The sequence below is a fragment of the Erwinia typographi genome, assembly GCF_000773975.1.
GTDB classification, from domain to species: domain Bacteria; phylum Pseudomonadota; class Gammaproteobacteria; order Enterobacterales; family Enterobacteriaceae; genus Erwinia; species Erwinia typographi.
On record NZ_JRUQ01000024.1, the window covers coordinates 1 to 57,440 of the forward strand.

Below are 57,440 nucleotides of genomic sequence, written 5' to 3' on the forward strand. Positions count from 1 at the left end.
AGAATCGTGTACAGGGTCTCTTTATAAGAATAAACTAAAGTAACTTTGTTTTATTGTTTATTAGTAGTTAATTAGAAAAGAAAGATTACTCCATCCTGTGAGCGACTTCGTCCTGGTCCGCTCACAGAGATATCTGTCAGGCACTCACTACGTTTAATGTGCCACGACAGCTCTACTGATTAATCCCATACCCAACTAAGATAAACCTTTAGTTGTGCCAGGTCTTAATCCTCTATTATGCAGGCTGTCGCTATGCTCCCTCTCGCACTGCATAGGTGTAACAGGCTAACCCCTGTGAATGATAAAACCATTCCCAGTGCTACCCTTAACACTCATTAACAACTCAACCAATACAATAAAAACTGTATTGATTTCATTGATTCGTGCTCTATGTGTAACTGTCTGTCATCGTGCAAGCCTCGACATACAGAACACTCGTTATCAAATCGGTTAATACGATAATGAATGTATTACCCTATCTGACTCGTGCTGGCTCTTTCCTAAGCGTAAGGCCAGGGGGGAATATTCATGGTAAATACTTGGGTGACATCTAAACGGGTATTTGCTAACTGTCACGGAGTTAAAATATAGCTTAACCAGAGCCTCTGTATTGAGTTAAATTGCAATAACTAATGCAGATTATAACTAAACAATAAAAGCGCTTAGAATGGCTTACAGGTGGCTTAAATTCGATGTATGGCTAATTAGGTACATTTAAAGTGTAAATTATCTTGCAAGCATGCGCGTAGGATGATATTCTTACGAGGTTCGTGAATTAACTATTGACAAACGTTTGTTGTTGGGTTATTATAACTAAACAACGGGGAAATAAGCCCATCACTGCACTTTGAGCCAGCTGGCTGCAAGGTGTTTTTTATTATTGGAGGATTATGAAATATTTTAGCATTGAACAGGTTGTAAAAGATTTGCAGAGTGGCGCTGTCCGTCGCCATGTAATTAAAACAAATGAGCGTGCTGCTCTTTCTCGTGGATATACCGAACGGGCCGAGATGTTCGCAGAGGCTATCCGAATTTATGATGAATGGAGAACGGAACAATGAATATACGTTTTGATCCAGAAATATTTGGGAAGCTGCTCAAGAGAGCGAATGCGGAGGATACCAATATTCCAGCATTAACAAATAAGATCTTGAAAGAATACTTTAACAACCTTATCAAAGAGGGAACAGATGGCGAAAAAAATAAATAAAGAAAAACTTGAACCCTTCCTCGCAATAGATTGGGAACTGCTTGCTCTTGAGGTAAAAGACAGAAGTTCTGAACCAGTAGGGAAGGATACCCTCAAACATAAAATGATTTATTCCTACCTGCTAAGTTTATCCCGCACGTTTGATGCCGTATATCCAGAAATGGAAACAATAGCTGCCAGGCTCAATATAGGTAGTAGACAGGTTGCTATGAGACATATTGATGATCTTGAAACTTGGGGTTGGATTAAGAGAAAAAACCGTGCAGGAACATCAAATATTTATCTGATTAAACCCCTGAAGGATGTTCTAAACGGTGACCTATTTATACCTAATGAAACCGAAGCACTTGGTAATAATAGTAAGTCTTTAGAGCCACAACCGGAGCCAGTAGTCATCACGGCAGAGCCAGCAGCAATGCCAACACCTGAAGAGGGGCTGAGCCAATATTTCCTGAAATATTTTGATGCTGGGAAACTATCGAAATGCCTCGATTTCACTGCTGCAATGACAGAGTTTAAAAAATTAATTGATGCTGAACGGGGAACATCGGTAAATATCCCTCAGGGATTCACAGAACATTTAATATTAAATCATCCCCATGTTTATGACAGTTGGGGTATACCATTTTAACCATTGGAGGTTTATTGAATAATGACGCATTTGCTACAACACTAACACTGACAGAGAAGATCGCAATAGCTTGGGGAATCTCCCAAGATACTGAAGAATTCAACCGTGTTTTGGAAATAGTTTATTTATTGGTTAAAAAAGGTAAATCTTCAGAGATTATCCTGAAGGCGTTTATTTAAAAAATAACGGTACCCGTAAATCCGGTAACCGTAAAATCACGAAAGACTCCACCCGAAAATCCGGGGGGAGGTAAGAATATTAATAGGAGGGGAGTTGGATGTAAAGTATATAACTTGTAAAACAAGAAATTATTTCGACTGGATTCAGAGTTTGATAGAAAGAGAAAATGCATATGCGGACTTTATCAGAAATAAGGTTGTTTATCTAAGTATTGAATATCTGCCAGATAAAAATGATATATCAACGAGAGAGTATTTAAAACTCCCGGTTAAAAACTCATTTGTCAAAAAATACTCATCTGAATTATTAGGTGATGACTCACCAAAAAATTAACGATTGGTGTCGCTATGCGAATTCTGATTAATAATCTGGAGTCTTACCCTAAAAATCACTCAGATTTCACGTAGCGTTGCCATTTTTACGATTATCTATATAAATCAATCATTTGCATAATTCAGTTCATCATGTATAACCTATTGATTTTAAATGGGTTTATTTTATGTCTGGTTTTATGCTCGTTACAAAAACTTATTATTGGAGGTCCTATCGCGTATTACACAAGTTCCAACCTGACAGCAACACAAAATTACATTGAGACTCAGAAACGAAAATCAGCGAGAACCAAAAGAACTAAAAAATCTGATTACCGAATGCTTGTTGAACAGCTCCCACCGAAACCGCTTAGCAAAGAGGAGCAATTGATTTTTGATGATATCACATCGAGCGGGTCAGCATACTTTAAACCTAGGGCTATTCAGGTGACCAGATTTGTGGGAACCCCAGAGAGCTGGCAGGGCATATTTGAATCGGAAGAGCATTATTTCCAATGGTTGTCAGCCAACCGACTGCATAGAATAGATGATGATCTGGTGGAATATTTTTCTGAAGCAATCGCAGTAGCATAACAATAATAACATGGAGAATAAAATGAATAACGAAAGCAATTTTGATAAACTAAAAGATATAGTTGAGACTTTAGATGAAATGGTGAGTAGTCTTATTGCAGATGATTATGAAAATCTCGATACTTTTCTGAGTAATCACAGCTGGTGCATGGATAGATTTATGTCCTGGAATTTCCCAACGGAGAGCCTGGACTTTTTCGAATATGTGGTTGAACGCGATATTAATCAATATATCCGTTACCGTGAACTATCTGCTGCACTTATCGCAATCAGTAATACTATTGATCATTTCGATGCTCAACAAAATATGTATGCAGCCATCGCAGCCAAAAGTTTAAATAAAGAAAAACTGCACTGAAAATCATAAAATATATTGACAGAGATACACGTATTGGTGTAATATAATATTAGGGAAGGTGAAGCGTCCCTGAATTTCATTACGTGGGGTTTGAATATTTATCCACGCCTTAGCAACGGGGTGATGCCCGAAAATATTTGCCCATTGTTCTACTCCAAAAAAGAGATTTTGCTTATTGGCATTTGCAAAGTCTTCTTTATTTTCTTCTTAATAGTTTTTTCCTTAGTAGTCAATCTGGGTCGGCATTTGCTGGCCCATTTTTTTATGCATCAAAAAGAATGATAATAATATGATAGATAAAATTTCTATAACATTATTCACCGATGATTTAGAGGTGAGTAATCAGCTTTATTTGTTAGCCAAACAGGCTGGCATTGAATCACAAATAAATATTCCCGAAGAAGATAAATCTTCTTTGAAAAAAGCTTGCTCAGTTATCGCCAAGATGGCGGATGAGATAAATAATAATGAGGATGAAGATTTAAATTCTATCCTGTCAAAAACAATTAAAAAAGGAAATCATAAAAAATGAACCTTGGACAACCCTACACAAGCCTTAAAACCGATGCGGATGTAATTGCATTCAGTGCAAGCGACACCTTCGCTATTAAAAAAGTCACCTTATCTAATGTTGCTATAGACATGGTTCCAGGTACAGTAATTTCGGCAGATGGTTCAAAACTCTCTGATGGCACCGATTCAGATTTTATTATTTCACTGGATTATGTAGACGCAGGAGCTAATAAAACTTTCCGCGCCGTTGACCGGATGGTTATTGTTAATCCAGATGGTCTGGTATTTGATAGTGCTAACCGTGATGCTGTCATTGCGATGATTACCGCTGATGGAAATATCCGTGTGACTACCCAGACGCACCTGTCAATTCCTACTACCTGATTATAATAATAAAAGGATATTTTTATGCCTATTACCTCATTGGATTCATTCCAAAATGCGGATTTAACCTCAACTTTTGTTGATGTATTTAAACCAAAAAATCTACTATTACAGGAATTGAATTTTTTTAGCTCAGTTCCATCTGCAAGCCGATTTGCGGCTGTTGATTATTATGTCGATGAAAGTAGCGATGTACTATTACAGGCCGATAATCAGCGTTTCGGGACCGACACGAACACAGTTAATCTCCGTAAAACCAGCACTGTTAGCCTTGAGGTGCCTTTCACCGAGAATACAGTAACCCTGGGACCTAAAGACTGGCAGGACCTCCGCGAATTCGGTGGCGTTCTGGAAAAATCTTTAGAGCACGTTGTTGCCGAAGCGCTCGAACTACAAGCTGAAGCGCGTGACCAGTGGGTTGAATATAAACTGACCCAGGCGCTTGTAAGCGCTACTCAGACGTCGGAGGATACAGCAAATCCTAACATTAATTATCAGACCCTTTTCGGCTCTGATTATCAGGTATCAGCTCTGGATTTAGCAGCGGCAACCGATGTGCCATTGTGGATTACCAAAACGCAGGCAGCTGTCCGCCGTAAGGCATCTGGTCTGCCAGTAGATAAAATTTTTGTTTTCTGTGCTCCTGAGGCCTATTACGCCGTATTGAGTCATCAGAGCATCAAAGACATGATGAAATATACCGTTGACCCGTTCAACAGTAATAATTTCCTGACCAATTTCGCTACCTACGGCGGGCTTGATACTGTCCAGGCGTTCACGTTCAATAATATGGTATTTGTATTGGTTGAAGACAGATTTTATGGAATGCTGGGTGAAGATGAGATGCTTATTGCACCTCGTTTTGTCGATGGTCCTCGCAACCCACTGAAGAAAATATATACTCGTGCCAGCCGCGACGGTGTTATTGCTCAGCAGGGAGCCCAGGAAAGTTATGCGTATTCTTATTTAACTGAGCGTCGTCATATTTCCCTGTATACCGAGACATCTGCACTTGCTGTTAATATGTTGCCAAGTCTTTATACGAAAGTTACAGCTACGGTTTAACATTATCAAAATCGTATTGCTAATGGCTCTTTGTATATTATCAATGGGCCTGTTAGTAGGGATGGGAGTTTATCTCCCTCTCCATATTATGACTGTATGGTTATTACGAGAGAAATAAAATAATGAAAATCACATTCCAAACAGATTCCAATTTCGTTGTCTGGAACCTCGATGGTGATGACGAAATCCTAAAGCAGATTTTAAATATCACTGGCTGTGCCAGAGTGTTTAATGTGAGCCGGGATGTTATTGCACATCGGGTATACAGAAAGAAAATGCCGGTATTGCTGGCACTTGCTACCGAAGAAATCGAATAAAATTAAAATAAACAGCCCTGCCCGCATAAGTTGGCGGGGTTTTTTTATGCCCATAGGGCAGGGAGTAAATATGAGTACAAAAGTCGAAGCGGCTACGCTTATCAACACGGTAAAATACCAGACAGATAGAGCAAGCCTCAAACGAGTAAGAACCGACCTCAAAAATTTAAAGAAACAGTTTGCTACTAACGCAGCTGCGGAAGCTAAGGCACAAATTGCAGCTGTCAAATCCGTGCATCAGGCACAAGCTAAGGCGCAGAAAGCAGTCGCTCAACAGGCGGCAACTAATACAAATAAAGCCAGGCAGCAACAAATTGCCGATGCAAAGGCCGCTTCTGCTAAATCTCGTGCAGATGAAAAAGCGTTGAAAGCTGCTGAGCGGGCGAAGCTTAATTCAGCTAAAAGGAACCAGACAGCCGATTTACGTTTTAACAAATCAGCGTTTGATATTAACCGTTTGCAGGGGCTGGACTCTCAGGAGAGATACAAAGCATTGCGGGAAGCTCATCGAATCACTGAGGAATATCGCAATCAGAAAATCAGCCTCCAACAAGCTAATGAAGCTCTGCGCCAGCAAAAAGCGATTCTTTCCTCTGTTGCACGTCAGCAACGTAGTGCAAATAAACAGACCGCTGGCGGGAAGTCGATAAACAGATTTAACAATAATAAAATGTTGAGCCTTGGCGGGCTGTTGGCCTCTCCGTTAGGAAGTACTTTATCCGTGGGTGCAGGGGCCTATTTGGCGTATGACAGCGCAAGAGACGCTTTAGCGGGGGCAACAACGCGCCAGCAGGGGCGCAAAATGGTTGCAACCATGGGGTTATCTCCAGAGGAAGCCATAGCTTTGCAGCAGGTAGTCAGGCAACAGACGGGGTTTTCAGTAAGTTACGATAAAATAGCAGATATCGCCAAGGACACGCAGGATAAGATTGGCCAGTTAAGCCTCGGTTCTTGGACCAAAACCAAAAACGGTCAGGCTTCATTCTCAGGCGGTGGGGAAATGAGTGATTGGCTCCAAATCATGGTCAATAGGGCGGGCTACTCCCAGCAGGGTGCCTTATCCACTCTCCAGAATGTTAAAGGCCCGGTTGAGTTAGCCGTCTTACTTCGTTCATTGCAAAAGAGTGCCAAATTGACTGATAGCGAATTTACTGCCCTCAGTGAAACGATTAATGATTTCAGTTATGTAACAAAATCAGTTAGTTACAACGGTCAGAACGTAATTGATACTCTGGATAATTTGGTAAGTACTGGTCAAATCCTGAACTCATCTCAACAGAAAAACGTTGATTATCTTAATACTTTAGGCCAGAGGTCTCAGCAGGTTGGGGATAGCCTGGAAGATACATTTGCGGCTTCTTTTGGTAAGGCGATGTCAGATGCAGGCATATCGACCAAAAATCTCGATGAATCATTTGAAGCTGCCGCCCCATTAATCAAGGGCCTGGGTGAAATGGCGGGGCAGTCAACCGCGAAGTTGCTTGAATGGTCTACCGCATTAGCGGGGTGGGTTAACCGGATGAACACGGAGCTATTCGGGACTAAGCAGCACCTGTCAGAGAACGGAGCATATTATACAGATAGTCCGATTGGTTACGGTGTTGAGAAATTCCAACAGGCGCGTGATTTTCTGACCGGTGGCTCCTCTCAGATTGTCACTATGGCGAATAATCAGCCTCAGGCGAGTAACATGTTCAGCAATGCGACTCAGAGCATCCCGCCTATCAATAACAACCTGGGCATTCAGGTGACGGTAGCACCTAGCCCAGAGTTTGGGAACATCATGGAAGCTCACGCTAACGAGACGTTCAATACTGGTCTGGATAATCTGACATTTGACATGAACAATAGCATGTTGAGGAAGTAACCTTGCACATAAGCCACCTTCAGGGGTGGCTTTTTTGTGCCTGAAATCTGGCCAACTTTAAGGACAACAGATGGGGTTACATCGTGTTGTTTACTGTGTATAATGATGACAACAGATAGCTATAATGCATTGATTTATATTGTTATTATCTTTAGGGCGGAAGTCCGTTACCGGCGTTCACTCACTTGCGTTTCGCAAGGATTAACTCAAGGATCTGCATGGCAATCTGTAAAATTACCAGCAGGATCTTTAGCAATAAAAAAACGATCGCCAGAGTTATCACTGTGGCAGTTCTCCTTTTCAGGAGAGCGCCGCACGTAGCCTGTGCCTTTAACTTCTCCCTCAGCTACGGGCATTACTGTGTGAACAGATGCAAGCGGCTCTCAGGTGGAGGCAGGCAGGACTGCACCACCAGTTTCCTGCCGGGGGAAATTCGAGGCAGTGTTGCCCTCATACACTGTTCGTCCCACCTGATTACCGATCACCTGTATATATTAACAGTATTTTTACCCGCCTGCTAAGTTAAATTAGTCTGTTTTGTGAGCGGTTGACGAAAACGCAGAAAGTGTTAAAATCAAATGCGTGAACAGATGCAAGCAGCACGTTTCAGGCCCGCAGCAAAAGGCTCTGAAACAGGAAAGAAGGGCCTGACTACCAATCAGGCTCTTTTTTTATGCCCGGCTGGCGCGCACTGTCCTTTCATCCCGGCCGGTCAGGATCTGACTCATCCGGCCTTAAAGCTGTGTAGCCGGTTCATCGCTTTCAGCTTGTCATCCTTCAGCCACACTTCCGTACAGCGCGCGGCTTCATCCACGGCATCATCAATCAGCTTTTGCTCAGCGGATTGCGGCTTGCCTAATACATAGCCGACCACTTTATTGCGATCGCCAGGATGACCAATGCCAATGCGCAGGCGATGGAAGTTAAGGTTATTACCCAGCTTGCTGATGATATCTTTCAGGCCGTTGTGGCCGCCGTGGCCACCGCCAAGCTTAAATTTCGCTACGCCCGGCGGCAGGTCCAGCTCATCGTGCGCCACCAGGATCTCTTCCGGCGCGATGCGATAAAAGGTTGCCATGGCCGCGACGGCTTTGCCGCTCAGGTTCATAAAGGTGGTGGGCACCAGCAGGCGAACATCCTCACCGCCAATGTTCAGGCGCGCGGTATAGCCGTAAAATTTACTCTCTTCTTTTAACGCCTGATTGTGGCGCTGCGCCAGTAAATCAACGTACCAGGCACCGGCATTATGGCGGGTGGCGGCGTACTCTGCGCCGGGATTGGCAAGGCCCACAATCAGTTTAATGCTGCTCACTTGTCTGTTTTCCTGGGGAGGTGCAGTGAAGAAGGGGGCTAGTGTACTAAGCCCGGCTGAAGAACTCAAAACTGCGCGTTGTGGTGTGACGCGGATCGCAATAGTTGATCGGCGTGATAATGTGATTTCTATTAAAAATGAGCAGCTTGCACGTAAAGATTTGTCAAACATTGTGCAACAAATGTGATCTGTCCCGCACAGCCTCCCGTAACTATTGCTTAAACTTATCTTATCTGAGTGCAGGAAGGCGCTCTAAAACTGGGAGGTGAAGAATGAAACGTAAACATGCTAATTTTGCCGGCAATGCGCTGATGGTAGTTGGCCTGGTGGTGATGATTGGCGGGGTTGGCTACTCGGTGCTGAATCAGCTTCCACAGTTACAGCTGCCTGAGTTTATGGTTCACGGCGCTATCTTCAGCATTTTTATTGGCGCACTGCTGTGGCTGGTTGGCGCACGCGTCAGCGGCAGAGAAAAAGTGACCGATCGGTACTACTGGGTGCGCCACTATGGCGATAAGCGCTGCCGCAGGTCCGACGGACACAGCCACCATTAAGCCTCTGAAAACGCCTCTGCAAAGAGGCGTTTTGCTTTACTGACCTGCCGCCGCCACGGCAGGAGAATCCTCGACCTCGCTCGCGATGTGGCTGGTTACCCGGTTGCGGCCCAGTGACTTAGCCTGGTACAGCGCTTCATCAGCCGCCATCATCAGCTCGGCCATTTGATGATGTGCGCCGTTACTGGTTGCCACGCCGATACTGACGGTATAGTTAACGGCTTCGGGATGAGAGTGCTCAACCGCAGCCCGAATCTCCCCAGCGCAGCGCAGGGTCTCGCTCTCGCTGGCGGCCATGACAGCAGCAAACTCTTCCCCTCCCAGTCTGGCAAAGTGTCCTTTAGCTGGCATGAGCCGCTCAACCTGATGGCAAAAATCGATCAGCACCAAATCTCCCTTAGCATGACCAAACCGATCGTTGATGCTTTTAAAGTGGTCAAGGTCGAACAACATGATGCTCAAAGGGAGGCCGGATTTATCGCAAAACGTTGCCAGAAGTTCGCCCTTTTCAAACAGCGCGCGGCGATTCCAGACGCCGGTCAGCGGGTCCAGCAGCGAGGCGTTTCTGTACTGAATCTGCGTCCGTTCGTTGACCATCGCCAGCAGGGTAAAGGTTAGTCCGATCACCATCATGATCGATTCCAGAATGACGTATACCGAAAACGTTGAGCCGCCGATCGCGCCGTGCAGCGGGCTGGGAATACCCCCATCAACCATTCCCCGCACAACGTGAAACAGCAGGTGGATCCACAGCAGCAGCTGGGCTGGCCAGTAAGTCACCGGCAGGCAGGTTCGTGAACGGTACAGCTCCACAATCATCCAGCCGGTGTAGATCACGCAGAGAATGCAGATCGCCAGAATACGATAAGGGAGCGAGTGGTAAAACGTCGGCGACAGGCAAAGCAGTATCCATATCAGCGGGCCAGCCAGCCAGAGATAGCCGTAGCGGGCGCCGCGAAACGACCGGAACGCCATAACTATCAGGCTGTACGCCATCAACATCAGCAAATTGCCGACTACCACCGGCAGAAACAGTCGGCCTTCGCTGCGCAGGCTGCTCAGGAACACCGCCAGAATCGTCACGATCAGGGCCAGACACTCAAAACCCAGCACGCGGTTGTACTGTGAGCCTTTCCAGGCAAAGACCATGATGATACTGAGGAAAAACAGCACGTACAGCTCGCAAACGAACAGGGTGTAGACGTCCAGCATCATCTTAAGAATATTCCTGGTGAGTCGGTGCAGGCAAAATATCACTTATGAATCCGGGCCAAAAGACTCTGCCGATCGCTTTGGTAAAAATAGTTTATCAGCAGCGGCTGGCATCGTTCAGGATTGGTGAACAGCAGCAGGAGGGAAACGCCGGGAAGCTATACGGCTGGCGAGAGGGGGGAAAGGATAAAGTGCGTTTGCGGCTGATGCGGAAAGATTTGCCGAAAAAGGCGGGGACGGGGCCAGCCCGTCCCCGACTATCAGTGCTCGAACATCGCAGAGATAGACTCTTCGTTGCTGATGCGGCGGATCGCCTCAGCCAGCATACCTGACAGCGTCAGCGTGCGGACGTTTGGCAGGGCTTTGATCTCTTCCGGCAGCGGAATGGTGTCGCAAACCACCACTTCGTCGATCACGGAATTGCGCAGGTTTTCCACGGCGTTACCGGAGAAAATGGGGTGGGTGGCATAAGCGAATACTCGCTTGGCGCCACGTTCCTTCAGCGCTTCGGCAGCCTTGCACAGCGTACCGCCGGTGTCGATCATGTCATCAACAAGCACGCAGTCACGGCCAGCGACGTCACCGATAATATGCATTACCTGCGAGACGTTAGCGCGTGGACGGCGTTTATCGATGATCGCCATATCGGTGTCGTTGAGCAGCTTGGCGATAGCACGGGCGCGAACGACGCCGCCGATATCCGGAGAGACGACAATCGGGTTCTCCAGACCAATCTGCAGCATATCTTCCAGCAGAATCGGGCTACCAAATACGTTATCAACCGGGACGTCAAAGAAGCCCTGAATCTGTTCAGCGTGAAGATCCACCGTCAGCACACGATCGACGCCTACGCTGGACAGAAAGTCAGCCACTACTTTGGCGGTAATCGGCACGCGGGCGGAACGTACGCGACGATCCTGACGGGCATAGCCAAAATACGGGATAACCGCGGTAATACGGCCAGCGGATGCACGGCGCAGGGCATCTACCATCACAACCAGTTCCATCAGGTTGTCATTAGTAGGGGCACAGGTGGACTGGATGATGAAAATATCACCACCGCGTACATTTTCATTGATTTGTACGCTCACTTCACCATCACTGAAACGACCGACGGCGGCGTCGCCCAGGCTAGTGTAAAGGCGGTTGGCAATACGTTGTGCTAGTTCGGGTGTGGCGTTACCAGCAAAAAGCTTCATATCAGGCACGAGAAGAACCTCAGGCTTTGCGTCCAGAGAATGAACATCATCGTTAGCGGCACTGGGCGGTATACCGTAACGACGGTTTCATACGGGTATAGTCATCTACGTGCAGCATCAGGAACGGGGCGATGCCGTCACGGTCACTCTAAAAGCTCTGCAAGGCGGCGGTGCAGCGGCGAAACGTTAACGCCTCGCGCAACAAAGCTCTGCCACCGTTGTGGAGCCAGCTCTAACACCCGACGGGCAGCAGACTCGGTGTCGAATTCAGCAAACACACAAGCACCTGTCCCTGTCAGGCGCGACGGCGCGTATTCTAGCAGCCAGGAAACAAGCTGTTCAACCTCGCGAAAACGTTTTCTTACTACTGGCTCACAATCATTGCGGTATTCAGCGCTCAATAACTCGCTGATTTGACGGGATGGCGTGTCGCGAATCAGCTCTGGATCGCCAAAAACGACCGGCGTGGAAATGTTTACGCCAGGATGGACAACAAGATACCATTTTTCCTGCGGCGCCACCGGAGTCAATTTTTCGCCCACGCCTTCGGCACAGGCCGAGAAGCCTTCCACAAACACCGGCACGTCTGCGCCGAGGCTCAGCCCCAGAGAGGCCAGCTCGCTCAGCGAAAAGCCGGTTTGCCAGTAATGGTTCAGCGCAACCAGTACGGTGGCGGCATCGGATGAGCCTCCGCCAAGCCCGCCGCCCATTGGCAGCCGCTTTTCAACGGCCAGCGTAGCACCGGCGCCCTCGGACAGCGTGCCCCGCTTCTGGGCGTGCTCGCGCAGCAGCCTGGCCGCGCGGATCACCAGATTATCTTCTTCTTCTACTCCGGCAATCGGCGTCAGCAGGCTGATTCTCCCGCTGGCGTTGGCTTCAATCGTCAGGCTGTCGCCATAGTCTAGAAACTGAAACAGCGTCTGCAAATTATGATAGCCGTCAGAACGACGGCCCGTGATGTAGAGGAACAAATTGAGTTTAGCGGGAGCCGGCCATTTTTCACCGCTGGTGACCGTCGGAGGAAGGTTGCCCGCACTCATTTAACGATCCAGCTGTCCATTTTCAGCTTGATGCGCTGGTTGCCCTCTTTTAACTCAAGATTAGAGGGCAGCGTTGGGTTTTGCTTGCTGTCGTAACCCTGGTAAGTGACCTGCCACTGCTGGCCGTTACGGCTGTAGTTCACCGAGCTCAGGCGGTACTGGTCGTCCAGCGTGTAGTCCGTCGACTCGCCCGGCAGGCCCATCATCCACTGTCGCAGGCTGTTCAGCGGGATATCCATCCCGGTCAGTTGAGAGACCATTTTCTCCGCATCGTTGCTGGTATAGCGCTTGCCTTTATTGTCAACCAGCTGCACCACATTGCCCTGGGCATCCAGCTGCAGTTCGGTGCTGCCAAGCGGGTTGGTCAGCAGCAGGCGATAGCGATCCGGCGCGGTTTGCTGCCAGTTAAAGCGGGCATAAACTTTTTGGCTATCGGAAAGATAGGCAAAAGCGCCACGGGTCTGGTACTGGGTTATTTTTTCAACGGCCTGCTGATGTTGCTGCCACTGTGGGGAGGTAACGCTCTGCCCAGGCCCCTGGGGTTTATTAACGCTACAGGCGGCCAGCAGCACGCTGGCAAGCGGGAGAAGGCGCATCAGGCGGCGATTCTGCATAAACATTATGGGGTCAACTCCTCAGACTCCGGAAGGGCTTGCTTGCCCAAAGTAACCGTCCAAGCTAACCAGCCCGACGGGCGGCGTCAATGCACAATTTGTCTTATTTAATGCTTAATAGCTATATCTTGTTACAGCGAACGGTGAACGATGGCTTTTCTTGATCTCGCGCATCTTGTAGAATGCGCCTCACAAAACCCTATCAACAGTGGGATAACCCCGACCTAATCACCATGACTCTGCTCGCGCTCGGAATTAATCACAAAACGGCCCCGGTGGCTCTGCGTGAACGCGTGGCGTTCGCGCCGGAGACGCTGGATGAAGCCCTTAGCAGCCTGCTGGCCCAGCCGCTGGTGCAGGGCGGCGTGGTGCTGTCTACGTGTAACCGAACCGAACTCTATCTCAGCGTCGAGCAGCAGGAAAACCTGCAGGAACAGCTGGTGAAGTGGCTGTGTGATTATCACCATCTGAGTGCCGATGAGGTGCGTAAAAGCCTCTACTGGCACCATGATAATGAAGCGGTCAGCCATCTGATGCGCGTGGCCAGCGGGCTGGATTCACTGGTGCTCGGGGAGCCGCAAATTCTGGGGCAGGTGAAAAAGGCTTTTGCCGACTCCCACCGTGGGCAGCCGATTGCCAGCGAGCTGGAAAGGATGTTTCAAAAGTCCTTCTCGGTGGCTAAACGCGTGCGGACGGAAACCGAAATCGGCGCCAGCGCCGTCTCCGTAGCTTTTGCGGCCTGTACCCTGGCGCGGCAGATTTTTGAGTCGCTGTCAGAGGTGACCGTGCTGCTGGTGGGGGCAGGGGAAACCATTGAGCTGGTGGCCCGCCATTTGTGCGAGCACAACGTTAAAAATTTAATTATTGCTAACCGCACCCGCGAACGCGCCCAGGTTCTGGCGGATGAAGTGGGCGCGGAGGTGATTAGCCTGGCGGAGATCGATGACCGCCTCAGCGAAGCCGACATCATTATCAGCTCCACCGCCAGCCCGCTGCCGATTATTGGTAAAGGGATGATGGAGCGGGCGCTGAAAAAGCGCCGCAACCAGCCGATGCTGCTGGTGGATATTGCCGTGCCGCGCGACGTAGAGCCAGAAGTGGGCAAGTTGGCCAACGCCTATCTCTACAGCGTTGACGACCTGCAGGCGATTATCGAAAGCAATATGGCGCAGCGCAAAGCCGCCGCCGTTCAGGCCGAAACGATTGTTGTGCAGGAGAGCAGCGAGTTTATGTCCTGGCTGCGCTCGCAAACCGCCGTTGATACCATCCGTGAGTATCGCTCGCAGGCTGAGCAGGTGCGTGCCGAACTGGAAGCCCGCGCGCTGACCGCGCTGCAACAGGGGGCGGATGCACAGGAGGTCATGCGTGAGCTGGCCCATAAGTTGACCAACCGCCTGATCCACGCCCCTACCAAATCCCTTCAGCAGGCCGCCCGTGACGGCGATGATGAACGCCTGCAGATTTTACGCAACAGCCTCGGGCTGGATTAGCGTTTTAGCCTCTATTGATTACAAGGTAAAACAACACCAATGAAGCCTTCTATTGTTGCCAAACTGGAAGCCTTGCAGGAACGCCATGAAGAAGTTGAGGCGATGCTGGGCGATGCTGGCGTCATTGCCGATCAGGAACGTTTTCGCGCGCTCTCCAGAGAGTATGCCCAACTGACCGACGTCAGCCAGTGCTTCAGGCGCTGGCAGCAGAATCAGAACGATATTGCCGCCGCCGAAGAGATGCTCGACGATGCTGAAATGCGCGATATGGCGCAGGAAGAGTTAAAAGAAGCCCGCGCGGTGACTGAGCAACTGGAGCAAGAGTTTCAGGTGCTGCTGCTGCCTAAAGATCCCGACGATGAGCGTAACTGCTATCTGGAAGTGCGCGCTGGAACGGGTGGCGATGAGGCGGGGATTTTCGCTGGCGATCTGTTCCGCATGTACAGCCGCTATGCGGAGGCGCGCCGCTGGAAAATCGAGGTGCTCAGTGCCAGTGAGGGTGAGCACGGCGGCTATAAAGAGGTGATCGCTAAAGTGATTGGCGATGGCGCGTATGGCCGCCTGAAATTTGAGTCGGGTGGACATCGCGTGCAGCGCGTGCCGGAAACTGAATCCCAGGGGCGGATTCACACGTCCGCCTGCACCGTTGCGGTGATGCCGGAGCTGCCGGAAGCGGAAATGCCGGAAATCAACGCGGGCGATTTGAAAATTGATACCTTCCGTTCCTCCGGGGCCGGTGGTCAGCACGTTAACACCACCGATTCTGCGATTCGTATTACCCACCTGCCTACCGGGATTGTGGTGGAGTGTCAGGACGAGCGGTCCCAGCATAAAAACAAAGCGAAAGCGCTCTCCGTGCTTGGCGCGCGTATCCGTGCGGCGGAAACCGCCAGGCAGCATCAGGAAGAAGCGTCCACGCGCCGCAACCTGCTGGGAAGCGGCGACCGTTCCGATCGTAACCGCACCTATAACTATCCGCAGGGCCGCATCACCGATCACCGTATCAACCTGACGCTTTACCGACTGGACGAAGCGATGCAGGGCAAGCTGGATATGCTGATTGAGCCTGTGGTGCAGGAATATCAGGCGGATCAGCTGGCCGCGCTCTCCGGTCAGGATTAATGACCCTCCGCCAGTGGCTGCGGGCGGCCATCGCCCGCTTAGCCGACAGCGACAGCCCGAAGCGGGATGCTGAAATCCTGCTGGGCCTGGTGACTGGCAAATCCCGCAGCTGGATTATTGCTTTCGATGACAGCGAGCTTAGCGTGGAGCAGCTGGAGCAGCTGTCGGCTCTGTTGGAACGCCGCGCAGGCGGCGAACCCATCGCCTGGCTGACTGGCCATCGCGAGTTCTGGTCGCTGGATCTTGCCGTCTCCCCGGATACCCTTATTCCCCGCCCCGACACCGAACTGCTGGTGGAGCAGGCGCTTAGCCGCCTGCCAGCGCAGCCTGCAAACATTCTCGATCTCGGCACCGGCACCGGCGCCATTGCGCTGGCTATCGCCAGCGAAAGGCCGGATTGTCAGGTGATTGGGGTGGATCGCATTGCGGGCGCGGTGGCGCTGGCGGAGAGCAACGCGCAGCGCCTTGGTATCACCAACGCGCAGTTTCGCCTCAGCCACTGGTTCAGCGCTGTCTCAGGCGAACAGTTCGCGCTGATCGTCAGTAATCCTCCCTATATCGACGAAGCCGATGAGCATTTACGCCAGGGCGACGTGCGCTTTGAGCCGCACAGCGCGCTGGTTTCTGCAGAAAATGGCCTGGCGGATATCCGCCAGATCGCAGCAAAGGCTGGCGAGCATCTGCTGGCGGGAGGCTGGCTGCTGCTGGAGCACGGCTGGCAGCAGGCTCAGCAGGTGCGGGCTATTTTGAGCGAAAACGGTTTTACCGGCATCGCCACCTGTCAGGATTATGGCGGCAACGATCGCGTCACTTATGGACAAAAACCGTAGCCGCGAACAAGAGAATGGCCGAATGGCGAGCTCCCCGGCTGACTGGGAAGCCGTTTGGCGGTATCATCTATGAAAAATGCCATTGTTGGGGAGTGTATGACGTCGATAGCAAATGTTGATCTCACAGCGTTACCGCTGTGCGAGGCCGTGATAGCCGCGACTCAGGCTATCCGCGCCGATTTTCCTGCTGAAGACGTGAAAAAGCAGTTAGCGGTGCTGGTAGAAGAGGCTCGCTCGGCAATTCCACAGCAGTTGGAACAGGATATGCAGCTCGAAAAACTGATCGAGCTGTTCTGGACACAGTGGGGATTTGGCGGCGCCAGCGGCGTTTACCGCCTGTCGGACACCCTGTGGCTGGATAACGTGCTCAGAACCCGTCAGGGCACCGCCGTTTCGCTGGGCATTATTTTCCTTCATATTGCCGGACAGCTGTCGCTGCCGCTGATGCCGGTGATCTTTCCCACACAGCTAATCCTGCGGGCCGACTGGTTCGACGAAGAGATGTGGTTAATTAACCCGTTCAACGGCGATACCCTCGACGAACACACGCTGGAAGTGTGGCTCAAGGGCAACATCGGTCCGGTGGCGGAGCTGTATGATGACGATTTGCAGGAAGCCGAGCCGCAGCTGGTGCTGAATAAAATGCTCGATACGCTAAAATCCGCGCTGATGGAAGAGAAGCAGATGGAGCTGGCGCTGCAGGTCAGCCAGGTGCTGGTGCAGATGGATCCAGAAGATCCTTATGAAATCCGCGATCGCGGGCTGATTTTTGCCCAGCTGGAGTGCGAGCATGTCGCTCTGAGCGATCTGACCTATTTTGTCGAGCAGTGTCCTGAGGATCCGGTCAGCGAGATGATTAAGCTGCAAATCCACTCGATTGAACAAAAACAGATTACGCTGCATTAACAATCAATAAGGCGAAGACATGAAACAGAAAGTGGTTAGCATTGGTGATATCGACGTAGCAAACGATCTGCCGTTTGTGCTGTTTGGCGGCATGAACGTGCTGGAGTCACGCGATCTGGCGATGCGTATCTGTGAGCATTACGTCACCGTGACCCAGAAGCTCGGTATCCCTTACGTGTTCAAAGCCTCCTTCGATAAGGCCAACCGCTCCTCCATTAACTCTTACCGTGGCCCGGGTCTGGAAGAGGGAATGCGTATTTTCCAGGACATCAAGCAGGCCTTCGGCGTGAAGATCATTACCGACGTGCACGAAGCCAGCCAGGCGCAGCCGGTGGCTGACGTGGTGGATGTGATCCAGCTGCCTGCCTTCCTCGCCCGCCAGACCGATCTGGTTGAAGCGATGGCGAAAACCGGCGCGGTAATCAACGTTAAGAAACCTCAGTTTGTCAGCCCTGGTCAGATGGGAAATATCGTTGAGAAATTTGCGGAAGGCGGCAACGAGCAGGTGATCCTCTGCGATCGCGGCGCGAACTTCGGCTACGATAACCTTGTGGTCGACATGCTGGGCTTTAACGTGATGAAGCAGGTTTCTAACGGCAGCCCGGTGATTTTTGACGTGACCCACGCGCTGCAATGCCGCGACCCGTTTGGCTCCGCTTCCGGCGGTCGTCGTGGTCAGGTTACCGAGCTGGCGCGTGCCGGCATGGCGGTGGGGCTGGCCGGCCTGTTTATTGAGGCTCACCCGGACCCGGCCAACGCGAAATGCGACGGTCCTTCAGCGCTGCCGCTGGATAAGCTGGAGCCGTTCCTGGCGCAGATAAAAGCTATCGACGAGCTGGTGAAAAACTTCCCGGAACTCGATACCAGCAACTAAGACCGCCTAAAGGACTTATCAGGACAAGGAGTGGATGATGAAAAGAGTGACCTTAGTGTTAACGGCTGCGATGCTATTGGGAGGGTGCAGTGCAGCCTCTCAGCAGAGCGAGCGGGCTGCGTTAGCTAACCGTAGCTTTGTGCTGACCACGGTTGATGGTCAGTCCATCACCGCGCCTGATGGCATGAAGCCAGGGATCAATTTCAGCGCCGATCTGCGCGTCACCGGCGTGATGTGCAACCGTTTCTTTGGTCAGGGCACGCTGAAAGGCAATGTCCTTAGCGTGCCGCAGATGGCCTCCACGCGCATGATGTGTAGCGATCCCCGGCTGAACCAGTGGGAAATGACCATCGGTAAAATGCTGGCTGCTGGCGCTACGGTTAAGCTCGAACAGAACACGCTAACGCTGGAAGGTGCCAGCCACTCGCTGGTCTACCGCGCACAGTAACGCTTTTCCGCACCGTCGATGAAAGCGGGGCGAACTCAGTTCGCCCCGCTTTTTTTATGCCATCCTGCTGCAAAGCCTCTACAGCATCACGGTCATCAGGTAGCCGATAAACAGCGCCAGGTGGGCCGCGCCATTCAGCACGTTGGTTCGGCCAGTTGAGAACGAAATCTGGCACAGCAGCAGGGCGGCGATCATCACCACCATCTGCGGCGGCTCAAGGCCAAAGATCAGCTGCTGGCCGGTCAGCGTGGCAATAATCGTTACCGCCGGGACGGTTAGTGAAATGGTCGCCAGCACCGAGCCGAAGAACAGGTTCATCGCCCGCTGCACCTGATTAGCCAGCACCGCTTTAATCGCCCCCAGGCCTTCCGGAGAGAGGATCAGCAGCGCCACCAGGAAGCCGGTAAACTGCTCCGGCGCATTCAGCCCGGTAAGCAGGGATTCCAGCGGCGTGGCGTTCATCTTGGTGACGGCGATCACCGCAATCAGATGAATAATCAGCCATATCGAGTGCCAGGCGTTAGAGTGAGCAGAGGGCTTGCCGTGGTGCGGGTTATCGTCGTCGCTCTCGTCCTCGTGTTCATAGACAAACAGGCTCTGGTGGGTTTTGGTCTGGATCAGCAGGAACACGCCGTACATTGCGGCAGAAATGGCTGAAATCAGCAGCGCCTGGCCGACGGAAAAATTGCCGCCGGGCAGGGCGTTAGGAAACACCAGCACGAGGATGCCCAGCGGGAAAATAGCAATCAGATACTGTTTTACCCCGGCCAGGTTGACGTATTGCGTGGCGAACTTCCGTCCCCCCATCAGCAGGGCGGCACCCACCAGACCACAGGTGACAATCATGATGATCGAGTAGAGCGTATCGCGCATCAGCGCCGGTGCGGCATCGCCAGTCGCCATCAGCGCCGAGATCAGGCTCACTTCAAGAATCACCACTGACAGGCTGAGGATCAGCGAGCCGTAGGGTTCGCCAAGGCGATGCGCCAGCACATCCGCATGGCGAACCACGCTGAAGGCGCTGCTGAGGATCGCCACCAGAGCAATCAGGTTGATAATAACAACAACGGGGAGTGAACCAGTGGTTCCCCAGAACCATAAAATAGCCAGTGCGGCGATGGGAAGGAGCAGAGAAGTTTCTTTATGGCGCGTTTTTACACCTTCATGGGCAGTCATAGGCTTTTATCCTTGTTTATCTGTCCTGTTTGCCTGAATCCAGGTCTTGCCTGCAGGCATAAAATAATAGCATCGAAGTGAACTGGTTATATTACAAGCTGCGGAAGTGTAACGGTTAATGTGGTATGCGGCGGTAAAATTTACGATGTTTTACAGCTGTTTTCTGAAAATAACGTTTAATGCCAGGTTAATCGACTTGTTTGCTATTATACCTATGAATAGAAATGTTTTATTTTTATGATAAAGCGATAAAACATCATTATTTTAAGGGTTTGTGACATAAGTTTCCACTGGAAATTAAGTTCTTGCTGTGAAACGTCGATAAAATGGAGTAAATCCGCTATTGGCAGGGTGGGGGGAATTGAGCCAGGCTTATCAGGTGTCTACCTTGAGGAGAAAAATAATGCCTTATCAATCCCGTTCTTCCCTGCCGGATAGCGTAAAACATGTGCTGCCTGCCCACGCCCAGGATATCTATAAAGAGGCTTTTAACAGCGCCTGGGATGAATATAAAGAGCAGAAAGACCGTAAGGGTGATGACTCGCGTGAAGAAGTTGCCCATAAAGTTGCCTGGTCAGCCGTTAAGCACAGCTACAAAAAAGGCGATGACGATAAATGGCACAAAATACAGGGATAAAAGGGGCGGGAGTTCCCGCCTTTGCTGTCTGAACGCTTCTGATAACCTTTCCACACTACCCAGTCTGCTGCCTTCCTCAGAAAATCCGCTTTCCCACCCGTTTAATCCACCGATGCCCTGTTAAGTTTTGCTTTAAAATGCCGATGAGTAAATTAAGGGAAATTTTTTCTTTTGTGATGCAGTTCAAACTTGATTGCGCGGGGCGAAATGGCATAAGGTCATTGATAGCGTTAAAACGATAAGTTTCTTAATAATTCAACTTCAGGGATGGAATTCACGTAGTGGTAGGGAAAGAGGCAGTGGTTGGGGGAGGTTCTGTGCTGACAAGAGATTTCTTATTAAAAGCGGATTGCAAGACGGCTTTTGGTGCTATTGAGGAATCACTGTTATGGACCTGTGAGCAACGGGCAGCCTCACTAGCCGCCACGCTGGCCTGTCGGCCTGACCATAGTCCCGTGTGGATTTTTGGCTACGGCTCGCTGATGTGGAATCCGGTCTTCGAGTCCGATGAAGTAGCGGAAGGCACTCTGACCGGCTGGCACCGGGCGTTCTGCCTGCGGCTGACCGCCGGTCGCGGCACGGCCAGCCAGCCGGGCCGGATGCTGGCGCTGAAAGAGGGCGGCGAGACTACCGGCCTGGCGTTTCGTCTGCCGGAAGAGAAGCTGCATGAAGAGCTTGAGCTGTTGTGGAAGCGGGAAATGGTGACCGGTTGCTATCTGCCCACCTGGTGCGAGCTGGCGCTGGCGGATGGTCGCAGAGTGACGGCGATGGCCTTCGTCATGGACCCGCGCCACCCGCTGTATGAATCCGACTCCTGTCCGAAAACTATCGCGCCGTTAATTGCTCAGGCCAGCGGCCCGCTGGGGACCAACGCCCAGTATCTCTACTCGCTTGAACAGGAGCTGAACAAGCGTGGCTTGTATGACGACTGCCTGACCGATCTGGTCCAGCGCGTTCGCGAACTTCAGCAGTGCCACAATGATATGGTAGGGTGATCTCCGCTACAGGCCGGGGTTAATCAGCCAGGTTCCCGCCCGGTTAATCTCCAGCTGCTGGCTGTGTACCGCCGTGCCGGAATGTACCTCAATTTTATAACTTCCCGCCGCCAGATTCAGCGAGGCGTAGCCGCTGTTGTTTGGTTTCACGTCCATCGGCGTGCCGTTCAGCAGCACGGTTTCACCGCTGCTCAGCCTGAGATAAACCGTTGCCAGCATCGGCGCACTGCTTGCCGCCGCCCCTGGCGCTGTACCGGCGGCTGGTGCGCTGGAGCTTGCCCCACCTGCTACCGCGGCATGTTCAATATCATCACCGCTGCCTCCATGGTTAAGCGCCACAACCAGTCCGATAACCGCCAGAACGGCAATCCCACTCAGCACGGCCAGCGGTTTTGACAGCCTGCGGCCGCTGCGGGAGTTAATTAACTCAGCCGCGCCCGCAGCCGGATTGACGGCCACAATCGTCGCCCCCTGCGTAAGTTCAGGTGCCACCGTCGCTTCTTCAGGCGGTTCAGAGATGGGCGTGACGCTGGTTACCAGTTGCTCAACGCTGCTGACCGGTAGCTCAACCAGTGCGGCCAACTCATCAATAGACTGCGGGCGGTCCTGCGGCTTCATCGCCAGCGACCGGTCGATGGCATTCAGCAGCGCGAGCGAGAAGCCTTCAGGCCGCAGCTGCGTCAGAGGCTGATAGCGATCTTCAATACAGCGCACCACGCTGACCGGCGGAGGAGCGCCGGTGACCAGCGTATGCAGTACTGCTCCCAGCGCGTAGATGTCTGTCCACGGGCCCTGGTCGCTGTCGCTCTCTTCGCTGTACTGCTCAATTGGCGCATAGCCTGGCTTGAGCATGATTTCGGTTTCATCCGACAGGTTGCCGATCTCTTTGCGCGCCGAGCCGAAGTCCAGCAGCACCGGCAGTTGGCTATCCTGGATCTGAATATTATCGAGAGAAATATCGCGGTGCAGATAGCCGCCGCGATGAATGGTATCGATTGCGCCAAACAGCGGCGGCAGCAGCTGACGTATCCAGGCGTCGTTGATGCTGTCCGGGCTGCTCTGCTGCCACGCTTTTAGCGTCATCCCGCTGTAGTACAGCGTGCCCATATAGGCGGTGCCGTTCTCTTCCCAGAAGCGCAGGACGTGCAGCAGACCGGGATGGTTGAAGCGGGCCAGCAGGCGAGCCTCCTGGATAAAGCTGGATAAGCCCGCGTTAAAAAGTTTCTGGTAGCGCTCGCCGCGCAGCACTATCGCCAGATCCTCTCCCCGGGTGGCCAGCGAAATGGGCAGATACTCTTTAATTGCAATGGTGCGCTCAAGCAGGTGATCCCAGGCACGGTAGACGATGCCAAAGCCGCCGCCACCAATCACTTCCTTGATTTCAAACTCATTAAAACGGTGTCCCGCCGGGAGAGCGTTAGGGACAGTTTTCGTTTTTTCGTTCGCCGACATAGTATCCATCCGGAGTTAGTTAACGGTGCGCCAGGCGCCAATAGCCGGATCGGCCAGATCGACATGCAGATCATCCACCAGCAGCACGGTAAGTTTCGTTTGCGGATCTACCATTGCAGACCAGGCCTTGCGTAAGGTATCCACCCGCGTTTTCAGCTGTTCGGGAGTGGTGGCCTGATTCTTATCCATTTTGACCAGCAGCACGCCGTCAAAGGACCAGACGTGCTCTCCGGCATTGAATGACAGCAGCAGCCAGCTGTCGGGGGCATCCGCTTTAGCGGCAACCAGACGCTGATTGTTGGCGGCGACAATATCCAGCTCGCCAGCAGCGGGATGCACGTTTTTCAGCGGATAGCCCTCGTAAAACTGCACGACTACCGGCTGGGTTTCCCCTTTGCTGGAGAGGGTCAGTTCGCTGTTGCCTTCCAGCCAACCCTCGGTTGAGCAGCGGAGGTTTTTGTCGTCCGGGATAAAGAGAGACTGACCATGTTCATCCCACCAGGTGCGAAAATGGCAGCCGCCCGGCAGATCAAAATGCTGTAACGGCTCGCTGTTAGCCGGCTGGGAAAGATCCAACGGGGCCGCGTTGCTGGCCGTGGCGGCAGCGGTGGCATCGGCAATGACGATTGGTCGCCAGCTCTGCTCTTTCGCCGCCGTGCCGGTTGCCAGCACTGAGCCAGCACCGTTGGTCATCTGCCACGGCAGCTCAACCAGCTTGCCGCACTGATTTTGCAGCAGGTTGCCAACGCGGGGCAGAAAGGTTGTCAGCACGCTGGACTCTTTACTTTTACCTGACACGATACGCAAATGAAGGGTTTCCTTGCACCAGTCCTGCGGCGCGTTACTCTCCACGTTGTCAATAAACACCTCCAGCGCCAGGCTGGGAGAGTAAACCACACGGTAATCATCGGCCTGTGCGGCCGTTGCTATCAGCAAGACAGTGGCGGGCAACCAGAATTTCATAGCGTTCCTTGGTGTTAATCACGCGGCGGTAAAAATCGGGCTGAATCCGCCATGGACTGTAAAAGTGTGGTTTCCTGCGGCGAGCCTACCCAAACGGCCACGGCGCTTAAATTATCTTTTTTTTCACTGCGGTTGATGGCTTTTTGCATCAGTGCCAGCCACTCATCGGCCGAGTTGACCATTCTTAACGCCTGCTCCATCTCCTGCGGCGTCAGGCTGCACCAGAAGCCATCGGTACAGACCAGGAAGGCATCGCCGTCTTCCAGCGGCATCACTTCGCTATAGCTGACCGGAAGGGCGCCGTCCGCACCGAGCGCATTATAAAGTAAATTACTGTTAATGCCGGAACTATCAACACCGGCATCCTTCATCTGCTGCGCCAGGCTGTGGTCCCGCGTGACCGTATGGATAAATCCGCGGCGAAAGTGATAAACGCGGCTGTCACCTGCGTGCACCCACCATGAGCACTGCTGTACCCGGTCGATAAACAGCGCGGCAAGCGTGGTGCTCATCCGTTGATAATTCGGATTATTCCTCTGCGCCCGGCGGATAACCTGGTCGGCATTATGCACCCATTTCCCGGTATCCGCTGGGACGATAGCCCGATCGTCAGGCAGTTCTGCCAGCAGCGTGTCGCGGGCCAGCCTCGCCGCTGTTTCACCGCCGGGCGTGCCGGCCACGCCATCGCACACCAGAAAACAAGCTGACTGTATGCCGACTCTGGCGCCGGTTTCATCCTGATTGCTCTCTCTTGCGCCAATTTGTGACGTCGAAGCATAGTTTATGTTCATTGATCGTCCGGTCGGATTTGTGAGTCTTTGTACTGATTCACTTCCATATCGTAGGCCTGTAGGAAAGCGTCCCCAAAGAGGGTATGAAAATCGTCCTCAATCTCGCCTGAAGTATGCTGGTAGTGGCGCTGAAAAGCCTCCCACATCGCGGCTTTCCTGCTGCCCGGCAGGCCGAACTTAGGCAGGACGCCGTCCCGGCGGGCATACTCTTCCAGCCGCTGTGGGTTAAAGGATTGCAGCATAGCAGCGATAATCGCGCGAATGCCGGCAATCATCCCCAGCTGGTGGGCCTGAAGATCGACCAGCGCATCGCGGACTGCCTGCTCCGGCGCCATAAAGCCGGGCATCTGACTCTGATAAATCTGCATCAGCACGGTTTTGCCGGAGGGCAGGATTTTGAACGGGTTATTGGCTTCATTGAGGATCATGGTCATCTCTGCCTTCACGCCCCGCTTGAGGATCGAACGGGAGGAGAGCAGCGCGACGGTGCCCTGCGAAAACAGGCTGAGCATTCTGCCGGTGACCCGTAGCTGATCTTCAGTAAGCTGAGGTTTACCCGGCCCGTGTTCCAGCCCCATGCCTTCCATCAGCGCCGCCAGCAGGCGTTCGGCATTGCAGTCTGCGGCGTGGGTTTCGCCAGGCGGAGCGTCATGGCTGACCGGCTCAATACCGAGCCTGGCGTCATTCTGCCGCGCCGTACGCGCCGCCAGCTGTTCGGCCGTTTGCACATCGGCAGGCGGTATTGGCGGCAGCGCTTCTTCCTGCAAGATGCCCAAGGGATCGGCAGGCCGCGAGCGATCCTCACCGAAAAGGGCCAGCGGATCGACATCGCTAAAGGGCGCCTCCCGCTGGCGGGCCGGATCGCTGACCAGGATTTTATAGCCGCCAATCCCCAGCATGTCGCCGTGGTGCAGCGCAATCTGGCTGCCGCGCGCCAGCGGCACCTGGTTATGGATCACGGCAATCACGCTGCCGTGGCTGGTCAGACGACAGTCGCCGCTGCTGGCAATGTGGACCACGGCCTGCAGGCGTGAAATGGCGCGCTCTTCATCAGGAAGGACCAGATCGTTATCCACGCTACGGCCGATCGTGCCGCCAGGGGCGACAAAATCACAGCTGGTAACCGGAGCCGCAGTGATACTCTCAACAAGGGTAAATCGCATGTGCTTTTCCTGAAGCCAGGGCCAGAGGCCTGATAACTCTATTCAAACATCGGTGGATAGAGTCCATGTCTACCCGGTTGCGCCACGGCGGCCGGATCGAATAATTGTGAAAAAAGATGGGCGGTGAGATTGCCGCTGTGTTTATGGCTGACCAGCGGATAGCCGTCGCTCTGATTGGTCCACCAGTAGCTGATGTACTGACTGGGATTGAACCGCGCGGCCACCTCGTGCCAGGCCAGCGTGCAGGGCAGGTCCTGATAACCGATCACGTCCATAATATCGGACCTGCCGGTATCAGGCAGCGACAGCGGTGGCAGAGACAACAGCGAGTGGCTCAGATCTTCAGGCGTAGAGCCCTCGCTGACCGCCTGATGTAATGTCTCGCCCAGGCTGGAAAACCAGCTGCCGGAGACGGAGAGCTGCGCCGGATGCCAGTGAGTGAGCGCTACGCTTTGCAGCGCCATCAGCGGCCAGGCGCGGCCAACCCGATCCCGCGAGGCGACGAGGCAGCCGATCTGGATTCGCTGTATGCCGAGGGTTGCGGGCAGCGCAAAATTCCATACGGGCGCGCGGCTGAACAGTTCGGCATCGTGCTCGCGCTGGTGATGCCAGTGCGTCAGCCCCAGCTGGAACCAGTTTGACCAGCTGCTCACCGTTGTCTCAGACAGCCTGCCCTGAAGAAAATCGCCGGTGGTGGGCAGTTTGCCATACCATCCGAGCTTCGTATTTTCCGCCATTGTGATGACCTTCTGTTCAGTGGGCGTTAGCCACTACCCGCATCGGGATGATTTGCGTGCTGCCGAAGTCGGGATGCTGCCCGGCATTTTGCGAATTCACCGCCAGTTTCTTCATGATTAGCGCATTGTCCCGGACAAAGGGGGAGATCTGGATCTGCCGATCGAGTAGCTGACTCAGGTGCCAGTCAAGCTGCTGGAGCTGTCGGGTCGTAACGGTGGCAGGCAGGGTTCGCTGTAAGTTTTGCATCACCCAGCCGCGCAAAAATTCGCCGTCGTAGCTGCGCGGCTGATAGAGCATCTGATAAGCCCGCAGCGCGTTACGGCTGAATTCGCTGTCTTCCCCTTTATCATTGCGCAGAATCAGGGTGATATTTTGCGCCACGCGCGGCAGCAGCAAAGATTTCAGCGCATTCTGATAAAAGCCCATTGCCGCGTCGCTAACCTGACCGCCGCGATATAACCCGCCGCGCATACTCAAAGGAGGGTTCTCCAGCGAAAAGCTGTCGCTGAGCGGCAGCGCTACCAGGCTGTTTAAGAAGGGTAGCAGATCCAGAATATCTCCTGAATTATTGCTGGTCAGACGTTTTGCCTGTTGACTGACCGCCGGGATGCGGCTTTCAACCTGCTGCAAATACTGCTGATTTTTATAATAGCTGGTGGACCACAGCAGGGTGGCGACAAGCAGCGCCAGCGCAAGGACCGCGTAGCCAGTCCAGTGCAGAAGGCGGTTACGGTGTTCCCAGGAGCGATCGCTGCCCGCCAGGCCGCTCTCGGCAAAAATCATCTCGCTGAGCAGCGAGCGAATAAAGTAGCTCTGCCCCTTGTTCGCCGGGATCGGAGCCTGGCGATTGACCGCGTCCCAACTGGCAATTGAAGGACCAGAGGCCTGAGGTAGCTGTAGCTTGCGCGTCAGTTCGCCCATAATCCGGTCAAACGGCAGGCCTTCCTGGGTGCCGCTGGTAAAGAACACGCCGCGCACCGACCATGGCATCTCGCCATTGTCAGGGGTAAACACAATATCCAGATATTCCGCCAGCAGTGGACGCAGTGAGGCAAACTCCTGCGGGAACAGGAAGCAGTCAGCCCGCTGGGTCAAATCATTCTCTTTCGCCATATTCGCCGCCAGATTCTCCTGTAGCCGCTGGCTGAGCAGGCGGAACTGACTATCGAACAGCGTATTGATGGCCGATTCGCTATTGCGATCGTTCTCCCAGGGGAAGCTGAAGCCCCAGATTTGGTCACGCTGGGTTTTGTCCAGCGTGGCGTGATAGCTCATAAAGCCTTTCAGTAAATCTGTTTTGGTCACCATCACGTAGACCGGGAAATGAATTCCCGTTTGCTGGTGCAGCTCCGCCATGCGCTGGCGCAGCGAGGTAGCCTGACTGAAGCGGGATTCGGCAGAGTCACTCATCAGATCGGCTACGCTGATGGTCATGATCACGCCGTTAATTGGCTGGCGGGGGCGGTAGCGCTTCAGCAGAGTTATAAAGGTCTGCCACTCGCCAGCGTCTCTGGCCCGCTGGCTCTCCTGTAGGGTATAACGGCCAGCCGTATCCAGCAGTACGGCTTCCCTGGTAAACCACCAGTCGCAGTGGCGGGTGCCGCCGAGACCGCGCAGGGCCGTTTTGCCCATACTGTCCGCCAGCGGGAACTCAAGGCCAGAGTTGACCAGCGCGGTGGTTTTACCCGCACCCGGCGCGCCAACGATCATGTACCAGGGCAGTTGATAGAGGTATTGCGAAGTAAAGCGCTGGAGCCAGCCGTGATTTTTAGCCTGCTGACCGCGCCCGGAGAAGTGGGTTTTCTTCAGTCTCATCGCCGCTTCGCTGAAGCGGCTGCTGAGCAGCTCTTCGGTCACCGCGCGATCGGCGTAATCAGCGCTGCTGCTTTGCAGGTTATTCAGCAGCCTGGCGTTGAACCAGCTGCGGTAGAGCTGTGGGATCAGTTGAAAAATAATCCACAGGAAAAAACAGAGCACAATCGCCAGCTGACGATTGAGAACCGGCTCCAGAAGGTGGCTGCCGTTCAGCATCAGCTGCGGGCCGAGCATCCAGATCAGCGCGGAGAGGGCCGAGATCCCCAAAAACCCCCACAGCAGACGGTTAAAAAGAACCTTTAAAAGGCGAGATGGCATCATTGATCCCCCGCGGGTTTGGGGCTGCAGGCCTGACTCTCAGGCGTTGGGAAAAGGAGTATTTCAACCCGGCGGTTACGCGCCCGGTTCTCGCTGCTATCGTCAGGAAGCAACGGATTACTGTCGCCGCGACCTTCGCCTTTGATCATATGGCCGGGCCCGACCATCAACTGTTGCAGCTGAGAGGTCAACGTCTGGGCCTGCGCCAGCGAGTATTCGTAATTCGTCGGGAAGCGCGTCGTTTGCAGCGGCTGGCTATCGGTATAGACGCTGAGCTGGAGGGTGCCTTTAATGCTGTCCATCGCCGTGGCGAGGCGAGCCACGATGGTCAGGCCTTCCGGCGTTAAATCGCTGCTGCCTCTGACAAACAGCTTATCGGCCGCGACGATCACTTTACTGCCGCTGCTGCCGTCGGCGACGTCCAGCGTTCTGTTGGTAATCAAATCAGCCAGACGCTTGCGCAGATCGAGTACGGCCTGAGAGGCGTTAGTGCGCCTCACCAGCTCCATTTTCGGCAGTGGGGTTTGCCAGATAGCGCGCAGCAGAGGTTCTGTCGCGTTGCTTAACCGCCAGTTCAGCCCTGAGTAAATCAGGCAGGCGATAAAGGCGGTCACGGTAATGCAGGCCCACAGCGGCACCGGTGGCCGCCAGAAGATGTTCTGGCTGGCTGGCGCCACTGGCTGAAGTTTATTCAGCGGCGGTTGCAATCCACGGGTGTCCTGAATCAGCTGGGCAAGGCGGGCGCGGAGTGAGTCGCGCTGAATGCGACCCTGCTCAATGCCGCGATAGCGCCCCTCATAGCCGAGCAGCAGACAGTAGTGGATCACTTCCAGCAGCGGTAAATGCTGTACCGGGTTTTGCGAGACGCGCGACAGCAGCTGGAAGACTTTTTCACCTCCCCAGCTTTCGTTATGGAAGGTCACCAGCAGACCGTTGCCGGACCAGACCCCGCGGGTGCCCCACGGAGTCTGGGCGGCAGCCTCATCCAGCACGCTGCACAGGCAGTAACGCGTGCCGATGATCATATCAAACGGCAGGCCAGCCTGCTTACAGCGGGTTTCAAACAGGCGGATCTCATCAACCAACTGCTGACGCAGACCAGCGGGATCGTCATGCGTTGCCGCCAGGCGAATTTGCACAATTGCATTAAGCAACGGCGCCGCGTTGGCCAGCAGTGCGTTTTCTTGGCTGACGGAAGGCAGAGTGTCAGCGGGGTATTCTGGAGTCATCAGGCTTTTACTGTCTCGGCTGTGTGGCGCCTGCGGGCTTGGCGCTTTTGTTGCTGTAAAAAAGGGCGCCAGGCCTTGCGTGGTTTATCGCCGGGTTATTCCAGAATCCAGGTGGCGGTGTCGTTATTGCGGCAGGCTTTGCTCTGGCCGCCGACATCAACACAGACCTTTTTCGCGTTCTTGCGCGGACGGGGGCGATCGCTCTTAAGCGTGGCGTCATACAAATCGCTCTTCACTCCGGCTTTGAAAGGCACATAGCCAATCAGCTGCTCTTTATCCGCTTCGGCCACGGCCAGCCAGTGATTTTCTACTTCGCCCAGCACGGTAAACGGCTTGCCGTTTTCGAGGTGGCGGACAATTTTACCGCCAAACCCCGGGCTGGTCATTACCGAAGCATTGTAGAGTGCGCGGTAACTTTCATTGATCGGCGTAAAGGACTGAGGTGCCTGAACGGCGTGGCGATGGGTGAATTTCACGCCATCCACTTCACTGGTCACGAGGGTGTCATCCGTCACTGGCGCAGGAGGAGCCTTGCACGCGGACAGGGAGAGCACTGCCAACAGGGTAATCACGATGCTTATTTTCACATTGGTCCTCATGAATTTCATCAGTGCGTCTTATCGTCCACGGGCAAAAACCGCAATTTCTTTGCCACTCTTCAGCTCTGAAAACCCGCAAGCAGCATGAAAAATTATTCAGGTTTACAGAAAGATAAATTCGCAGTCAGTCTACCTGACGCTTTTGAGATTGGGAACCATTGCACAGCGTCACTTTCCATGTTATTGGCCGCCGCAGAGGTGACAATCTTTGCCGGAAAGGTGACATCAAGTCAATTCGATTAGTAGCAATAAACAGTCCTGAGCCAGCGTGAATTGCAGGGCTGAGAGCAAGCGACATCTGGAAATAATCAGCGTCGTAAAAACATAAAAATTATTAATAAATAGTAAGGCGTGAATATTTTGTCGCGCGGCGTTTTTTTAGTGGAAAGCCAGAGGGCTGGCGTCCCGACCATTGGTGTCAGGACGTTTTTTACTTCATTGCTAGCTGGCGATCAGCACACTGACGCCCAGCGCTTCAAAAGCCTCAACCGACTGCGGCGTGATGCCGCTGTCGGTGATCAGGTACTGAATATTGCTCCAGTCGCAGGGCAGCGCAAACATCGACACCTTATCAATTTTGCTGGAGTCGGCCACCACGTAGACGGTACTCGCTGAACGGATCATCGCGCTTTTTACTTTGATATCGGTTTCGCTGGGAAAGCTCAGGCCCAGCCTGGGCGAGATGCAGGCGGTGGCGAGAAACAGCTTCTCTGCCAGCACGTTCTCGAAGAAGCTGGCGGCTTTCTCACCGGAGGTCGACAGCGTAGGAAACTTGAACGTGCCGCCGGTCAGCAGGATATTGATGCCTGGCTCTCCACCCAGCATCAGCGCGATGTTCACTGCGGTAGTCACCACCGAAAGCCGGTTGATATGACCCAGATGCTGGGCTATCGCCGTGGTGGTGGTGCCGGAGTCGAAGATGACCGTATCGCCATTTTCGATATGCTGGGCAGCCAGACGGCCAATCGCGCCTTTCTCATCCAGATGCGTCTGCCGCTCAAGCATGAGCGCCCCGGTGTTTTGCTTTCCGGTCATCAGCGTGGCGCCGCCATGATAGCGCTGAACAAACCCCTCTTTTTGCAGCACGCGAAGGTCGGTGCGGATGGTGGCCTCGGTCAGACCAAATGCCCCGGTCAGCATTTTAACGGTGACGGTACCGTCCTCCCGAATCATCTCGAGGATTTTCTCACGCCGCTGCTGCATATCGGCTAATTGTTCATTTTTGCTTTTCAACCGAAATTCTCCCTTTACCCGCCGGGCGGGCTGAAACCCGCATCATACCTGTTGTTGCGGCAAATATTACCCCTGCTATCGGGTGAATGCGAGCTTTCATAATAGCCTCTTTCGTTTTCGAATGAAAATTAAAGGATAAGAATAGCGTTGATTTCTCGTCTCTTTTTAGCGCTATTCTGCTGCGGATATGTCGGTTTTGGCTAGATTTTAAGATAGATCAAGCGGTTATACTTTTTGTGTGCTTTTGTTTGAAATTTGATCTACCCCACAATATGCTTAAAAACGATAGCGTATATTTTTATTCGAAAACGAATGAGCCGCAGGACTGCCACTTCGCTATCCGACCAGCGGCGCTACAGACGAAGAGGTAATGATGGACTTTCAGGCAATCAAACAGACCGCGCGGCAGGCCCGACGCTATGTGCTGCAAATGAATCACCGGGCTGGAAAAGGGCATACCGGCGCCGACCTCTCAGAGGTGGATATCATCTGTACGCTGTTTATGGGCGTGATGGACAGAGGCGCAGAACGCCCGGACCAGGACCGCTTCATCCTGTCGAAAGGCCACGGCGCGGGCGGCCTGTATTGCAGCGCCGCCGCGATGGGGATGATTGATCCGGCCATTCTGGATCAGTTTATGGGTGACGATACGCTGTTGGCAGGTCACCCGGTGCGGCAAAAACTGCCTGATCTGGTGGAGATCAACTCCGGGGGACTGGGACACGGTCTGCCGATCGGCGTTGGCCTGGCGCTCGGCAACAAACTGTCGGGAAGGGGACACCGCCGTGCGTTTGTGCTGCTGGGCGATGGTGAACTGGCTGAAGGCTCGAACTGGGAGGCCGCGATGTCCGCCAGCAAGTTCAAGCTTGATAACCTGGTCGCTATTGTCGATCGCAACCGACTACAGCTGGCGGGGAAAACTGAAGACATTATGCCGCTGGAGCCGCTGGCCGACAAATGGCTGGCGTTTGGCTTCGAGGTGCTGGAGTGCGACGGACACGACCCGCAGTCAATCGCCAGCGCGATAAACCAGCCTTCTGGCGGCAAACCCCGGGTGATCCTCGCCAACACTGAGAAGGGCCACGGCATCTCCTTCATGGCTAACGTTCCGGCGTGGCACCACTCGGTCCCTAATGATGAGCAGTTGGCCCTGGGGCTGGCGGAGCTGGAGGAATAATGATGCAAGACTTACGCGACGCGGTGATCGCCACGCTGGTGGACGAGCAGAACAAGGGGGCGAACCTCAGCGTGATGGTCGCTGACTCAACCTCAACCTCAAAAATTGCCCCGTTTGAAAAAGCGTTTCCCGATCGGGTGATTAACGTCGGCATTGCCGAACAGAACATGGTGGGCATGGCGGCAGGCATGGCGCTGAGCGGACGGACCGTCTTTACCGCCAACGCCGCACCTTTCCTGTTTGCCCGTTCCAATGAACAGGTTAAGAACGACATTTGCTATACGGAAACCAACGTCAAAATGCTTGGGCTGAACGCCGGTTTTGCCTACGGTCCGCTGGGGGCGACTCACCATTGCACCAATGACATTGCCATTGCCCGCACCTTCGGCAACCTTCAGGTCTTCGCACCGGCCGACGCCATTCAGGCCAGCGCGATTGCCCGCTATGCGATTCAGCACCGCGGCCCGGTCTATATCCGCATGGACAGCGACAAAGTGCCGCTGCTGCATAACGAAGATTATCAGTTTGTTCCCGGCAAGCCGGAAGTGCTGCAACAGGGGAAAGAGACCGTGGTGTTCTGCCTGGGCACGCTGGCTCATGAAGCGCTGGCGGCGAAGGACGACAGTATTACCGTCGTTTCACTGCCTTCGCTCTGGCCGCTGGATGAGGCCGCGGTAGTGAAACTGATTAGCGACCATCGCCAGGTAATCACCATGGAAGAGCATTCGCTGAGCGGTGGGCTGGGCAGCATTATTGGCGAGATCCTGCTTAAGCACGCGCTGCGCCAGCGCTTTACCGCGCTGGGCATTCCTGCCTGGGAATTTACCCACAGCAGCAGCCGTGCCGCGCTACGTAGCCAGTTCCGCATTGATGCTGAAGGCCTGCGTACTACTTTGCAACACGTTGTCGCCGCCGCCTGAGGAGAGCCGATAATGAGTAATGAATACGATGTCAACCTGCGCTACGGCGTGGACAGCAATATGGATCTGAGCGGCAAAGTCGCGGTAGTCACCGGCGGGCTGGGCGGTATAGCCATGGCCAGCAACCGGATGCTGCTGGAGAAAGGCGCAAGTTTGGCGCTGCTCTATCCGGCATTTGAGCAGAGCAAGGTCAGCGACGTCGCCGCTCAGTTTGCCGACGCAAGCGTGCAGTTTGTCTCGTGCGACGTCACCGATCCGGCGTCGGTGGAGCAGGCCATTGCTGAGGTGGAGGCGCACTATGGCCATATCGATATCCTGGTTAACTGCGCTGGTTACGTGATGCTGCAACCGGTGCTGGAAACCGACTTCGATGAATGGCAGAAGCAAATCGCCGTCAACCTGAGCGGGCCATTCCTCTGTTCGCAGGCGGTGGCAAAACGGATGGTGAAGGCGGGCAAGGGCGGAAAGATCATCAATATCGCCTCGCAGGCCGCCTCGATTGCTATTGATAATCATGTGGCCTACACCTCGGCCAAAGCCGGGCTGTTGGGAATGACCAAAGTAATGGCGAAGGAGTTCGCCCCGTACAAAATCAACGTAAATACCCTCTCTCCGACCGTGGTGCTGACGCCGATGGGTGAAAAAGCCTGGCGCGGAGAGAAAGGTGAGGCGATGAAGCAGCTGATCCCGATGGGACGCTTCGCCTACACCGACGAAATTGCCGCCGCCGTGCTGTTTTTCGCCAGCAACGGCAGCGACATGATCACCGGCGCCGATCTGATGATCGATGGGGGCTTTACCATTTGGTAGTACTTCGCCAAGACCAGAGATGAGCTGTACCGAACGCAATACCCTACGCACTGTACCTACAATAATGAGAGAACATCACTATGAACATGCGTTTAACCGTATTAGCCGTTGCCACCGCCTGCACGTTCAGCCATGCGGCCCTGGCAGCAGATAAAGGCACCATTATGATTATGGTGAACTCACTGGATAACCCTTATTACGCTTCGGAAGCGAAGGGGGCCAACCTGAAGGCTCAGGAACTGGGCTACAAAACCTCCGTGCTGTCACATGGCGAAGATGTAAAAAAACAGAGCGAGCTGATTGATGCCGCCATCGGCAAAAAAGTGCAGGGCATTATCCTCGACAACGCCGACTCTACCGCCAGCGTGGCGGCGATCCAGAAGGCGAAAGACGCCGGTATTCCGGTGGTGTTGATCAACCGTGAAATCCCGGTGGATAACGTTGCGCTGGAGCAGATTACCCACAATAACTTCCAGGCGGGTTCCGACGTGGCGAACGTCTTTGTCGAGAAGATGGGTGAGAAGGGCAAATATGCCGAGCTGACCTGTAACCTCGCGGACAATAACTGCGTGACCCGTTCCAAATCCTTCCACCAGGTCATTGACCAGTACACCGATATGCAGAGCGTGGCGAAGCAGGACGCCAAGGGCACGCTGATCGACGGTAAGCGCATCATGGACAGTATTTTGCAGGCGCACCCGGACGTGAAAGGGGTGATCTGCGGTAACGGACCGGTGGCGCTGGGTGCCATTGCCGCGCTGAAAGCGGCAGGGCGTAACGACGTGATCGTGGTTGGCATTGATGGCAGCAACGATGAGCGCGATGCGGTGAAAGCGGGCACGCTGAAGGCCACCGTGATGCTACAGGCGCAGGCTATTGCCGCTCAGGGAGTGACCGACCTGGACAACTTTATCCAGAAAGGCACCAGCCCGGAGAAACAGCGCGTGATGTTCCGCGGCATTCTGATCACCCCGGAAAATGCGTCTAAGGTTCAGGATTTCAATTTCAAATCGTAAGTCGTTGTCGTCGTGGTACTGCTGCGCCCCTTCCGGGGCGCAAAGGAGATAACTTATGTCCAGGCGAGTCTGGCTGGCAATGGCCGCGTTAGCGCTCGGCGGCTGCCGTATTGTGTCACAACAGGAATTAGCCGACCTGAAAAATCCCCCCAATCCGAAAATGGCGAACGTCGCCAGCACCTGGCAGCAGAAGATTGTGCCGCAGGTGCTGAACGACGCTAAGCCGCTGGGCGAGGTAATGAAGGATCTGGCGGCTGCGAAGGACATCGACAGCGCCTGTAAGCAGTTTGGCTACCGTAGCCAGGAGGAGAATCCCTGCGTGTTCAGCGTCAGGGTTGACGGAACGGTTTCTGCCGTTAACACCGCGTCACGCAGCGGCAAGATGACGGTCAAAGACGTCAGCGGCCAGGACGTGGTGGTGCAGATTGGCCCGATCATTCGCGGCACCGCGCTGCGCGATGTCTATAAAGGCGCCAGCTATCAGGACTTCAATGACCAGGTGCTGTTTGGCGACTACGGTAAGGCGATCAACAGCCTGGCCTCGAATGAGGTGATAAAACTTCAGCCGAAGGTCGGCGATCGCGTAGAAGTTGACGGCGTATTCAGCAGCTGGGATGTGCCACAAACCGCGCCGGATATCACCCCGGCCCGTGTCGTTCGTCACCAGGAGTAGATCATGGCGCACAGTGAAGCGGATGTCCTGCCGACGGCTGGCGAGCAGTCGACGGTGATTATTGAAACTCGCAACGTCTCGCGCATCTATCCGGGCGTCACCGCGCTGGATCAGGTGAACTATCGCGTCTACCGCAACAAGGTCAACGTATTGATCGGCGAAAATGGCGCGGGCAAATCCACCATGATGAAAATGCTGGCCGGGGTCGAAGTGCCGTCGTCCGGACAGATCCTGCTTGATGGTGACACTGTCACGTTAAGCTCGACCCAGCAGGCGGAGAAACACGGCATCAGCATCATCTTCCAGGAGCTGAACCTGTTCCCCAACATGAACGTGATGGACAACATTTTTATCGGCAACGAATTTTTTCAGCGCGGGACCATCAATGAAAAATACCAGTATCAGCTGGCGAAAGCGCTGCTGGAAAGGCTGGAGCTGGACGTCGATCCTTATGCGCCGCTCGGCGAGCTGGGAATTGGTCACCAGCAGCTGGTGGAGATCGCCCGGGCGCTGTCGAAAGATACCCGCGTGCTGATTATGGACGAGCCGACCTCGGCGCTGAGCCAGTCAGAAGTGCGGGTGCTGTTTAACGTTATTGCGGCGCTGAAGCGGCGCGGCGTCACCATTATCTACATCTCGCACCGGCTGGAAGAGCTGATGGAGATTGGCGACCACATCACCATTTTCCGCGATGGCCGCTTTATCAGCGAGCGTGAAGTTCGGGACGCCAGCGTGCCGTGGATCATTGAGCAGATGGTCGGCGACAAGAAAAAGCATTTTGACTACCGGGCCGCTGAGCAGGGCGAAACGGTACTTGAAGTGGCGGGCCTGACCGCGCTGGCGCAGAACGGCGGCTATAAGCTGAACGAGGTCAGCTTTTCGCTGCGTAAAGGCGAAGTGGTGGGCATCTATGGCCTGCTGGGCGCCGGGCGCACCGAGTTGTTTAAGGGGCTGATTGGGCTGATGGCCTGCCAGAGCGGCAGCATCACGTTAAACGGCGAGCCTTTGGACAAGCGCAGTTTCCAGTACCGGCTGAAAAAAGGCATTGCGCTGGTGCCGGAAGATCGCAAGGGCGAAGGGGTGATCGAACTGATGTCGATCAAAACCAATATGACGCTGAGTAGTCTGAGCCTGCGCGGCTTTCGCTACGCGATGAGCCTGCTGCACCCGCAAAAAGAAGAGGCGCGGATCAATGAAATGATCGAGCGTCTGGCGATCAAGGTTAGCGATGCCGAGCTGCCGATCACCTCGCTCAGCGGCGGTAACCAGCAAAAAGTCGTGCTGGGCAAAGCATTAATGACCGGCCCTGAGGTGGTACTGCTCGACGAGCCCACGCGCGGCATTGACGTTGGCGCAAAAACGGACGTTTACCACCTGATTGGGTCGATGGCCCGGCAGGGCCTGGCGGTGATGTTTTCCTCTTCAGAACTGGATGAGGTCATGGCGCTGGCCGACCGCATCCTGGTGATGGCCGATGGAAAAATTACCGCCGATTTACCCCGGGCTGAAGCCACCCGCGAGCGGCTTATCACGGCTTCCACTCCACATGACTAGCTTGCGCTCCGGGCGTTGAGGAACACACCATGAATCAGAAATATTTGCTCTATATGTATCTGCTGAAGGCCCGCACGTTTATTGCGCTACTGATCGTGATTGGCTTTTTCAGCGTAATGGTCCCGAACTTTCTAACGACGTCGAACCTGCTGATTATGACTCAGCATGTGGCGATCACCGGTCTGCTGGCTATCGGCATGACGCTGGTAATCCTCACCGGCGGCATCGACCTTTCCGTCGGCGCCGTCGCCGGGATTTGCGGCATGGTGGCTGGCGCGCTGTTAACCAACGGTTTCCCACTGTGGGGCGGCTCGGTGCTGTTTCTGAACGTGCCGGAAGTGATCCTGGTGGTGGCGATTGTCGGGGTGATCGTTGGGCTGATTAATGGCGCGGTGATCACCCGGCTGGGCGTGGCTCCCTTTATCTGCACGCTGGGCATGATGTACGTCGCGCGCGGCGCGGCGCTGCTGTGGAACGACGGCAGCACCTATGCCAACCTGGTCGGCATGCCGCAGCTGGGCAATACCGGCTTCGCCGTTCTCGGTTCCGGCAGCATTCTGGGGGTCTATATCCCGATCTGGCTGATGGTGGGTTTTCTGCTGCTGGGCCTCTATATCACCCGCAAAACGCCGCTCGGCCGCTATATCTATGCCAGCGGCGGCAATGAATCGGCCGCGCGGCTGGCTGGCGTGCCGATTATCAAGGTGAAAGTGTTTGTTTATGCCTTCTCAGGCCTCTGCGCGGCGCTGGTTGGGCTGATAGTCGCTTCTCAGCTGCAAACGGCGCATCCGATGACCGGCAACATGTTTGAGATGGATGCGATCGGTGCGACGGTGCTGGGCGGTACGGCGCTGGCCGGGGGACGAGGCCGGGTTTCTGGCTCGATTATCGGCGCGTTCGTGATCGTGTTCCTGGCCGACGGCATGGTGATGATGGGCGTCAGCGACTTCTGGCAAATGGTGATCAAAGGCCTGGTGATTGTCACCGCAGTGGTCATTGACCAGTTCCAGCAGCGTTTGCAAAGCAAAGTGGTGCTGATGCGTCGTCATGAAAAAAAGCAGGCGGCCGCGCCGATCTCTGAGGTCAGCCATGGCTAGAGAGCTGATTGTTGCGCTGGACGAGGGCACCAGCAACGTTAAAGCGGTAGCGATTGACGCCAGCGGCAAGGTTGTCAGCAAAGCGTCACGCCCGCTGACGGTCGATACCCCGCGCGCTGGTTGGGTGGAGCAGGATGGCAGAGTGCTGCTGAACGCTTCGCTCACCGTGCTCAGGGAGGTCATTCAGAGCGTTGGCGAGAACCGCGTCGCCGCGCTGGCGATCAGCAACCAGCGCGAAACGGCAATGGCGTGGGAGAGGGCGACGGGCCAACCGATTGGTCCCGCGTTGACCTGGCAATGCTCCCGCTCATCCGCATTCTGCGAGCAGCTGCGGCAGGAACAGCAGGGTGACCTGATCCGTTCGGTGACCGGCCTGCCGATTGCGCCGCTGTTTTCCGCCTCCAAAATGCGCTGGCTGCTGGAGAATACCCCAAACGGCGTTGAACGCGCGGTGAACGGCGAGATCTGCCTGGGCACTATCGACGCCTGGCTGCTGTGGCACTTCACCGGCGGAAAACAGTTTCGCTGCGATACCTCCAATGCGGCGCGCACGCAGCTACTGAATCTGCGGACCGGCCAGTGGGATGAAGGGATGCTGGCGCTGTTTGGCCTGCCCCGCGCGGCGCTGCCAGATATTTATCCCTCAAGCGGCCTGTTTGGCAGCACCTGCGGACTCAGCGACCTCCCCGATGGACTGCCGATTATGGCGATGGTGGGTGATTCTCACGCCGCCCTGTATGGCCACGGGTTAGGTAAGGCCGGCGGGGTCAAGGCGACCTATGGCACCGGCTCCTCGGTGATGGCGCCGCTGCTGACGGCGGATACCAGCATTACCCAACTGGCAACCACCGTCGCCTGGCACGACGGTGATCGCATCGTCTATGGCCTTGAGGGCAACATCCCGCATACCGGCGACGGCGTAGCCTGGATGGCGCAGGCGACCGGATTAACCGACGGTAAAGGGCAGGTGCTGAGCCGTGCGCTGGACGAGCTGCCTGCCAGCATTGACTCTACGCTTGGCGTCTACTTTGTACCCGCGCTGACCGGCACCGGCGCTCCCTGGTGGGATGACCAGGCGCGTGGTGTGATTTGCGGCCTGAGCCGTGGCGTGACGCCCGCCCACTTAATTCGCGCCTCGCTGGAGGCGATCGCCTATCAGATTGCCGACGTCATTACCTCCATGCGCCAGCATCCCGATTTTCATCTTGAGACGCTGATGGTTGACGGCGGCCCAACGCAAAACCGCTGGCTGATGCAGTTCCAGGCTGATTTGCTCGGCTGCCCGGTGGCGCGAAGCAGTACGCCGGAGCTCTCGGCGCTGGGCGCGGGTCTGCTGGCAAGGCGTGCGCTGGAACAACTTAACGACGGGCAGCTGGCCGCTCTGCTGCCAGAACACGATCGCTGGCTGCCTGACGATGCCCGTCATCAGCAACTGCAACTGAGCTGGCAAGGCTGGCGCGAAGCCGTGCAGCGCACGCTCTGGCAGCCCGCAGCCCAAACCCATTAAGGAGAACAGCATGAAACGTAATTTTCAGGGGAAAACCGTGGTTATCACCGGCGCCTGTCGGGGCATTGGAGCCGGTATTGCGGAACGGTTTGCCCGCGACGGCGCAAATTTAGTGATGGTGTCTAACGCGGAACGCGTGTTTGAAACGGCGGAGAAGTTGCAGGCCGCGCACGGTAGCGACATCCTCGCTTTACAGGTAGACGTGACCGATGAGCCGCAGGTGCAAAAGCTGTACCAGCAGGCGGCGGCCCGCTTCGGCACCATCGACGTGTCGATTCAGAATGCCGGGGTGATCACTATTGAAGCCTTCGACAAAATGCCGAAATCTGATTTCGAGAAGGTGCTGGCGGTCAACACCACCGGCGTGTGGCTGTGCTGTCGTGAAGCGGCAAAGTATATGGTGAAGCAGCAGTCCGGCAGCCTGATCAACACCTCGTCCGGCCAGGGCCGCCAGGGATTTATCTACACCCCGCACTATGCCGCCAGCAAAATGGGGGTGATCGGCATTACCCAGAGCCTGTCGCAGGAGCTGGCGCCGTGGAACATTACGGTGAATGCCTTTTGTCCGGGCATTATTGAAAGCGAAATGTGGGACTACAACGATCGGGTCTGGGGCGAAATCCTCAGCACCAGCGAGAAAAAATATGGCAAAGGCGAGCTGATGGCCGAATGGGTGCAGAATATCCCGCTGAAAAGAGCCGGGCAGCCGCAGGATGTGGCGGGGCTGGTCGCCTTTTTAGCCTCTGACGATGCGCGTTATATCACCGGGCAAACCATCAACGTCGACGGCGGCTTAATTATGTCCTGAGCAGAGGATGCATACTCTGTGAATCTCTCCTGTCATCTGGCCACACCCGCGTGTGGCCTTTTTGTCTGCTCCACATCGTCTTCCACCCTTATCCCTTCAGCAACGGGTTAACCCATCATTTTTTTACCGAAATCGACTACCGGCTTGTTGGATAATCCCCCGATTTGCCAGCGAGTTATCTGCATGTTTGCCCCATCAATGGAGGCTCTCAGGTGCCGCGAATCGGCGAAGCTGTGTTAAGCTTATCTTTCACTAATTTTGTGAGCCGTCTTACATTTTTCGCTGGTGGAACCCTGTAAGCCGACGGCCATTAATGAGGTTATGAGAAAATTTTCCCCCTTCCGCTCCCTAAGCGGCGCCCTGGTGTTGGTGTTAGCCAGTGGTGCTGAAAGTCAGTTAGCGCAGGCGTTAACCACGGATACCCGTGTTTCCGATGCGCCGTTCGACGATCCCGCTCGTTTCAGCCAGCCGCTGCCCGATTTAGGCAGTGCCGCTAACGATGACAGCGCGATCGCGGAGCGCGTTGCCAAAGCGATGAAAACCATTGGCGAAGCCAGCATGAACAGCAGCGACGACCAGTCACTGGGCGATCGGGCCGGGCAGTGGGCTTTCAACCATTTCCGTGATGAGGCGGCAAAGCGCGCTGAAACCGAGGGGCAGGAGCTGCTCTCGCCGTACGGCCGGGCAAACCTGTCGCTGATGGTAGATATGCAGGGCAGCTTTGACGGCACGTCTGCCCAACTGGTTACGCCCTGGGCGGACAACTACCGCTACCTCACCTTTAGCCAGCTTGGCGTTCAGCAGACGGACTATGGTTTGGTGGGCAATGCAGGATTGGGGCAGCGGCTGGTGGCGGGCAGTTGGCGGCTGGGCTACAACGCCTTTGTCGACCAGCTGTTTGAATCCAACCAGCAGCGCGGATCGCTGGGCGCCGAAGCCTGGGGAGACTACCTGCGCTTTTCGGCGAACTATTATCAGCCGCTCTCCGGCTGGCGCGACCGGACCCATGAAAGCGAAATGCGCATGGCGCGCGGCTATGATATTACCACCCAGGGCTATCTGCCATTCTACCGCCAGCTGGGCATGTCGCTGAGCTATGAGCAGTATCTGGGCAACAATGTTGACCTTTTTAACAGCGGCACGCTGGGCAGCAATCCGTCGGCGATTGAGCTTGGCGTCAGCTATACGCCAGTGCCGCTGTTTACCGTTACCGCCTCGCATAAAACGGCCGACACCGGCGAAACGCAGGATCAGTTCGGCCTGAAGATGAATTATCAGATAGGCGTGGCGCTGAGCAAGCAGCTCTCGGCTGACAACGTGGCGGCGGCACGATCGCTGAGCGGCAGCCGCTACGATACGGTGAATCGCAATAACTCGCCGGTGATGGAGTTCCGCCAGCGAAAAACGCTGTCGGTGTTCCTGGCAACGCCGCCGTGGCAGGTGCAGCCGGGTGAAACGCTGCCGCTGAAGCTGCAAATTCGTAATGCTAATGCTATTAAGGCGATTGACTGGCAGGGCGATACCCAGGCGCTGAGCCTGACGCCACCGGCCAGCAACACCAGTCCGCAGGGCTGGAGCATTATTATCCCGGCGTGGGACAGCGCTGAAGGAGCGAGCAACGAATATCGGCTTTCCGTCACGCTGGAGGACAGTAAGCAGCAGCGCGTAACTTCCAACTGGATCACGCTGAAGCTGGTTCAGCCGGTGACTTTACAGGGCAGCAGCGCCAGTCAGTTTGATTTGATGGCACCTTAGCCCGCTGTGGGATGATGCCGGAAACCCCGGCACTGTCAATATCCGGCCCACAAATAAATGTGACTTAACTCACAAAAAATAGCTGGGCAGCGCGGCGGTTCTTTGCCAGAATTCACAAAAATCCTGCATATCTGCCAACATGATAATTCGTCCGCATGCCCACTGGTTTGTCCGTTTGTTCTCCTGGCACGGTTCCGTGCTGTCCGGCATTCTTTTCCGCCTTGGTTTGAATTTACTGATGTCGGTGGTGGCGATCTTTTGCCTCGACTGGTATGAGACGCTGGGCGTAAAGCTTACCCTGGCGCCGTTCAGCCTGCTCGGCGTCTCCATCGCTATCTTCCTCGGGTTTCGTAACAGCGTCTGCTATGCGCGTTTTACCGAGGCCAGGCTGTTTTGGGGAGGATTGCTGATCGCCTGCCGTACCATCCTGCGTCAGGTGCACGCCATTTCACCTGCTGACGCGCCGCGTATCACCGCGCTGCTGATGGCATTTTGCTACAGCCTGAAGCACCAACTGCGTAAGACCGACCCGAGAAAGGATCTGCAACGCTATCTGGGCGATGAGACTGACGATGTGCTCAGACGTCGCGCGCCGACCAATGTGATTGAGATGAAGATATCCCGCTGGCTGGGCGAGCAGCGCCGCAGCGGGGCGGTTTCCGATATCGTTTTTACGCAGCTGGACGACAGTATCCATCAGCTGTCGCAGGTGCTTGGCGGCTGTGAGCGCCTGGCCAGTATGCCGTTGCCGTTTGCCTACGGGCTGCTGCTGCATCGGACGGTTTATCTGTTCTGTACGCTGCTGCCGTTTGCGCTGGTGCCGGATCTTCACTATATGACGCCGCTGGTCTCGGTATTTATATCCTATACCTTTCTGTCGCTGGACACGCTGGCGGAAGAGCTGGAGATGCCGTTCGGCTATGCTAATAATCATCTGCCGATGGATGCGATGTGCACCAATATCGAGATCAATCTGCTGGAAATGAATAACCAGCGCGAGCTGCCTGAAACGCCGGTGCCGGACAGACATTACCGACTGACCTGATATCTGCAATTCCCGTAGAGACTAGCTGGGGCTTCCCAACGGAATGACTAGTACGCACCTGGAAGACATTCAGCTTCGTTACGAGTCGATTACCTGGAAATAAAAAAAAGGGCCACGAGGGCCCTTTGGGTGAGGACCTTCCATCGACACAGGCGGAAGGCAATGACGAACGCGTTTAAAGCATCAGAACTGGTAGGTCAGTCCTATTGCGGTGATGTCATCCGAAGCCAGACCCAGCGGGTTATCGCTGTCCAGCAGGTTGATACGGTATTCGGTATACGCCACCATGTTTTTGTTGAAGTAGTAGTTTGCGCCGACGCTGGCATATTTATAGATATCCGCGCTGCCGACAGACTCTATATCTTTAGCGCGTGAAGACACATAGGCCAGAGAAGGGCGTAAGCCGTTCAGGAACTGATACTGCGCCACCACTTCAAAATCCTGCGCCTTATTGGCAAAGCCGCCGCTAATTGGGGTCGCGTTGTGGGTTTCGCCATACATTGCCGCCAGATAAATCTGGTTGGCATCATATTTGATGGCGGTAGCCCACAGTTCGGCACGATCGCCTTCACCCCGATCGGCCTGATTCTGCTTCGTGGTGCGATCAATGTTGGCATAAGCTCCCGTCACCGCCAGGCCGAAATTATACTCATAGGCCAGCGACATGGCGTAGCCGTCACCGTTGGAGCGACGCACGGCGCTGCTGTCGGTGCGCTCATTCTTACCCTGATACTGGAGCGCTACGCTCAGGCCATCAACCAGACCGAAGAAGTTACTGTTTCGCCAGGTTGCCACGCCGGTTGAGCGGCCGGCCAGGAAAGCATCCGTGTGGGCCGCGTCGCCGCCGAAGTTCGGTAGCATATCGGTGTAGGCCAACGCATCATAAATCAGGCCGTAATTACGACCATAGTCCAGCGACCCTGCGTCACCAAATTTCAACCCGGCATAGCCCAGTCGGGATTTGTTGCCTTTCTGTGCGTCTTCTCCTTCCGGATTACCCAGCTCGAACTGATATTCCCATCTGCCGTAGCCACTGAGCTGGTCAGTAATTTGCGTTTCCCCTTTAAAGCCCAGTCGGGCATAGCTGTTATCACCATTGTGAGCATCATCAGAGGAAAATAAATGGCTAACGTCTACCTTGCCAGTAAGGTCTAATTTATTACTCTCTTTATTATAAATCTCCGCCGCATTAACGTTACCCATCCCGAAGAGGACAGGGATAGCCCATACCAGAAAATTGCGCTTCATTTTTATTTACCCTGTGAGTAATTATCGTTATGACGCCGTTATACGTCGGATAAGAAGGTGGCATAAATTAATTTTTTATTCTAAATAAATAGGTGTAACAAAATGTAATTTTAATATTGGCGTGTTTATTTTGATAGTGTTTATCTTTCGTTTATGTTTTTTGTGCTGCAGGGTTATTTACGTGAAATAAAATTGCGTTAGTAGAATCCTTAATTAATACACTGTTTTATATCATTTTTATATTTTGTTATTAACATTATTGCAATGCGGGTGGGGGGCTGATGGCACAACTTAAAGAGTTGCAGGGATTTTCTGCAATAAGCGGTAAAAATAATTACTGATACGCGTAATATAATTTAAGTCTTTATTGTTAATTGCAAGTTGCTAAATATTTCTTAATCAGCATGGGGTTTTTTTTGCTTAAGAATTCTTAAGGTGATTATTGCTGCCCAGACGCGTGATTAAATTAATTCAATTTTAATTAGTTTGATGGTTAATTATTATCAGGAAGCAGTATTCCTCCAGCGGATTCCTAATTTTTTCTTTTTTTTCGCTGGCAGCATGTTGAGTCAACGCTGGATTTCTTAAGTCTGCCGTTACCTCGCCAGGCAAGAATCTACGGGGATCTTTGGCGTCAGGAGAAAGTAAAGCAGCCTGCTGAACCCGTTGCCAAATACGTGTTCGCCTACAGAACTGTCCTGGTTTGCTCTGTTTTGGTGCAGGCTGTTCGTTTTTGGTGCGCTAAATGCCTCTTTTTAAACCGTAATTTCGGCGTCGATCACAAAAGCGATATTTTATTTTTCGACTGCATAATTCCGCTGATTTTTATTCGGTAAACCATCGCCGATCGGATGGTTATTCACTTTTTATGCATTAAGTGTGCATAAGAATAGGATGTAACTTATTGATATTACATGCATCAATATCATTTATGCATTTTTATCGCTGGCTGGCACGCTGCGTGCAAATTACAGTAGGGGCGCAGTGATTCATTTTATTAACATTATTTAAACTTTTAAGTTACCTGCCAGCGAGCAGTAAAACAGAGGCCGTTATGAACCCGTCAGTATCTCGTGAAAATTTCGATCGGTGGATTGTTCCAACCTATGCGCCTGCCAGCTTCGTGCCGGTGCGGGCTGAAGGCTCAACGCTGTGGGATCAGCAGGGTAACGCCTATATCGATTTTGCCGGCGGCATTGCGGTTAACGCCCTTGGCCATGCCCATCCTGACTTACAGCAGGCGTTGCAGCAGCAGGCCGCACGCCTGTGGCACACCGGTAACGGCTACACCAACGAACCTATTTTGCGCTTAGCGAAACAGCTGATTGACGCCACCTTCGCCGACCGCGTTTTTTTCTGCAATTCCGGCGCGGAAGCCAATGAAGCCGCTCTGAAGCTGGCGCGTAAATATGCTCATGACCAGGCTGGCGAGCAGAAAAGTGGGATTGTGGCTTTCAAAAATGCTTTTCACGGCCGCACGCTGTTTACCGTTTCCGCCGGTGGTCAGCCAGCCTATTCAAAAGACTTCGCGCCGCTGCCTGCTGGCATTCAGCACGCCGTCTATAACGATCTGGCCTCGGCGGCCGCCCTGATTAATGACCAGACCTGCGCGGTGATCGTTGAGCCAATTCAGGGAGAAGGGGGCGTTGTTCCGGCCGAGCCAGCCTTCCTGCGCGGACTGCGTGAGATTTGCGACAGGCACCAGGCGCTGCTGATTTTCGATGAGGTGCAAAGCGGCGTTGGCAGAACCGGTTCGCTGTATGCCTATATGCACTACGGCGTGACGCCAGATGTGTTGACCACCGCGAAAGCGCTCGGCGGCGGTTTCCCAATTGGCGCGATGCTGACAACCGAAAAACTGGCGGCGGCGATGAGCGTGGGCACGCACGGCACGACTTACGGCGGCAACCCGCTGGCTGGTGCGGTCGGCGGAAAAGTGATGGAGCTGATCAACACGCCGGAGATGATGGCGGGCGTCGCGCTGCGCCACCAGTGGTTTATCGACGGTCTGAACGGCATTAATCAGCGCCTGCGCCTGTTCAGTGAAATTCGCGGCCTCGGGCTGCTGATCGGCTGCGTGTTGAATCAGGATTACAGCGGTAAGGCGAAGCTGATCAATCAGGCAGCGGCGAAAGAAGGGCTGATGGTACTGATTGCCGGAGCCAGCGTGGTGCGCTTTGCGCCGTCCCTGATTATCTCTGAAGAGGAAGTGAAAGAGGGACTTGCCCGCTTTGAGGCAGCCTGCCGCGCGGTGATTGAAGGGGCAGGATCATGATGGTCATCCGTCCTGTTGAACGTGACGATCTTGTGCAACTGATGGCCCTCGCCGGTAAAACTGGCGGGGGACCCACCTCGCTGCCAGCCGATAGCGAGACGCTGTCGGCCCGAATCGATCGCTCAATTCTTACCTGGCAGAACGTTTTGCCGCGGGCGGAGCAGGGCTACGTTTTTGTACTGGAAGAGAGCGACTCGGGCAGGGCTGTGGGTATCTGCGCCATTGAAGTGGCCGTGGGGTTGCAGGATCCCTGGTATAACTTCCGCGTCGGGACACAGGTTCACGCTTCAAAAGAGCTGAACGTGTATAACATCCTGCCCACGCTGTCGCTGAGTAACGATCACACCGGTAGCAGCGAGCTGTGCACGCTGTTCCTGGACCCGGACTACCGCAACGGTAAAAACGGTTACCTGCTGTCAAAATCGCGCTTCCTGTTTATGGCCGCCTTTCGCGATCGGTTTATGCAGAAAGTGGTCGCGGAAATGCGCGGCGTGAGCGACGACGCCGGACACTCTCCCTTCTGGGAAAGCGTCGGCAGCCGCTTTTTCTCAATGTCCTTCAGCGAGGCCGACTACCTGTGTGGCACCGGGCAAAAAGCCTTTATCGCCGAACTGATGCCGAAGCACCCGCTGTATATCGACTACCTGACGGAAGAGGCTAAAGCGGTCATTGGCAAAACGCATCCGCAAACGGCCCCGGCGCGGGCGGTGCTCGAAGCCGAAGGCTTCCGCTATATGAACTATGTCGACATATTTGACGGTGGCCCGACGCTTGAATGCGATATCGATCGCGTGCGGGCGATTCGCAAAAGCCGCCTGTTGCAGGTCAGCATCGGCGAGCCAGCCGATGAATCACAGCCTCTCTGCCTGGTAGCGAATGAGCGCTATGAGGACTTCCGTACGATTCTGCTGAACGTCGACCCGGCTGGCGGCACGGTCAGCCTGAGCAGGGAACAGGCAACTCTTTTACGCTGCGGGCAGGGCGACGCCCTGCGCGTGGTAACACTGAATCCGGAGAATAAAGCATGATGCACTGTATTGAAGGTCAATGGCTGACTGGCGCGGGCGAGAATTTTAGCAAGCTGGACCCGGTTAGCGGCGAACTCCTCTGGGAGGGGAAAGCGGCCAGCGCCGCACAGGTCTCTTCCGCCGTGGCTGCCGCCCGCAGCGCATTCAGCAGCTGGGCGCGCCGTCCATTTGCCGAGCGTCAGGCGATTGCGGAGAAGTTTGCTTCACTGCTGGAGAAGAATAAAGAGGACCTGACCGTCACTATCGCCAGAGAGACCGGTAAACCGCGCTGGGAAGCGGCAACGGAGATTCAGGCGATGATCAATAAGGTGGCGATTTCGGTCAGGGCTTATCACGCCCGTACCGGCACCACCCTTGAAGCAGAGAGTTCGCTTCGCCATCGTCCGCACGGCGTGATGGCGGTATTTGGCCCCTATAATTTCCCCGGCCATCTGCCGAATGGTCATATCGTCCCCGCTTTGCTGGCGGGAAATACGGTGGTGTTCAAGCCCAGCGAACTGACGCCGGGTATTGCCGGGAAAACGGTACGACTCTGGCAGAACGCCGGGCTACCCGACGGCGTGCTGAATCTGGTTCAGGGCGGCAGAGAAACCGGCCAGGCGTTGTCCAGAGAGCCGCAGGTTGACGGCGTGCTGTTTACCGGCAGCGCGGCGACGGGCTACCAGTTGCACAGCCAGTTTGCCGGGCGTCCTGATAAAATGCTGGCGCTGGAGATGGGCGGGAACAATGCGCTGATTGTCGAAGATCCTGCTGATGTTGACGCGGCGGTCAACCTGGCCATTCAGTCGGCGTTTATCACCGCCGGTCAGCGCTGCACCTGCGCCCGCCGGATGTTGGTTAAGCGCGGCGCCGCCGGAGACGCTTTCCTTGCTCGCTTTACCGAGGTCGCGGCGAGAATTAAGCCCGGCGCCTGGGACGCGGCCCCGCAGCCGTTTATGGGCAGCGTGATTTCAGTGCAGGCAGCAGAGCGGATCTTTGCCGAATGGCAGGCGCGGGTTGAGTCAGGCGGTAAAGTGCTGCTGCCGATGCGCTGGCCGGATCGCAGCAGTGCGATCCTGACGCCGGGCATTGTTGATCTTACCGGGCTGAAAAATGTGCCGGATGAAGAGGTCTTCGGGCCTTTGCTGGCCGTTATTCGCTACGATGATTTTGATCAGGCCATCAGGCTGGCCAATAACACCCGCTATGGCCTTTCCTGTGGGCTGATTTCACCCTCCCGCGAACTGTTCGATCGGCTGCTGATTGAGTGTCGCGCCGGCATCGTCAACTGGAACAAACCGCTGACCGGTGCGGCCAGCAGCGCGCCTTTCGGCGGCATCGGCGCGTCAGGAAACCACCGGGCCAGCGCCTTTTATGCGGCGGATTACTGCGCGTGGCCGATGGCGTCGCTGGAATCTGCCGACCTTTCGCTGCCGGTGACGTTGTCACCTGGTCTGGACTTCAGCACATCAGGCGGTGAGAGATGAGCGCACGCGAAGCGAACTTTGATGGCCTGCCAGGCCTGACGCACCATTATGCCGGGCTGTCATTTGGCAACGAGGCCTCCACGCGCCATCAGCATCAGCTCTCTAACCCGAGGCTGGCCGCTCAGCAGGGACTGTTAAAAATGAAGGCGCTGGCGGATCTAGGCTTTGTACAGGGCGTGATCCCGCCGCATGAACGTCCTGCCGTCGGCGTGCTGCGGCAGATTGGCTTTAGCGGTACTGACGCGCAGGTGCTGGCTAAGGCCGCCGCGCAGGCTCCCCGCCTGCTGTCGGCCGCCAGTTCGGCTTCGGCTATGTGGGTAGCGAATGCGGCCACGGTGTCGCCGTCGGCGGACAGCGCTGACGGACGGGTGCATCTGACGGTCGCTAATCTGAACAACAAATTCCATCGCGCGATGGAGGCACCCACCACGGGGGCGCTGCTGAGGGCTATTTTCCATGACCCGCAGTATTTCAGCGTACATGACGCGCTGCCGCAGGTGGGGATGTTTGGCGACGAGGGCGCGGCAAACCACAACCGTTTCAGCCAGGCTCACGGCGATGCGGGGGTTCAGCTGTTTGTTTACGGTCGTGAAGAGGGCAACAGCAGCGTTGCGCCCACGCGCTATCCTGCCCGTCAGACCCTCGAAGCGAGTGAGGCGGTCGCCAGACTACATCAGCTCGACCCACAGCGTACCCTGTTTGCGCAGCAGAACCCGGCGGTTATCGATCAGGGCGTATTTCATAACGACGTTATCGCGGTCAGCAATCAACAGGTGTTGTTCTGCCATCAGTATGCCTTCCTCAATCAGTCCGGGCTGCTGGCGGCGATCGCAGAAAAAATGCCGGGCTTCACGCCGATTGAAGTACCTGATAATCAGGTGAGCGTGGCGGATGCGGTAGCAACCTATCTCTTTAACAGTCAGCTACTGAGTAAACCCAACGGCAAGATGCTGCTGGTACTGCCCGAGGAAGCCCGTCAGCATCCGGGCGTCTGGCGCTATCTCTGCGGTCTGGTGGAAAGCGGCGGTCCGGTTGATGAGCTGAAAGTATTCGACCTGCGGGAAAGTATGTGCAACGGCGGCGGCCCGGCCTGTTTGCGACTGCGGGTGGTGCTTAACGCGCGCGAGCTGGCGGCGGTCAACCCCTCGGTGATGATGAACGACACGCTGTTCGCCACTCTGAACGGCTGGGTTGAGCGTCACTACCGCGATCGCCTCTCGCAGAGTGACCTCGCGGACCCTCAGCTACTGCTGGAGGGACGCGAAGCGCTGGACGAACTGACGAAGCTGCTAAACTTAGGGAATGTCTACAGCTTTCAGCAGTGATCAGGGATGAAGTGAGGCGCGTCGGCTGACTTTGTGGCGCGCCTTGCCATGATGAAGGAGTAGAAACTCACAACAAGGAGAACGTATGCAGGACTTCCTGAAACAAACCCTCAGCGGCGAGCCGCCTGAACAACGCTCAGGGCGTAATGACCAGCTCAGCTGGCAGTGGCTGGATGAGGGCATCCTTGAGATGACCCCGCTCAATGCTTCCTCTCAGGCGCTGGTGATTTCCGCCGGCGTCCACGGTAATGAAACCGCGCCGGTAGAAATACTGAATGAGCTGGTCGGCCAGCTGCTGCGGGGCGAGAAGCCGTTGCTTCCCCGATTGATGGTGATTTACGGCAATCCGTCGGCGCTGCGCGTTAACAAGCGCTATCTGCGCTGCGATATTAACCGCATGTTTGGCGGCCGCTGGCAGCAGTATGAAGACTGCCCTGAGGCACGGCGGGCCTGGCGTCTTGAGCAGGCGATGGAGACCTTCTGGCAGGTCGGCTGCCATGAGGAAACGCGCTGGCATCTCGATATGCATACGGCTATTCGTGGCTCATATCATGCGCGGTTCGGCGTAATGCCGCTGCGCGAAACGCCGTGGCCGCAAGACTTTCTGCACTGGCTGGCTTCCGCTGGCCTTGAAGCGCTGGTGTTTCACCGCGCACCGGGCGGAACCTTTACCCACTATAGCTGCCGCCACTTCAGCGCCAGCAGCTGTACGCTTGAGCTGGGTAAGGCGCTGCCGTTTGGCAGCAATGATCTAGCGCAGTTCAGCGCGGCGCAGCAGTCGCTGGCCGCGATTCTGTTTGGGGAAGCCTTACCTGAGGTAACGGCGCCGCCGCGCTGCTATCGGGTTTCGCAGCAGATCACTCGCCGCACTGAAGCATTTATCCTGCATATGAGCGGCGAGACGCTCAATTTCACCGCCTTTCCTCAGGGAACGCTGCTGGCCGAAGATGGAGATACGCGCTTTTACGTGCAGCAGGCGAGGGAATACGTCATGTTCCCCAATCCGAACGTCGCGCTGGGTCAGCGGGCAGGCCTGATGCTGGTGGAGGATAATGCGCACAACGACGCGCTGGGTTCAGAGCGGTAGTTGCTCTGCCGGAAGAGTTAAGGGCGATTGCCGTGCCGGTCGCCTGGTATTTCAGCCTGGCGCTCCATTTATTTCGTTATCCAGGCTCCCGCTGGCCGCCGGGTCAAAAAACGTATCCCCGGCTGCGTGAGGAAGCCTTACTTTTCCCTTTCCGGATCCTGTCGTTCGTATTACACTTCTCCATAATTTCTGCATTAATTAGCGTAAATTCATATCTGTTAGCAATTCCTCACGCTATTCTTCGCATTCTCTCCATGATTGCCACCATTTTGTCTTTTATGCTTTCAGGGCTTTACCAACGCTCTGAGTACTTGACGTTCAGCGCCCTAAACTGAGTTCCGACATCACGACATTGCTGTCGTCACAGAACTGAAAAGTAAGGATAAAATGATGCGTAAATTAACTTCTGTTGTTGTTGCTATGACCCTGGCCCTGGGTGCTGCGAATATCGTTCACGCTGCGGCTGATAATATGACGCCTCCTCCGGCCGGAGCGGATAAAGGCATGATGCATATGCCACCTCGTCACGGCGGAATGCACCATGACATGTTTAAAGGCCTGAACCTGACGGATGCGCAGAAAACACAAATGCGCGCCATCATGAGAGACGCCCATAAAGAGATGAAGCGTCCTTCTCTGGACGATCGTCGCGCTATGCACAGCATTATTGCTTCCGACAGTTTCGACCAGGCTAAGGCTGAAGCCCAGGCAACCAAAATGTCTGAGGATGGCAAAGCCCGCGCGCTGGAGATGATGGCAACGCAGAACAAGATGTACAACGTGCTGACGCCAGAGCAGAAAAAGCAGTTCAACCAGAACTTTGAGAAACGTCTGACTGAAAAGCCTCGCCACGAAGGTAAAATGCTGCCATCAGACGCGCAAGGCTAAGCCCTGCTGAAATAAATTGAGACCGCCGACGTTGTTCACACAGGCCCTGATGCCGTGGACAGCGTCGGCGGTTTCGTTTGTGCGGCTCAGAGAAGGGAAAGGATGGGATACTTGCCGCTCAGGATGGGTTTACACAGAATTTTGTAGCCGTCGCTGTCAAAGCCCTGCGGCGTGGTGGTCAGGCTGCTGGCCTGCGCCAGATCCTCTACCGTGCCCAGATAAAACCAGTTATTGATGATATGAATCTGCTGGTGGCTGACGCCCTGTTCGACCACGCCTACCGCGCCTTGCCACGGCCAGCACTGCACCCGCACCCGTTCCAGCGCCGTCAGCAGGCGAAGGTTATGCTGCTGCGGACTCTCTTTACCACAGCAGGCTCCCGCGCAGCGCCCGAGGCTGGCGCGGAAGCAGGCGCGTCCCTGCTGTAACTTTTCCAGTCCTAGCAGCCCAAGGCAAAGACGCTGTTCGTCAGCGATTTTTTGCAGGGTTTCCAGCGCCGCGTGGCGGTTTGCGTACAGGCCGAACAGATCCGGCGTATGGGAAAAATCCAGCTCTTTCGCGTAAACCACCCTCGGTTTCCCGTCGCTGATATGCAGTGAGCAGAGTTGGCGATTTTTACGCAGCCGCTTATTGAACAGCGGCTGCTGAACCTTAATCATCTGCGCTTCAAGCAGCAGGGCGCCCAGCTCGCCAGCGGTGGGGATAAAGGTGACGTGCCGGGCCTGCCGCAGCATTCTGGCCTCGTCCGGGGTGCGAAAATGCGACATCACCCGGCTGCGGATATTGACGCTTTTGCCAATGTACAGCGGCATCGTCTCGCTCTCGCCGTGAAAAACATACACGCCGGGAAGAGAGGGCAACCCTTCAAGAGAAGGACGAAGATGATCGGGGTATTGATAAATCGCCGCGGGTTCAAACTCCAGGCGATGGCTTGCTGCACGTCTTGCCACACTGCACTCCAGTTACTGGTTACATGTACAGTGTAGCAGGACGCAAGCAGAGAGAAAAGCCGCCGCTAACGGGTGGCACGCCAACAAATCAAGGAGCCGACGGTAACCATCACCACGCCCTGCCAGAAACTGAAGGCAGGCGTCAGCTGAAGCCACAGTGAGGCCAGCAGGGCGGAGAAAACCGGGGTGAAATAGGAGGCGGTCGCCAGCAGGGTCATGTTGCCGTGCTGAATCCCCGTGTTCCAGGCCGAGTAGGCTATTGCCGTAGAGGCCGCCATAAACAGCACTTCCAGTATGACCGACGGGCTGAACTGCATCGGCTGGGGCTGGCCGCCAATAGCCAGCTTCAGCCACAGCGCGACGGCAGTGATCAGGAAAAACAGCGTCACGCCGCTCTGGCCCTGCGCATAGCGCCGGGTAACGTTGTTGTACAGCGCCCAGGCGATGGCGGCGAAGAAGGCCAGGCCGTAGGCGAGCGGATTATCCATCACGTTGTGCCACAGCAGCATCGGCGTCCAGCGACTGTCGCCTTTCAACACCCAGATAATGCCGCTAAGCGCCAGCGCTAAGCCAGGCCACAGCCACCAGCGAAAGCGCTGCTGGTTGAAGGGAATGGCGAAAACAATGGTCAGGCTGGGCCACAGGTAGTTGATCATCCCCAGCTCAAGCGCCTGAGGACGACTGTGGGCGAGGCCAATCGACACGGCGAGGCAGATTTCATAGCTGACGAACAGCGCGCCGCCCCACCATAAATAGCGGGGAGGCAGATTACGCCAGCCGGGCAACCCGCGGGCCAGGCAAAGAAACAGCGCGCTGGCGCTGTAGATCAGCGCCGCGCCGCCGGTGGCGCCAAGCGATTCGGAGATACTGCGAATCAGCCCGACGGTGGTGCTCCATAAAACAATGGCGCAGAGGCCGGTCAGCGTCGCGCGTTGCTGTGTCAGTGCCATGAGGTCCCGGTAGAAAAAAGAAAGGGCGGTTGGCACCGCCCGGAAAACTCAGCAGGAATTACTTCTTCCAGAAGTCGTCAAATACGGTAATTGGCGGGCGGCGCTTGTGCTCGGTTTTCAGATACCAACCCTCAATGATTTTGGCCGCAGACTCGTCAATTTTCTGCCCTTCAAGATACTGGTCAATCATCACGTAAGTGACGCCCAGTGCGACCTCATCCTGCAGGCCCGGACGGTCATCTTCCAGATCGGCGGTGGGCTGCTTGAGGTAGAGATGCTCCGGGCAGCCAAGCTCTTTCAGCAGTTGCTTACCCTGACCTTTGTTCAGACGGAAAATCGGGTTAATGTCGGTGCCGCCGTCGCCGTATTTGGTGAAGAAGCCAGTGACCGCTTCGGCTGCATGGTCCGTACCGACCACCACGCCCGCATTCATCCCGGCGATGCTGTACTGAGCTTTCATGCGCTCACGCGCTTTTTCATTGCCGCGCACAAAATCAGACAGCGTAACCCCGGCGTCGCGCAGCGCCTTCTCGCTGGCCAGGATCGCTTCCTTGATGTTCACCGTCAGCACGCGGTCGGGCTTGATAAAGTCGATGGCGTCCTGGCAGTCCTGTTCATCAGCCTGAACGCCATAGGGCAGACGGACGGCGATAAACTGGTAGCCACTGTCGCCGGTCTCTTCACGCAGCTCCGCGATCGCTATCTGGCTCAGTTTGCCGGTCAGCGTCGAGTCCTGGCCGCCGCTCAGCCCCAGGACCAGCGACTTAATAAACGGGTAGGTTTTCAGGTACGACTTGAGAAATTCCACGCTGGTGCGAATTTCCTGCTTCACCTCAATCGTGGGTTTTACGCCCAACGCTTCGATAATTTCCTGTTGCAGAGCCATTTACCTCTCCTCAGATTCAGTCCCGCGCGATGCGCGGCAGTTGCAAAACATCTGCGCTAAAACTAACTCGCCAGGCGGGAAACAACAAGAATCAATCCTGCTGCTGCCGCTCTTTTGCCGATTAATCAGACGCTTTCGGTTTTTGCGCCAGCAGAACGAACATCGTAATTGCCAGCAGGTAGCAGCCAAAAATGGTGGCGGTCATGGTCAGCACCGACGTTCCGCCAATGCCGGTGATCGGCACCGAGATGCCGCCCAGGGTAAACATCGTAACCCCCATTACCGCTGACGCGCTGCCCGCACGGTGCCCCTGGCTTTGCATGGCCAGCGAGGCGGCCGCCACGCCGACCGCGCCGTTACTGGCGACGCTGAAGAACAGCGCGACCAGCACGATCGGTAAGGCCGCGCCGCTCAGCCCGGCGATCAGTAAGCTGCCGGATGAAACAAACGCCAGCGTCAGCGCGCCTTTTACCACCCGGTACTCGCCCCACAGCGGGCTCAGACGCGCGCTGATCTGTGATGCAAGGATCAGACCAACGCCATTGGCGGCAAAGCAAAAGCTAAACGCCTGGGGCGACAGGCCATACAGCTGCTGTAAAACAAAGGGTGAGGCGCCGATATAGGCGAACATCCCGGACATCATAAAGCCCTGCGTCAGGCAGAAGCCCATAAACGGGCGGTGCCTGATCACCTGGCCGAGCGCGGCCCAGGCGGCAAAAATGCTGCCCTGACTGCGTCGCTCCGGGAGCAGCGTTTCGTTGAGCTTTGCCTTTGCCAGCACAAACAGCAGCACGGCGATGGCGGCAATTACCATAAACAGGCCGCGCCAGTCGAG

General features: G+C 54.8%; 56 protein-coding genes (1 of these 56 running past the window's edge). 36 read left to right on the forward strand and 20 right to left on the reverse strand.

Features of this window, described 5'->3' with window-relative positions; genetic code table 11:
- Positions 1-890: 890 nt before the first annotated feature.
- From NG99_RS29665 to NG99_RS06585, 10 genes are all read left to right on the forward strand, one after another.
- Positions 891-1,061 carry a hypothetical protein gene (locus NG99_RS29665; RefSeq protein WP_198138742.1) on the forward strand — a complete coding sequence of 57 codons (171 nt, stop codon included), beginning with the start codon at positions 891-893 and terminating at the stop codon, positions 1,059-1,061.
- A complete protein-coding gene (locus tag NG99_RS29135; protein ID WP_157032571.1) occupies positions 1,058-1,210 on the forward strand; it encodes a hypothetical protein in 153 nt (50 codons plus the stop codon). Before NG99_RS29665 ends, NG99_RS29135 begins: the two co-directional genes overlap by 4 nt.
- Positions 1,191-1,841: a helix-turn-helix domain-containing protein gene (locus NG99_RS27485; RefSeq protein WP_052130580.1), complete on the forward strand. Its 651-nt coding sequence runs from the start codon at positions 1,191-1,193 to the stop codon at positions 1,839-1,841. Before NG99_RS29135 ends, NG99_RS27485 begins: the two co-directional genes overlap by 20 nt.
- A 644-nt stretch (positions 1,842-2,485) precedes the next feature.
- The gene (locus NG99_RS29140; RefSeq protein ID WP_157032572.1) at positions 2,486-2,926 is read left to right on the forward strand and encodes a hypothetical protein; all 441 of its coding nucleotides are present in this window, start codon (positions 2,486-2,488) and stop codon (positions 2,924-2,926) included.
- Between the two features lie 22 nt (positions 2,927-2,948).
- Entirely contained in the window at positions 2,949-3,284 is a 336-nt protein-coding gene (locus tag NG99_RS06560; protein WP_034889866.1) for a hypothetical protein, read from the forward strand.
- Positions 3,285-3,573: 289 nt separating this feature from the next.
- Positions 3,574-3,816 carry a hypothetical protein gene (locus NG99_RS06565; protein ID WP_034889869.1) on the forward strand — a complete coding sequence of 81 codons (243 nt, stop codon included), beginning with the start codon at positions 3,574-3,576 and terminating at the stop codon, positions 3,814-3,816.
- On the forward strand, positions 3,813-4,181 hold the full coding sequence (locus tag NG99_RS06570) for a hypothetical protein (protein WP_034889872.1): 369 nt from the start codon (positions 3,813-3,815) through the stop codon (positions 4,179-4,181). Before NG99_RS06565 ends, NG99_RS06570 begins: the two co-directional genes overlap by 4 nt.
- 24 nt (positions 4,182-4,205) lie before the next feature.
- Positions 4,206-5,246 (forward strand): major capsid protein, encoded by a 1,041-nt coding sequence (locus tag NG99_RS06575; protein ID WP_034889875.1) that lies wholly within the window; start codon positions 4,206-4,208, stop codon positions 5,244-5,246.
- Positions 5,247-5,368: 122 nt separating this feature from the next.
- Positions 5,369-5,563 carry a hypothetical protein gene (locus NG99_RS06580; RefSeq protein WP_034889878.1) on the forward strand — a complete coding sequence of 65 codons (195 nt, stop codon included), beginning with the start codon at positions 5,369-5,371 and terminating at the stop codon, positions 5,561-5,563.
- A gap of 70 nt (positions 5,564-5,633) precedes the next feature.
- Positions 5,634-7,430 carry a hypothetical protein gene (locus NG99_RS06585; RefSeq protein ID WP_034889881.1) on the forward strand — a complete coding sequence of 599 codons (1,797 nt, stop codon included), beginning with the start codon at positions 5,634-5,636 and terminating at the stop codon, positions 7,428-7,430.
- Positions 7,431-8,154: 724 nt separating this feature from the next.
- On the opposite strand, the gene pth is transcribed toward NG99_RS06585, so the two are convergent.
- Positions 8,155-8,742, reverse strand: coding sequence for an aminoacyl-tRNA hydrolase (gene pth, locus NG99_RS06590; RefSeq protein ID WP_034889884.1), 588 nt, complete (start codon positions 8,740-8,742; stop codon positions 8,155-8,157).
- A 272-nt stretch (positions 8,743-9,014) separates the two neighbouring features.
- Here pth and ychH point away from each other — a divergent pair, with 272 nt between their 5' ends.
- The gene (ychH, locus tag NG99_RS06595; RefSeq protein WP_034889886.1) at positions 9,015-9,296 is read left to right on the forward strand and encodes a stress-induced protein YchH; all 282 of its coding nucleotides are present in this window, start codon (positions 9,015-9,017) and stop codon (positions 9,294-9,296) included.
- A gap of 36 nt (positions 9,297-9,332) precedes the next feature.
- Here the strand turns inward: ychH and NG99_RS06600 are convergent, their stop codons facing one another.
- The 4 genes from NG99_RS06600 to lolB form a co-directional block, all read right to left on the reverse strand.
- Positions 9,333-10,511 (reverse strand): GGDEF domain-containing protein, encoded by a 1,179-nt coding sequence (locus NG99_RS06600; protein WP_034889888.1) that lies wholly within the window; start codon positions 10,509-10,511, stop codon positions 9,333-9,335.
- Positions 10,512-10,768: 257 nt separating this feature from the next.
- Positions 10,769-11,716 carry a ribose-phosphate diphosphokinase gene (gene prs, locus NG99_RS06605; protein ID WP_013201847.1) on the reverse strand — a complete coding sequence of 316 codons (948 nt, stop codon included), beginning with the start codon at positions 11,714-11,716 and terminating at the stop codon, positions 10,769-10,771.
- Between the two features lie 134 nt (positions 11,717-11,850).
- The gene (gene ispE / locus NG99_RS06610; RefSeq protein ID WP_034889897.1) at positions 11,851-12,747 is read right to left on the reverse strand and encodes a 4-(cytidine 5'-diphospho)-2-C-methyl-D-erythritol kinase; all 897 of its coding nucleotides are present in this window, start codon (positions 12,745-12,747) and stop codon (positions 11,851-11,853) included.
- Positions 12,744-13,367: a lipoprotein insertase outer membrane protein LolB gene (gene lolB / locus NG99_RS06615; RefSeq protein WP_034889899.1), complete on the reverse strand. Its 624-nt coding sequence runs from the start codon at positions 13,365-13,367 to the stop codon at positions 12,744-12,746. The genes ispE and lolB overlap by 4 nt, the downstream gene beginning before the upstream one ends.
- A 227-nt stretch (positions 13,368-13,594) precedes the next feature.
- Here lolB and hemA point away from each other — a divergent pair, with 227 nt between their 5' ends.
- The 6 genes from hemA to NG99_RS06645 all read left to right on the forward strand — a co-directional run bounded on the left by hemA (position 13,595) and on the right by NG99_RS06645 (position 19,031).
- Positions 13,595-14,851 (forward strand): glutamyl-tRNA reductase, encoded by a 1,257-nt coding sequence (hemA, locus tag NG99_RS06620; RefSeq protein ID WP_034889901.1) that lies wholly within the window; start codon positions 13,595-13,597, stop codon positions 14,849-14,851.
- Between the two features lie 39 nt (positions 14,852-14,890).
- Complete coding sequence (gene prfA, locus NG99_RS06625; protein WP_034889903.1) at positions 14,891-15,973, forward strand: peptide chain release factor 1; 1,083 nt, start codon at positions 14,891-14,893, stop codon at positions 15,971-15,973.
- The gene (gene prmC, locus NG99_RS06630) at positions 15,973-16,803 is read left to right on the forward strand and encodes a peptide chain release factor N(5)-glutamine methyltransferase (RefSeq protein WP_034889905.1); all 831 of its coding nucleotides are present in this window, start codon (positions 15,973-15,975) and stop codon (positions 16,801-16,803) included. Before prfA ends, prmC begins: the two co-directional genes overlap by 1 nt.
- A 96-nt stretch (positions 16,804-16,899) precedes the next feature.
- Entirely contained in the window at positions 16,900-17,709 is an 810-nt protein-coding gene (sirB1, locus tag NG99_RS06635) for an invasion regulator SirB1 (protein ID WP_034890022.1), read from the forward strand.
- Positions 17,710-17,728: 19 nt separating this feature from the next.
- Entirely contained in the window at positions 17,729-18,583 is an 855-nt protein-coding gene (gene kdsA / locus NG99_RS06640) for a 3-deoxy-8-phosphooctulonate synthase (protein ID WP_034889907.1), read from the forward strand.
- A gap of 34 nt (positions 18,584-18,617) precedes the next feature.
- On the forward strand, positions 18,618-19,031 hold the full coding sequence (locus NG99_RS06645) for an META domain-containing protein (protein WP_232298216.1): 414 nt from the start codon (positions 18,618-18,620) through the stop codon (positions 19,029-19,031).
- Between the two features lie 78 nt (positions 19,032-19,109).
- Here NG99_RS06645 and chaA read toward each other — a convergent pair whose 3' ends face one another.
- Positions 19,110-20,207, reverse strand: coding sequence for a sodium-potassium/proton antiporter ChaA (chaA, locus tag NG99_RS06650; RefSeq protein WP_034889911.1), 1,098 nt, complete (start codon positions 20,205-20,207; stop codon positions 19,110-19,112).
- Between the two features lie 403 nt (positions 20,208-20,610).
- On the opposite strand from chaA, the gene chaB reads away from it, so the two are divergent.
- On the forward strand, positions 20,611-20,844 hold the full coding sequence (chaB, locus tag NG99_RS06655) for a putative cation transport regulator ChaB (RefSeq protein ID WP_034889914.1): 234 nt from the start codon (positions 20,611-20,613) through the stop codon (positions 20,842-20,844).
- A gap of 317 nt (positions 20,845-21,161) precedes the next feature.
- Entirely contained in the window at positions 21,162-21,839 is a 678-nt protein-coding gene (locus NG99_RS06660; protein ID WP_034890024.1) for a gamma-glutamylcyclotransferase, read from the forward strand.
- A 6-nt stretch (positions 21,840-21,845) separates the two neighbouring features.
- Here the strand turns inward: NG99_RS06660 and NG99_RS06665 are convergent, their stop codons facing one another.
- From NG99_RS06665 to NG99_RS06705, 9 genes are all read right to left on the reverse strand, one after another.
- On the reverse strand, positions 21,846-23,291 hold the full coding sequence (locus tag NG99_RS06665) for a serine/threonine protein kinase (protein ID WP_034889917.1): 1,446 nt from the start codon (positions 23,289-23,291) through the stop codon (positions 21,846-21,848).
- Positions 23,292-23,306: 15 nt separating this feature from the next.
- Positions 23,307-24,254 (reverse strand): hypothetical protein, encoded by a 948-nt coding sequence (locus NG99_RS06670; RefSeq protein ID WP_034889920.1) that lies wholly within the window; start codon positions 24,252-24,254, stop codon positions 23,307-23,309.
- A gap of 14 nt (positions 24,255-24,268) precedes the next feature.
- Complete coding sequence (locus NG99_RS06675) at positions 24,269-25,045, reverse strand: PP2C family protein-serine/threonine phosphatase (protein ID WP_034889922.1); 777 nt, start codon at positions 25,043-25,045, stop codon at positions 24,269-24,271.
- Positions 25,042-26,208: a type VI secretion system-associated FHA domain protein TagH gene (tagH, locus tag NG99_RS06680; RefSeq protein WP_034889926.1), complete on the reverse strand. Its 1,167-nt coding sequence runs from the start codon at positions 26,206-26,208 to the stop codon at positions 25,042-25,044. Before tagH ends, NG99_RS06675 begins: the two co-directional genes overlap by 4 nt.
- Positions 26,209-26,246: 38 nt before the next feature.
- Positions 26,247-26,945, reverse strand: a complete 699-nt coding sequence (gene tagF, locus NG99_RS06685; protein WP_034889929.1) for a type VI secretion system-associated protein TagF — start codon at positions 26,943-26,945, stop codon at positions 26,247-26,249.
- A gap of 16 nt (positions 26,946-26,961) precedes the next feature.
- Positions 26,962-29,079, reverse strand: a complete 2,118-nt coding sequence (gene tssM, locus NG99_RS06690; protein WP_034890026.1) for a type VI secretion system membrane subunit TssM — start codon at positions 29,077-29,079, stop codon at positions 26,962-26,964.
- Positions 29,079-30,308, reverse strand: a complete 1,230-nt coding sequence (gene icmH / locus NG99_RS06695; RefSeq protein ID WP_034889931.1) for a type IVB secretion system protein IcmH/DotU — start codon at positions 30,306-30,308, stop codon at positions 29,079-29,081. The genes tssM and icmH overlap by 1 nt, the downstream gene beginning before the upstream one ends.
- 95 nt (positions 30,309-30,403) lie before the next feature.
- Positions 30,404-30,916: an SH3 domain-containing protein gene (locus tag NG99_RS06700; protein WP_084110438.1), complete on the reverse strand. Its 513-nt coding sequence runs from the start codon at positions 30,914-30,916 to the stop codon at positions 30,404-30,406.
- A gap of 432 nt (positions 30,917-31,348) precedes the next feature.
- Positions 31,349-32,140: a DeoR/GlpR family DNA-binding transcription regulator gene (locus NG99_RS06705; RefSeq protein WP_034889934.1), complete on the reverse strand. Its 792-nt coding sequence runs from the start codon at positions 32,138-32,140 to the stop codon at positions 31,349-31,351.
- Between the two features lie 373 nt (positions 32,141-32,513).
- Between NG99_RS06705 and NG99_RS06710 the strand changes: the two genes are divergently transcribed.
- The 11 genes from NG99_RS06710 (at position 32,514) to NG99_RS06760 (ending at position 44,502) form a co-directional block, all read left to right on the forward strand.
- Positions 32,514-33,317: a transketolase gene (locus tag NG99_RS06710; RefSeq protein WP_034890029.1), complete on the forward strand. Its 804-nt coding sequence runs from the start codon at positions 32,514-32,516 to the stop codon at positions 33,315-33,317.
- Complete coding sequence (locus NG99_RS06715; protein ID WP_408606391.1) at positions 33,317-34,237, forward strand: transketolase family protein; 921 nt, start codon at positions 33,317-33,319, stop codon at positions 34,235-34,237. Before NG99_RS06710 ends, NG99_RS06715 begins: the two co-directional genes overlap by 1 nt.
- Positions 34,238-34,249: 12 nt before the next feature.
- Complete coding sequence (locus NG99_RS06720) at positions 34,250-35,047, forward strand: GolD/DthD family dehydrogenase (protein ID WP_034889937.1); 798 nt, start codon at positions 34,250-34,252, stop codon at positions 35,045-35,047.
- 80 nt (positions 35,048-35,127) lie between these two features.
- A complete protein-coding gene (locus NG99_RS06725; protein ID WP_034889940.1) occupies positions 35,128-36,063 on the forward strand; it encodes a D-ribose ABC transporter substrate-binding protein in 936 nt (311 codons plus the stop codon).
- 55 nt (positions 36,064-36,118) lie between these two features.
- The gene (locus tag NG99_RS06730) at positions 36,119-36,736 is read left to right on the forward strand and encodes a DUF2291 family protein (RefSeq protein WP_034889943.1); all 618 of its coding nucleotides are present in this window, start codon (positions 36,119-36,121) and stop codon (positions 36,734-36,736) included.
- A gap of 3 nt (positions 36,737-36,739) precedes the next feature.
- Positions 36,740-38,290 carry a sugar ABC transporter ATP-binding protein gene (locus NG99_RS06735; RefSeq protein WP_052130581.1) on the forward strand — a complete coding sequence of 517 codons (1,551 nt, stop codon included), beginning with the start codon at positions 36,740-36,742 and terminating at the stop codon, positions 38,288-38,290.
- A gap of 29 nt (positions 38,291-38,319) precedes the next feature.
- A complete protein-coding gene (locus NG99_RS06740) occupies positions 38,320-39,387 on the forward strand; it encodes an ABC transporter permease (protein ID WP_034889946.1) in 1,068 nt (355 codons plus the stop codon).
- Positions 39,380-40,894: an FGGY family carbohydrate kinase gene (locus NG99_RS06745; protein WP_034889949.1), complete on the forward strand. Its 1,515-nt coding sequence runs from the start codon at positions 39,380-39,382 to the stop codon at positions 40,892-40,894. Before NG99_RS06740 ends, NG99_RS06745 begins: the two co-directional genes overlap by 8 nt.
- Before the next feature lie 10 nt (positions 40,895-40,904).
- Complete coding sequence (locus NG99_RS06750) at positions 40,905-41,702, forward strand: glucose 1-dehydrogenase (RefSeq protein WP_034889952.1); 798 nt, start codon at positions 40,905-40,907, stop codon at positions 41,700-41,702.
- Between the two features lie 321 nt (positions 41,703-42,023).
- Positions 42,024-43,457 (forward strand): YchO/YchP family invasin, encoded by a 1,434-nt coding sequence (locus NG99_RS06755; protein WP_052130582.1) that lies wholly within the window; start codon positions 42,024-42,026, stop codon positions 43,455-43,457.
- A 139-nt stretch (positions 43,458-43,596) separates the two neighbouring features.
- Positions 43,597-44,502, forward strand: a complete 906-nt coding sequence (locus NG99_RS06760; RefSeq protein WP_034889957.1) for a bestrophin family protein — start codon at positions 43,597-43,599, stop codon at positions 44,500-44,502.
- Between the two features lie 183 nt (positions 44,503-44,685).
- On the opposite strand, the gene NG99_RS06765 is transcribed toward NG99_RS06760, so the two are convergent.
- On the reverse strand, positions 44,686-45,750 hold the full coding sequence (locus tag NG99_RS06765; protein WP_034889960.1) for a porin: 1,065 nt from the start codon (positions 45,748-45,750) through the stop codon (positions 44,686-44,688).
- Between the two features lie 1,054 nt (positions 45,751-46,804).
- Here NG99_RS06765 and NG99_RS06770 point away from each other — a divergent pair.
- The 6 genes from NG99_RS06770 (at position 46,805) to spy (ending at position 53,819) form a co-directional block, all read left to right on the forward strand.
- On the forward strand, positions 46,805-48,025 hold the full coding sequence (locus NG99_RS06770; protein ID WP_034889962.1) for an aspartate aminotransferase family protein: 1,221 nt from the start codon (positions 46,805-46,807) through the stop codon (positions 48,023-48,025).
- Positions 48,022-49,053, forward strand: a complete 1,032-nt coding sequence (gene astA / locus NG99_RS06775; protein ID WP_034889965.1) for an arginine N-succinyltransferase — start codon at positions 48,022-48,024, stop codon at positions 49,051-49,053. Before NG99_RS06770 ends, astA begins: the two co-directional genes overlap by 4 nt.
- Entirely contained in the window at positions 49,050-50,519 is a 1,470-nt protein-coding gene (astD, locus tag NG99_RS06780; RefSeq protein ID WP_034889968.1) for a succinylglutamate-semialdehyde dehydrogenase, read from the forward strand. Before astA ends, astD begins: the two co-directional genes overlap by 4 nt.
- Positions 50,516-51,844 (forward strand): N-succinylarginine dihydrolase, encoded by a 1,329-nt coding sequence (gene astB / locus NG99_RS06785; protein ID WP_034889972.1) that lies wholly within the window; start codon positions 50,516-50,518, stop codon positions 51,842-51,844. The genes astD and astB overlap by 4 nt, the downstream gene beginning before the upstream one ends.
- A gap of 85 nt (positions 51,845-51,929) precedes the next feature.
- Positions 51,930-52,931 (forward strand): succinylglutamate desuccinylase, encoded by a 1,002-nt coding sequence (gene astE, locus NG99_RS06790; protein WP_034889974.1) that lies wholly within the window; start codon positions 51,930-51,932, stop codon positions 52,929-52,931.
- Positions 52,932-53,321: 390 nt separating this feature from the next.
- On the forward strand, positions 53,322-53,819 hold the full coding sequence (gene spy, locus NG99_RS06795) for an ATP-independent periplasmic protein-refolding chaperone Spy (protein ID WP_034889977.1): 498 nt from the start codon (positions 53,322-53,324) through the stop codon (positions 53,817-53,819).
- Between the two features lie 86 nt (positions 53,820-53,905).
- Here spy and cho read toward each other — a convergent pair whose 3' ends face one another.
- The 4 genes from cho to NG99_RS06815 form a co-directional block, all read right to left on the reverse strand.
- Complete coding sequence (gene cho / locus NG99_RS06800) at positions 53,906-54,769, reverse strand: excinuclease Cho (RefSeq protein WP_034889980.1); 864 nt, start codon at positions 54,767-54,769, stop codon at positions 53,906-53,908.
- Between the two features lie 65 nt (positions 54,770-54,834).
- The gene (yddG, locus tag NG99_RS06805; protein ID WP_034889982.1) at positions 54,835-55,719 is read right to left on the reverse strand and encodes an aromatic amino acid DMT transporter YddG; all 885 of its coding nucleotides are present in this window, start codon (positions 55,717-55,719) and stop codon (positions 54,835-54,837) included.
- A gap of 58 nt (positions 55,720-55,777) precedes the next feature.
- Positions 55,778-56,605 carry an ammonia-dependent NAD(+) synthetase gene (nadE, locus tag NG99_RS06810; RefSeq protein ID WP_034889985.1) on the reverse strand — a complete coding sequence of 276 codons (828 nt, stop codon included), beginning with the start codon at positions 56,603-56,605 and terminating at the stop codon, positions 55,778-55,780.
- Positions 56,606-56,726: 121 nt separating this feature from the next.
- On the reverse strand, positions 56,727-57,440 hold the 3' portion of the coding sequence (locus tag NG99_RS06815; protein ID WP_034889988.1) for a multidrug effflux MFS transporter. 480 nt of this gene lie beyond the right edge of the window; only the last 714 of its 1,194 coding nucleotides appear in the window; its start codon lies beyond the right edge, outside the window; it ends in the stop codon at positions 56,727-56,729.

Bases quoted from the DNA above. Each gene is read 5' to 3' on its own strand.
- NG99_RS06580 (WP_034889878.1), top strand. From the start codon at position 5,369: ATGAAAATCACATTCCAAACAGATTCCAATTTCGTTGTCTGGAACCTC.
- NG99_RS06740 (WP_034889946.1), top strand. From the start codon at position 38,320: ATGAATCAGAAATATTTGCTCTATATGTATCTGCTGAAGGCCCGCACG.
- prmC (WP_034889905.1), top strand. From the start codon at position 15,973: ATGACCCTCCGCCAGTGGCTGCGGGCGGCCATCGCCCGCTTAGCCGAC.
- NG99_RS06720 (WP_034889937.1), top strand. From the start codon at position 34,250: ATGAGTAATGAATACGATGTCAACCTGCGCTACGGCGTGGACAGCAAT.
- NG99_RS06710 (WP_034890029.1), top strand. From the start codon at position 32,514: ATGGACTTTCAGGCAATCAAACAGACCGCGCGGCAGGCCCGACGCTAT.
- astA (WP_034889965.1), top strand. From the start codon at position 48,022: ATGATGGTCATCCGTCCTGTTGAACGTGACGATCTTGTGCAACTGATG.
- prfA (WP_034889903.1), top strand. From the start codon at position 14,891: ATGAAGCCTTCTATTGTTGCCAAACTGGAAGCCTTGCAGGAACGCCAT.
- chaA (WP_034889911.1), bottom strand. From the start codon at position 20,207: ATGACTGCCCATGAAGGTGTAAAAACGCGCCATAAAGAAACTTCTCTG.
- astD (WP_034889968.1), top strand. From the start codon at position 49,050: ATGATGCACTGTATTGAAGGTCAATGGCTGACTGGCGCGGGCGAGAAT.
- icmH (WP_034889931.1), bottom strand. From the start codon at position 30,308: ATGACTCCAGAATACCCCGCTGACACTCTGCCTTCCGTCAGCCAAGAA.
- NG99_RS06755 (WP_052130582.1), top strand. From the start codon at position 42,024: ATGAGAAAATTTTCCCCCTTCCGCTCCCTAAGCGGCGCCCTGGTGTTG.
- nadE (WP_034889985.1), bottom strand. From the start codon at position 56,605: ATGGCTCTGCAACAGGAAATTATCGAAGCGTTGGGCGTAAAACCCACG.
- yddG (WP_034889982.1), bottom strand. From the start codon at position 55,719: ATGGCACTGACACAGCAACGCGCGACGCTGACCGGCCTCTGCGCCATT.
- NG99_RS06700 (WP_084110438.1), bottom strand. From the start codon at position 30,916: ATGAAATTCATGAGGACCAATGTGAAAATAAGCATCGTGATTACCCTG.
- ychH (WP_034889886.1), top strand. From the start codon at position 9,015: ATGAAACGTAAACATGCTAATTTTGCCGGCAATGCGCTGATGGTAGTT.
- NG99_RS06570 (WP_034889872.1), top strand. From the start codon at position 3,813: ATGAACCTTGGACAACCCTACACAAGCCTTAAAACCGATGCGGATGTA.
- NG99_RS06725 (WP_034889940.1), top strand. From the start codon at position 35,128: ATGAACATGCGTTTAACCGTATTAGCCGTTGCCACCGCCTGCACGTTC.
- spy (WP_034889977.1), top strand. From the start codon at position 53,322: ATGCGTAAATTAACTTCTGTTGTTGTTGCTATGACCCTGGCCCTGGGT.
- lolB (WP_034889899.1), bottom strand. From the start codon at position 13,367: ATGTTTATGCAGAATCGCCGCCTGATGCGCCTTCTCCCGCTTGCCAGC.
- sirB1 (WP_034890022.1), top strand. From the start codon at position 16,900: ATGACGTCGATAGCAAATGTTGATCTCACAGCGTTACCGCTGTGCGAG.
- NG99_RS29140 (WP_157032572.1), top strand. From the start codon at position 2,486: ATGTATAACCTATTGATTTTAAATGGGTTTATTTTATGTCTGGTTTTA.
- hemA (WP_034889901.1), top strand. From the start codon at position 13,595: ATGACTCTGCTCGCGCTCGGAATTAATCACAAAACGGCCCCGGTGGCT.
- NG99_RS06730 (WP_034889943.1), top strand. From the start codon at position 36,119: ATGTCCAGGCGAGTCTGGCTGGCAATGGCCGCGTTAGCGCTCGGCGGC.
- astE (WP_034889974.1), top strand. From the start codon at position 51,930: ATGCAGGACTTCCTGAAACAAACCCTCAGCGGCGAGCCGCCTGAACAA.
- NG99_RS06645 (WP_232298216.1), top strand. From the start codon at position 18,618: ATGATGAAAAGAGTGACCTTAGTGTTAACGGCTGCGATGCTATTGGGA.
- NG99_RS29665 (WP_198138742.1), top strand. From the start codon at position 891: ATGAAATATTTTAGCATTGAACAGGTTGTAAAAGATTTGCAGAGTGGC.
- NG99_RS06665 (WP_034889917.1), bottom strand. From the start codon at position 23,291: ATGTCGGCGAACGAAAAAACGAAAACTGTCCCTAACGCTCTCCCGGCG.
- kdsA (WP_034889907.1), top strand. From the start codon at position 17,729: ATGAAACAGAAAGTGGTTAGCATTGGTGATATCGACGTAGCAAACGAT.
- tagH (WP_034889926.1), bottom strand. From the start codon at position 26,208: ATGCGATTTACCCTTGTTGAGAGTATCACTGCGGCTCCGGTTACCAGC.
- NG99_RS06565 (WP_034889869.1), top strand. From the start codon at position 3,574: ATGATAGATAAAATTTCTATAACATTATTCACCGATGATTTAGAGGTG.
- NG99_RS06760 (WP_034889957.1), top strand. From the start codon at position 43,597: ATGATAATTCGTCCGCATGCCCACTGGTTTGTCCGTTTGTTCTCCTGG.
- NG99_RS06600 (WP_034889888.1), bottom strand. From the start codon at position 10,511: ATGATGCTGGACGTCTACACCCTGTTCGTTTGCGAGCTGTACGTGCTG.
- ispE (WP_034889897.1), bottom strand. From the start codon at position 12,747: ATGAGTGCGGGCAACCTTCCTCCGACGGTCACCAGCGGTGAAAAATGG.
- NG99_RS06585 (WP_034889881.1), top strand. From the start codon at position 5,634: ATGAGTACAAAAGTCGAAGCGGCTACGCTTATCAACACGGTAAAATAC.
- astB (WP_034889972.1), top strand. From the start codon at position 50,516: ATGAGCGCACGCGAAGCGAACTTTGATGGCCTGCCAGGCCTGACGCAC.
- NG99_RS06735 (WP_052130581.1), top strand. From the start codon at position 36,740: ATGGCGCACAGTGAAGCGGATGTCCTGCCGACGGCTGGCGAGCAGTCG.
- NG99_RS06675 (WP_034889922.1), bottom strand. From the start codon at position 25,045: ATGAACATAAACTATGCTTCGACGTCACAAATTGGCGCAAGAGAGAGC.
- NG99_RS06770 (WP_034889962.1), top strand. From the start codon at position 46,805: ATGAACCCGTCAGTATCTCGTGAAAATTTCGATCGGTGGATTGTTCCA.
- NG99_RS27485 (WP_052130580.1), top strand. From the start codon at position 1,191: ATGGCGAAAAAAATAAATAAAGAAAAACTTGAACCCTTCCTCGCAATA.
- tagF (WP_034889929.1), bottom strand. From the start codon at position 26,945: ATGGCGGAAAATACGAAGCTCGGATGGTATGGCAAACTGCCCACCACC.
- chaB (WP_034889914.1), top strand. From the start codon at position 20,611: ATGCCTTATCAATCCCGTTCTTCCCTGCCGGATAGCGTAAAACATGTG.
- NG99_RS06745 (WP_034889949.1), top strand. From the start codon at position 39,380: ATGGCTAGAGAGCTGATTGTTGCGCTGGACGAGGGCACCAGCAACGTT.
- NG99_RS06750 (WP_034889952.1), top strand. From the start codon at position 40,905: ATGAAACGTAATTTTCAGGGGAAAACCGTGGTTATCACCGGCGCCTGT.
- NG99_RS06560 (WP_034889866.1), top strand. From the start codon at position 2,949: ATGAATAACGAAAGCAATTTTGATAAACTAAAAGATATAGTTGAGACT.
- NG99_RS06670 (WP_034889920.1), bottom strand. From the start codon at position 24,254: ATGAAATTCTGGTTGCCCGCCACTGTCTTGCTGATAGCAACGGCCGCA.
- NG99_RS06765 (WP_034889960.1), bottom strand. From the start codon at position 45,750: ATGAAGCGCAATTTTCTGGTATGGGCTATCCCTGTCCTCTTCGGGATG.
- NG99_RS06575 (WP_034889875.1), top strand. From the start codon at position 4,206: ATGCCTATTACCTCATTGGATTCATTCCAAAATGCGGATTTAACCTCA.
- NG99_RS29135 (WP_157032571.1), top strand. From the start codon at position 1,058: ATGAATATACGTTTTGATCCAGAAATATTTGGGAAGCTGCTCAAGAGA.
- tssM (WP_034890026.1), bottom strand. From the start codon at position 29,079: ATGCCATCTCGCCTTTTAAAGGTTCTTTTTAACCGTCTGCTGTGGGGG.
- NG99_RS06715 (WP_408606391.1), top strand. From the start codon at position 33,317: ATGATGCAAGACTTACGCGACGCGGTGATCGCCACGCTGGTGGACGAG.